30 protein-coding genes, 1 tRNA gene and 2 pseudogenes are annotated in these 43,479 nt (G+C 52.8%); 13 read left to right on the forward strand and 20 right to left on the reverse strand.

What is annotated here, in order from left to right; translation table 11 throughout:
- Positions 1 to 674: pseudogene (locus tag HMPREF2804_RS07965) on the reverse strand (transcriptional regulator); the annotation flags it as partial.
- A gap of 275 nt (positions 675 to 949) precedes the next feature.
- Here HMPREF2804_RS07965 and HMPREF2804_RS07970 point away from each other — a divergent pair.
- Positions 950 to 1,540 carry a DUF3515 domain-containing protein gene (locus tag HMPREF2804_RS07970; RefSeq protein ID WP_239662014.1) on the forward strand — a complete coding sequence of 197 codons (591 nt, stop codon included), beginning with the start codon at positions 950 to 952 and terminating at the stop codon, positions 1,538 to 1,540.
- 124 nt (positions 1,541 to 1,664) lie between these two features.
- Here HMPREF2804_RS07970 and HMPREF2804_RS07975 read toward each other — a convergent pair whose 3' ends face one another.
- From HMPREF2804_RS07975 to leuC, 6 genes are all read right to left on the reverse strand, one after another.
- On the reverse strand, positions 1,665 to 2,789 hold the full coding sequence (locus HMPREF2804_RS07975) for a D-alanine--D-alanine ligase family protein (protein WP_070448504.1): 1,125 nt from the start codon (positions 2,787 to 2,789) through the stop codon (positions 1,665 to 1,667).
- A gap of 107 nt (positions 2,790 to 2,896) precedes the next feature.
- Entirely contained in the window at positions 2,897 to 4,009 is a 1,113-nt protein-coding gene (locus tag HMPREF2804_RS07980) for an NAD(P)H-dependent glycerol-3-phosphate dehydrogenase (protein ID WP_070448505.1), read from the reverse strand.
- An 11-nt stretch (positions 4,010 to 4,020) separates the two neighbouring features.
- Positions 4,021 to 4,875, reverse strand: coding sequence for a lysophospholipid acyltransferase family protein (locus tag HMPREF2804_RS07985; protein ID WP_048751504.1), 855 nt, complete (start codon positions 4,873 to 4,875; stop codon positions 4,021 to 4,023).
- A 1-nt stretch (position 4,876) separates the two neighbouring features.
- Entirely contained in the window at positions 4,877 to 6,310 is a 1,434-nt protein-coding gene (gene murA, locus HMPREF2804_RS07990) for a UDP-N-acetylglucosamine 1-carboxyvinyltransferase (protein ID WP_004004898.1), read from the reverse strand.
- A gap of 345 nt (positions 6,311 to 6,655) precedes the next feature.
- Positions 6,656 to 7,249 (reverse strand): 3-isopropylmalate dehydratase small subunit, encoded by a 594-nt coding sequence (gene leuD, locus HMPREF2804_RS07995; RefSeq protein ID WP_048751507.1) that lies wholly within the window; start codon positions 7,247 to 7,249, stop codon positions 6,656 to 6,658.
- Positions 7,250 to 7,260: 11 nt separating this feature from the next.
- Positions 7,261 to 8,745 (reverse strand): 3-isopropylmalate dehydratase large subunit, encoded by a 1,485-nt coding sequence (gene leuC, locus HMPREF2804_RS08000; protein ID WP_048751508.1) that lies wholly within the window; start codon positions 8,743 to 8,745, stop codon positions 7,261 to 7,263.
- A gap of 200 nt (positions 8,746 to 8,945) precedes the next feature.
- Here leuC and HMPREF2804_RS08005 point away from each other — a divergent pair, with 200 nt between their 5' ends.
- Positions 8,946 to 9,785 (forward strand): IclR family transcriptional regulator, encoded by an 840-nt coding sequence (locus tag HMPREF2804_RS08005; protein WP_246824219.1) that lies wholly within the window; start codon positions 8,946 to 8,948, stop codon positions 9,783 to 9,785.
- A 78-nt stretch (positions 9,786 to 9,863) separates the two neighbouring features.
- Here the strand turns inward: HMPREF2804_RS08005 and HMPREF2804_RS08010 are convergent, their stop codons facing one another.
- Together HMPREF2804_RS08010 and HMPREF2804_RS08015 are read right to left on the reverse strand one after the other, a co-directional pair.
- Positions 9,864 to 11,645, reverse strand: coding sequence for a dynamin family protein (locus HMPREF2804_RS08010; protein WP_070448507.1), 1,782 nt, complete (start codon positions 11,643 to 11,645; stop codon positions 9,864 to 9,866).
- Positions 11,642 to 13,525, reverse strand: a complete 1,884-nt coding sequence (locus tag HMPREF2804_RS08015) for a dynamin family protein (protein WP_070448508.1) — start codon at positions 13,523 to 13,525, stop codon at positions 11,642 to 11,644. The genes HMPREF2804_RS08010 and HMPREF2804_RS08015 overlap by 4 nt, the downstream gene beginning before the upstream one ends.
- Positions 13,526 to 13,781: 256 nt before the next feature.
- Here HMPREF2804_RS08015 and HMPREF2804_RS08020 point away from each other — a divergent pair, with 256 nt between their 5' ends.
- The 8 genes from HMPREF2804_RS08020 (at position 13,782) to epsC (ending at position 21,330) form a co-directional block, all read left to right on the forward strand.
- A complete protein-coding gene (locus HMPREF2804_RS08020; protein ID WP_246824220.1) occupies positions 13,782 to 14,603 on the forward strand; it encodes a DUF6318 family protein in 822 nt (273 codons plus the stop codon).
- A 38-nt stretch (positions 14,604 to 14,641) separates the two neighbouring features.
- Positions 14,642 to 15,355, forward strand: coding sequence for a DUF6318 family protein (locus HMPREF2804_RS08025; protein ID WP_070448509.1), 714 nt, complete (start codon positions 14,642 to 14,644; stop codon positions 15,353 to 15,355).
- Positions 15,356 to 15,476: 121 nt separating this feature from the next.
- Positions 15,477 to 16,286 carry a DUF6318 family protein gene (locus HMPREF2804_RS08030; RefSeq protein WP_048751516.1) on the forward strand — a complete coding sequence of 270 codons (810 nt, stop codon included), beginning with the start codon at positions 15,477 to 15,479 and terminating at the stop codon, positions 16,284 to 16,286.
- Between the two features lie 347 nt (positions 16,287 to 16,633).
- Entirely contained in the window at positions 16,634 to 17,254 is a 621-nt protein-coding gene (locus HMPREF2804_RS08035) for a DUF6318 family protein (protein ID WP_048751518.1), read from the forward strand.
- Between the two features lie 250 nt (positions 17,255 to 17,504).
- On the forward strand, positions 17,505 to 18,254 hold the full coding sequence (locus HMPREF2804_RS08040) for a DUF6318 family protein (RefSeq protein WP_004004911.1): 750 nt from the start codon (positions 17,505 to 17,507) through the stop codon (positions 18,252 to 18,254).
- Between the two features lie 467 nt (positions 18,255 to 18,721).
- A complete protein-coding gene (locus HMPREF2804_RS08045) occupies positions 18,722 to 19,333 on the forward strand; it encodes a DUF6318 family protein (protein WP_238789008.1) in 612 nt (203 codons plus the stop codon).
- Between the two features lie 261 nt (positions 19,334 to 19,594).
- Positions 19,595 to 20,530 carry a cysteine synthase A gene (gene cysK, locus HMPREF2804_RS08050; RefSeq protein WP_004004913.1) on the forward strand — a complete coding sequence of 312 codons (936 nt, stop codon included), beginning with the start codon at positions 19,595 to 19,597 and terminating at the stop codon, positions 20,528 to 20,530.
- 215 nt (positions 20,531 to 20,745) lie between these two features.
- The gene (gene epsC, locus HMPREF2804_RS08055) at positions 20,746 to 21,330 is read left to right on the forward strand and encodes a serine O-acetyltransferase EpsC (protein WP_041321815.1); all 585 of its coding nucleotides are present in this window, start codon (positions 20,746 to 20,748) and stop codon (positions 21,328 to 21,330) included.
- A 344-nt stretch (positions 21,331 to 21,674) separates the two neighbouring features.
- Here epsC and gndA read toward each other — a convergent pair whose 3' ends face one another.
- Entirely contained in the window at positions 21,675 to 23,147 is a 1,473-nt protein-coding gene (gndA, locus tag HMPREF2804_RS08060) for an NADP-dependent phosphogluconate dehydrogenase (protein WP_004004915.1), read from the reverse strand.
- 192 nt (positions 23,148 to 23,339) lie between these two features.
- Positions 23,340 to 23,412 (reverse strand) — tRNA-Val (locus HMPREF2804_RS08065).
- Between the two features lie 477 nt (positions 23,413 to 23,889).
- Between HMPREF2804_RS08065 and aceE the strand changes: the two genes are divergently transcribed.
- From aceE to HMPREF2804_RS08080, 3 genes are all read left to right on the forward strand, one after another.
- Positions 23,890 to 26,625 carry a pyruvate dehydrogenase (acetyl-transferring), homodimeric type gene (aceE, locus tag HMPREF2804_RS08070; RefSeq protein ID WP_070627919.1) on the forward strand — a complete coding sequence of 912 codons (2,736 nt, stop codon included), beginning with the start codon at positions 23,890 to 23,892 and terminating at the stop codon, positions 26,623 to 26,625.
- Positions 26,626 to 26,862: 237 nt separating this feature from the next.
- Positions 26,863 to 28,566 (forward strand): McrB family protein, encoded by a 1,704-nt coding sequence (locus tag HMPREF2804_RS08075; protein WP_048752357.1) that lies wholly within the window; start codon positions 26,863 to 26,865, stop codon positions 28,564 to 28,566.
- Positions 28,559 to 30,178, forward strand: a complete 1,620-nt coding sequence (locus tag HMPREF2804_RS08080; RefSeq protein ID WP_246824221.1) for an McrC family protein — start codon at positions 28,559 to 28,561, stop codon at positions 30,176 to 30,178. The genes HMPREF2804_RS08075 and HMPREF2804_RS08080 overlap by 8 nt, the downstream gene beginning before the upstream one ends.
- An 84-nt stretch (positions 30,179 to 30,262) precedes the next feature.
- Here HMPREF2804_RS08080 and HMPREF2804_RS08085 read toward each other — a convergent pair whose 3' ends face one another.
- From HMPREF2804_RS08085 to HMPREF2804_RS08130, 9 genes and pseudogenes are all read right to left on the reverse strand, one after another.
- Positions 30,263 to 34,495, reverse strand: coding sequence for a non-ribosomal peptide synthetase (locus HMPREF2804_RS08085; RefSeq protein ID WP_070627922.1), 4,233 nt, complete (start codon positions 34,493 to 34,495; stop codon positions 30,263 to 30,265).
- A gap of 80 nt (positions 34,496 to 34,575) precedes the next feature.
- Complete coding sequence (locus HMPREF2804_RS08090) at positions 34,576 to 34,803, reverse strand: phosphopantetheine-binding protein (protein ID WP_239662009.1); 228 nt, start codon at positions 34,801 to 34,803, stop codon at positions 34,576 to 34,578.
- A gap of 276 nt (positions 34,804 to 35,079) precedes the next feature.
- Positions 35,080 to 36,795, reverse strand: coding sequence for a (2,3-dihydroxybenzoyl)adenylate synthase (locus HMPREF2804_RS08095; RefSeq protein WP_070627925.1), 1,716 nt, complete (start codon positions 36,793 to 36,795; stop codon positions 35,080 to 35,082).
- A 27-nt stretch (positions 36,796 to 36,822) separates the two neighbouring features.
- Positions 36,823 to 38,127: an enterochelin esterase domain-containing protein gene (locus HMPREF2804_RS08100; RefSeq protein WP_070627927.1), complete on the reverse strand. Its 1,305-nt coding sequence runs from the start codon at positions 38,125 to 38,127 to the stop codon at positions 36,823 to 36,825.
- A 10-nt stretch (positions 38,128 to 38,137) separates the two neighbouring features.
- Positions 38,138 to 38,989 carry an ABC transporter ATP-binding protein gene (locus HMPREF2804_RS08105; protein ID WP_048755241.1) on the reverse strand — a complete coding sequence of 284 codons (852 nt, stop codon included), beginning with the start codon at positions 38,987 to 38,989 and terminating at the stop codon, positions 38,138 to 38,140.
- A complete protein-coding gene (locus HMPREF2804_RS08110) occupies positions 38,989 to 40,104 on the reverse strand; it encodes a FecCD family ABC transporter permease (RefSeq protein WP_070627929.1) in 1,116 nt (371 codons plus the stop codon). The genes HMPREF2804_RS08105 and HMPREF2804_RS08110 overlap by 1 nt, the downstream gene beginning before the upstream one ends.
- Positions 40,104 to 41,165, reverse strand: coding sequence for a FecCD family ABC transporter permease (locus HMPREF2804_RS08115; RefSeq protein ID WP_013399274.1), 1,062 nt, complete (start codon positions 41,163 to 41,165; stop codon positions 40,104 to 40,106). Before HMPREF2804_RS08115 ends, HMPREF2804_RS08110 begins: the two co-directional genes overlap by 1 nt.
- Before the next feature lie 203 nt (positions 41,166 to 41,368).
- Complete coding sequence (locus tag HMPREF2804_RS08125) at positions 41,369 to 42,307, reverse strand: hypothetical protein (RefSeq protein ID WP_048752374.1); 939 nt, start codon at positions 42,305 to 42,307, stop codon at positions 41,369 to 41,371.
- Between the two features lie 120 nt (positions 42,308 to 42,427).
- Positions 42,428 to 43,479, reverse strand: a pseudogene (locus HMPREF2804_RS08130) (hypothetical protein); the annotation flags it as partial.

Raw genomic sequence — 43,479 nt, forward strand, 5'->3', positions numbered from 1 at the left:
TCTGTAGGAGCCGGAGTAGGCGTCACAGGAGTAGCTGCTGGTTCTTCTCCAAGGTCCGGGGAAGCTGCCTCAGCGTCCTCAGCAGGAAGGTTCTGAACGGGGGCTGCAGGAGTTGGGGTTACAGCCTCTGTGTCAGCATCCTCTGTAGGAACTTCGGTATTATAAGGCTGCGCCTGCGGACTCTCATATTCGGGGCTTACAGGCTGAACTTCCGCGTCATCTTCATCAGTGTTCTGGTCCGGGGCAGCTCGTTGTGTAGGGGTTTCGGTAGCCTCAGGAGTCTTGTCGTCCTGCTGGTCATAGTCAAGCGGAGGTGCAGCGGCAAACTCGGCGCCTGCAATGGGAGACTCCGATTGCAGGGCGACGGCAGGCTGAGCAGCATAGGTTACGTTGCCGGAGGCCATGCCGTACATAGTCAAGGTAGCGGTTGCAGACGGCATGGGCATAGGAGTCACAGCATTTTTCTGACCTAAAGCTGCAAAGGTAGCTGGTACGGCAGGTTGTACGACAGCTTGTCCGGGCGCGACAACGTCAGAGGTCGCAGGATGGTTTGCGACCTTCCCGGAAGCGCCACGTGCCTCCTGTGTCAGCGTTGCGGCGATCGGCACACTACCGAATGCAATCAATGCAGTCGCTAGGCTAGCCGACGCTACTTTGCATTGTCTGTTTCCCAAAAAGTGTCCTTATACCGAATAGCTACCGAACAATATGCGTGCTTGGGTGAGTCTACACCCTAAATAACAAGGATGTGCTTCTCTCAAAAGTTTATCGAATTTTAAGAATCTTTTCACGATCAACTATTAACTGTTACTTTCATGGTACCTGGACTATGGGCAAATTGTCGTGACTTTGAGCTTTAAATTGGTATTCAAATTTTTGCTTTCCTCTGATCTGCCGCGCTATGTTTTTGCGACACGCCAGTGAATATACCGTACGTTAGAATGAAAGAGTGACTTTTACGTCTTTTAACTTTTTCGTCATGTCCCCAGCGAAGCGAGCAGGCTTGGGTCTTGCGCTCACCGGGGTGCTGTCGCTCAGCGCATGTGGAGCGGGCAATGTCAATCTTGATCCGGCTCCAGATGCCGCCAACCCCGTATGTGCTTATGCGATGGTTGCTATGCCAGAAAAACTCGTTGGCCTACAGCAGCGTGAAACTACGGCGCAAGGAACGACTGCTTGGGGCGAACCAGCCTCCGTGATTCTCAAATGCGGTGTTACCGTTCAGGAACCCGTATCGGACCCATGCGCTGAGGTCAATGGGATTGATTGGGTACTGCGTCCCAAGGATGCGCCAGAGAACTCAGCACCGCCAGTCTCAGCGTCTTCCTCCGCCGCTGCAGGCCCTGAAAACCGTGCGACGGGAACGTGGACGGCAACCACGTACGGACGAACGCCTGCCATTGAAGTAACCTTCGACGCAGATAAGGTTTCATCATCAACTCTTCTTGCTGAGCTCAACTCGGCGGTCAAACAAATTCCGTCTCAGAAGAAATGCACGAACATCAACGATACTCTCAACGGTGTCAAAACCGGAAAATAGAGGATTCAAGACCTCTGGATCCTTACCGTCAGTTCGCTTCACGCAAACGCAAATTTTAGAGCCCCCAAAACCTGAGGTCTTGGGGGCTCTAACACTGGAATTTCCTTCTCTATTTAAGACTTCATTAGCGCAGCCCTAAAGGACGCTCCAGTGCAAGAGTCAGCAGTTCATCAATCAGTTCGGTATAGGAAATTCCGGTGTTTTCCCACATGGTTTTGTACATTGAAATCGGAGTAAATCCCGGCATAGTGTTCACCTCGTTGATCACCAAACGACCATCCGGGGTGTAGAAGAAATCTGCGCGGGACAATCCTTCGCCGTCAAGGGCCAAAAACGCCTTAACCGCCAGAACACGCAAACGCTCCTGCATATCCTTCGGTAAATCGGCGGGGCACCGGGTAACTGCCGAAGACTTTGAGATATATTTAGCATCAAAATCATAGAAACCGTGGTCCTCATCAACGACCTCGATTTCGCCGGGGTATGATGCGCGCGGCATATCACCGTGGTGACCGTCTAGGACGCCGCACTCGATTTCACGCCCCACAATGCCAGCTTCCACAATAATCTTTGCGTCATGGCGGCGCGCTTCTTCGATAGCCGGAACAAGTTCCTCAAATTTATCCACTTTGGTAATGCCAAAAGAAGAACCCGCACGCGTGGGTTTAACGAACATGGGGTAACCAAGGGCGGTTATACGTTTAAGCGATTCCTCGCGCTCATGAGTCCATTGGCGATCGGTCACCACCTCATAAGGCCCAACCTCCAGCCCAGCAGACTCAAATGCAACCTTCATAAAGTGCTTATCCATACCTACGGCTGATGCCGTCACGCCGCATCCTACATAGGGCAACTCAGCGAGTTCCAGAAGACCCTGAATTGTTCCGTCTTCGCCGAAAGGACCGTGTATGAGGGGGAATACCACGTCAAGGGCAGGACCATACTCAAGATTTCCGTCATCATCTACTAGGTGCACTCGCGAATCCCCGGCTCCAAGAGGCAGGAAAACCTGGTGCGAACCACCTGTAAACTCTGCATGTGCAGGGGCAGCGTCGAGAAGTGCACTCAGCTCTTCCAGATTCGTCAAATACCAACGACCGTCTTTTGTAATGCCAATAGTCACCACGTCGTAGACGCTGCTGTCAATGGCGCCTAGCACGCCTACGGCAGTAATCAGAGAAATAGGGTGTTCCGAAGAACGTCCGCCACACAGTAGAGCAACAGTTTTCTTCTGTGCGTTTTCGGTCATTGTATCTCCTTCGTAAGAGAGCGCCCCTCAAGCGCCCATGTCTGCGCACACGTGCTGTATTAGTTGTTTTACCTGCCGCAAAAATTTTCTTGCGGAAGATCTTGATGTTAATGGCCTTCGCGCTTCAGGCGCCGTCCCAGCAGCAGCGGTGCCAGCTGTCCGATCTCGATGCGTCCAGTCAGGACAGCAACGACCGCTTCCACGATAGGCATTTCGACTCCGTGACGGCGTGCCAATTGCGCTACGACGGGGGCTGATTTGATGGATTCCGCTGTCTGGCTCATATGTTCGCTGAGTTTATCCGGGCTTATCCCTTCGGCAAGTAGACGCCCGGCAGTATGATTTCGTGAAAGCGGCGATGAACAGGTAGCAATCAAATCTCCCATCCCCGCAAGCCCGCTCATTGTTGCTGCTTCACCACCCAGTGCGACCGCAAGACGAGTAATTTCGGCAAGTCCGCGCGTCATGATTGAGGCTTTGGAGTTATCACCGTAATTGCGACCTTCACAGATGCCGACGCACAAGGCGATCACGTTCTTCACCAAACCGCCGATTTCCGTACCCACCACATCGGTATTCGTGTAGGGGCGGAAATAGCTGCAGGCACAAGCCTGCGCGACAATTTCTGCGATGGGCAGTGTGCGTGCTGCGACTACAGAGGCGGTGGGCTCCTCCCCCATAATCTCAGTAGCAAGATTCGGCCCTGAAAGCACGCATACCCGATGCGGTATATGCCCGATAGTGCGGATGTCTGCGCCGCGCATCGCCAAGGCTTCCTCAAGTTCCTCGGTAATCACCTGGGACATGCGCAAACCGGTACCGGTTTCTAATCCCTTCGCAAGCGAAACCAGCAGGGCATGCGGCTCAATATAGCGGGCATAAAGTTGAAGCTGCGAACGTAGCACCTGTGAGGGTAAAGCCAGTACCACCAAATCGGCGCCAGTGAGCCCGGTAGGAGCATCCGCCGTGAATTCCAGGTTCTCGGGTAGCTTCATCCCCGGAAAATATTTACTATTTTCCCTAGTCTGAGAGCACTCTGCCATAGCTTGTTCGCTGCGGCCAATAAGGACTACCTGCACGCCCGTTTTATTTTCTCGCGCCGAATCAGCCACAATTTTGGCGAATGCTGTCCCCCAGCTTCCCGCACCCAAGATTGCAATTTTTAATACCTTACGTGGAGCCGGTTCGCTGTTGTCAGCGGAATTCGTGAAAAGAGCCATAACCTCGCCTCCTATTTAGGATCCGGTTCGCCCAGGTTACCAGCTATCCCGGTCATTTCACCGGGAGCTTCACGACGCTTGGTTCGGGGATTCCAACGACCGGTTGGCGCCTTTTCACCACGTATATCTTCCAGCAGTTCGGTCACTGCATCAAGCATAGCGTCGGTCACGACCCCAAGCTCAGTACGCGTATGCTTTGCCTCCGGCGAAGGATCATCGATTAAAGAGGCGATATCGAGAGGCTTACCCACCTTCACTTTGACCGTTTTACGGGGAAATAGGGAAACCTTACGATGTTCTTTGACGCGGCCACCATCCACGGTTTCGTAGTCATACCCAAGAATCTGCTCATCGCCCCAGTGCGCCACCGGTACTACGGGAGCACCAGTTGCGAGGGCAAGACGGGCAGCACCCGTACGGGCCTGCATGGGCCAGCCCTCGGGGTCGCCAGTAGTTGTCCCCTCAGGGTAAATCACTACAGCGCCACCAGCCTCTACAACTTTACGGGCAGTAATAAGTGCCTTGCGAGCGTCTACAGAGCCGCGTATCACGGGAATATGCGCCATCTTACGCATAATATATCCCAGAACGGGCGCTCGGAACAAAGAGTCCTTCGCTAAAAACCGCGGGAAGACTCCGTTATTGAAGATAGGGAGTGCAACGGTTACAGGGTCTATCTCGGTGGAATGGTTAGCAACCACGATATAGCCTCGGTCGGTCGGGAAGTTCTCGCTCCCGATAATTTCGATGCGGGCTATGCCTTTATACACCGCACGGGCGGCGTTACCAAGAATCTTAAAGAGCTTATCTCCTTGAGGGGTAGGCTCAAGTGTGGGTAGTGCTTTTTTCCCCTGTTGACCGCTCATACTAGCCCTGTACCTCAACCTCTTCTGGCACAACAATCTCAATTTCTGCATCGGGCTTAGGAGTCTTGCTCTGTTTGCGGGCAAGTACCTCAAACTTTGCGCCCAGAGCTTCGAGTTTCTTTTCAAAGTTCTCGTAACCACGCGCGATAATTTCAACACCCGTAACGTGGGATGTACCTTCTGCTGTCAGAGCGGCGATAATATGCGAGAATCCACCGCGCAGATCGGGCACCTCAATGTCAGCGGCCTTAAGCGGGGTAGAACCGCTAATAATAGCGGAGTGCCCGAAGCTCTTACCGTGGAAACGACAAAACTCGCTACCAATGCAATCGCGCATGACCACAATATCGGCGCCCATCTGTTTGAGGGCATTCGTAAACCCAAAACGCTCTTCGTACACGGTCTCGTGCACAATAGAAGTTCCTTTTGCCTGCGTCAGCGCAACGACAAGCGGCTGCTGCCAGTCGGTCATAAAACCGGGGTGCACGTTGGTCTCAAAAACGATAGGGTTCAACTCTGCCCCGGGAGTAATCACACCGGGGTGAGTAAAGCGGATTCCTTCCGGTGTAACCTCGAATTCACCACCCATCTTCCGGAACTGATTGAGGAACGCCGTCATATCCTTCTGCGAAGCGCCGCGCACAAAAATATCTCCGCCGGTTGCCAACGCGGCGGATGCCCAGGAAGCGGACTCATTGCGGTCTGCCAAGGCGGTGTGGTCGTACCCGGTTAGGGCGTCAACCCCTTCAATAATAATGGTGCGGTTTTCGTTAATGAAGATAATGGCACCCATCTTCTGCAAAACCGCAATAAGATCAATAATCTCGGGCTCAATAGCGGCGTTCTTCAAAACCGTGGTGCCACGGGCGCGCACACCGGTCAGAAGAACCTGTTCTGTAGCGCCAACGGAGGGGTAATTGAGTTCGATTTCAGCACCGTGCAGGCCTTCATCGGGAGCGTTCAGAGTAGTGCCGCTTTCATCGTCTTTCTCGACGACGGCACCAAATTTACGGAGGGCATCCATATGGTAATCAATGGGACGGTCGCCGATTTTGCATCCCCCTAGATTAGGGATGCGCGCGGTACCGAGCGTATGCAGAAGCGGGCCTACCATCAGGATCGGAATACGTGAGTTACCGCCGAAGAGTTGAATCTCTTCAGCGTTATCGGCCGCAGTCTTCGCGTCTTGGGCGGGATCTAACGTGAGAATACCGGCTTCAGGATCATAGTTAACTTTCGCACCGTGAAGTTCAACAAGGGTAGTTACAATCTCAACATCGCTTAGGTCTGGTACGTTACGCAAGGTCGAACGGGTGGATCCGTGCAACGCTGCTACCATCGCTTTAGGTACGAGGTTTTTGGCGCCTCGAACGTGGACTTCGCCTTTAAGAGGGGTACCACCCTCAATGCGAAGTTCGCTGATGTTAAGGGACATAACTAATCCTTCGAACGGTCGGCTCGGTGGGGCCGACAAGAACTGCTGTTAGTGCTGAGGTCCGGCGCCATTAACGAATTATTAATAGGTCTGCACAGACTTTCAAGCTATCATTTTACGTTCTCGAACGGGCTGCTACAAACGGAAGAGCTGTGTAGAACCTGTGCTTCGCGATGTTTATCGAGATAGTTCAAAGATGCCGCTCATAAACTTCCTCGAAGAACCACCTCATATAACCATCAAACCCCAGCAACATACCAATAATGTGTTTCTGATACACCCCGTAACGCTCGGTGAGGTGCGTACCCTGATGTCACAGGGTACGCACCTCACCGAGCGTCCAGTCTAGACTTCCTGAGTTCGGGGCATCCACGCGGGGCGGCGCGCCTCGTAGTCTTTAATGGCCTCAATGTTCTGAAGGGTAAGCCCGATATCGTCAAGCCCTTCCATCAAACGCCAGCGCACATAATCATCAATCTGGAAGGGCACGACGAGAGTGCCCACAGTTACCGTCTTATTCTCTAAATCAACGGTAATTTCGGTACCAGGTTCCCGCTCAAGAGCTTTCCAAATCAACTCGACATCATCCTGAGCCACCTGAGCGGCAACGAGTCCTTGTTTACCTGAGTTACCACGAAAAATATCGGCGAATCGTGACGATATAACGACTCGAAACCCGTAATCCTTAAGCGCCCAGACCGCGTGCTCACGCGATGACCCTGTGCCAAAATCGGGGCCCGCCACCAGCACTGACCCATTTTTATAAGGTTCTCGGTTCAGAACAAATTCGGGGTTCTTACGCCAATTCACAAAGAGGGCATCGTCAAAGCCTGTTTTCGTTACGCGTTTGAGGTAAACCGCCGGGATAATTTGGTCGGTATCCACGTTCGAGACGCGCAGAGGAACACCAATTCCGGTGTGTTTAATAATTGGTTCCACAATGTTCTCCTTTACGCCGCCGCAGGGGCATTGTCTGCGTGTGGTTCTAAGTCAGAAGGTGATGAGAGGGTTCCGCGAACCGCCGTTGCGGCAGCGACTAGCGGCGAGACAAGATGGGTTCGTCCGCCTTTACCCTGGCGTCCCTCAAAGTTTCGGTTCGAGGTGGATGCGCATCGCTCCCCCGGTGCCAGTTGGTCGGGGTTCATGCCCAAGCACATAGAGCATCCGGCAAAGCGCCAATCTGCCCCAAAGTCCTTGAAGATTTTATCTAGGCCTTCTTCTTCGGCCTGTGCGCGAACTTTCTGTGAGCCGGGAACGACCATCATACGCACGCCTGAGGCAAGGGTACGCCCACGAATGATTTCGGCGGCAGCACGCAAATCCTCAATGCGTGAGTTAGTGCACGAACCTAAGAATACGACGTCCACCGGAATATCTTTCATGGGAGTTCCAGCTTTAAGGTTCATGTACTCCAGGGCACGGGATGCGGCTGCCTGGTCGTTTTCATCCTCAAAGTCTTCAGGTGCGGGAACCGCTTGGCTCAGCGGCACACCCTGACCCGGGTTTGTTCCCCAGGTAACGAAGGGCTCAAGCTCGTCTGCATTAATAAAGATTTCTTTGTCGAAAACAGCCCCTTCGTCGGTGGGAAGGGTCTTCCAGTAGGCGAGCGCATCCTCCCAATCTTGCCCCTTGGGTGCGTGAGGGCGTCCTTTAACATACTCGAAAGTAGTCTCGTCGGGAGCTACCATACCCGCACGCGCGCCTGCCTCAATCGACATATTGCAGATGGTCATACGCCCTTCCATAGACAAGGAGCGTATCGCGGAACCGCGGTATTCGAGTACGTATCCCTGCCCACCTCCGGTACCGATCTGAGCGATAACGGCAAGAATAATATCTTTGGCGGTTACTCCAGGTTTTAGGGTTCCTTCGACATTGATTGCCATTGTTTTAAAGCGCGCCAGCGGCAGGGTTTGGGTTGCCATCACGTGCTCAACCTCAGAGGTGCCGATGCCGAAGGCAAGTGCACCGAAAGCCCCGTGGGTTGAGGTGTGCGAGTCACCACAGACGACGGTTATTCCGGGCATGGTCAATCCCAGCTGCGGGCCGACTACGTGTACGATACCCTGTTCGATATCGCCGAGCGGATGGAGGCGCACGCCAAATTCCGCGGTGTTACGACGCAGGGTTTCGATCTGGGTTCGCGAAGTAATATCCGCAATGGTCGAGAAAATATTTTCGGTGGGGGTATTGTGATCTTCAGTTGCGATCGTCAAGTCGAGACGGCGCAGGGGCCTGTTTTCGAGGCGTAGTCCTTCAAAAGCCTGGGGCGAGGTCACCTCATGCAGAAGATGCAGGTCAATATAGAGAAGGTCGGGTTTGCCATCTTGCCCGGGCACCACGACGTGGTTCTCCCAGACTTTTTCGGCGAGAGTACGCGGGCGCTTCACAGATGTGGGTATAGCGCTTGTCGCAGCAGTATTGTCCCCTGCCATTTTTCCTCCTGCTTTGATATGGCGGGCTTTCCGCCAATCATAGATATATAGTGCCTTATAACACATATATTCTTAACCCTGGAATATATTTCAAAAATTTGGTATTCAGGGTTCCTCCATCATGGGCAGGTTCAGAAGAAGAGTCTATGAAGTGAGCCCTATCTTCCACATTTTGAGATGCACTGAGCTAAACTAGAGTTATGACATCTGCACCATCGTCTACACCGTTGCCTGGAGCACGTCACCCTCGCGATACGTCGGGGCTTTCGACTCCTTTGAAGACTCCCCATACTCTCACGGATGACCAACAGGTTGTTGAGGTCGAACCAAACATCTCCTCCGGCGTGGGGGTACTTGATAAAGCCGCGCTTATTCTTTCATGCCTAGAGGCTGGTCCGGTCACGCTGGGGCAGCTTGTTAAGGCCACCGGGCTAGCCCGTCCAACGGCGCATCGTTTGGCGGTGGCGCTCTCTCACCACCGTATGGTGGCACGCGATGTTCAGGGGCGATTTATGCTGGGGCCCCGCCTAATGGAACTGGCGAATGCAGCTGGTGCCGATCACCTCCTAGCGGTTTCGGGAGCGGTTTTAAATCAGCTTTGCCATGTGACCGGCGAATCGGCGCAGGTTTATCGGCGTCAGGGAAATTGGCGCGTATGCGTAGCATCCGCAGAACGTCCCGTTGGACTGCATGATTCAATTCCTATAGGAACCCAGCTCTCCATGAAGGCTGGTTCCGCAGCCCAGGTACTCTTGGCATGGGAAGATCAGAACCGCCTTGTTGAGGGTCTGCAAGATGCGTATTTCAGCGCTGCCATGCTTGCTTCCGTGCGCAGATTAGGGTGGGCACAGTCTGCAGGTGAACGCGAGCGCGGCACGGCTTCCGTGTCTGCCCCTGTGCGTTCACCGTCGGGCAAAATTATTGCAGCCGTTTCTATTTCCGGTCCTATCGAAAGACTCGGTATGCAGCCCGGTCGCAAATACGCCGAGGTTGTTGTTGATGCGGCTCATAAGATTTCACAGGCGCTTCGGAACGTATAGTAGCTTAGGTCAAACCATAGAGGGGTGTGGAACCGACTAGTTGGTTCCACACCCCTCATGCTGTTTAGGTGTTCATTCTTATGTCAGAGCCTGCCTATAGCGCCTGAGCTTCTCGCATTCTGTCAATACGGGCGCCACGACAACCTGCTGTGCCGCGTTTTCGCACTGTTGGATCATGCGCGTTCGCAAGGAACGCCGGTAAGCACGGGCACTCACATTCACCAGTGCCCTACCCAATACGGCACCCAGGATCCCTAAAAGCACCCCCAAGATAAGTAAAAGTGTGGGTACAGGTACGGGGGATCCTTCGGGTACGGGCGCAGGCGGCAGAGGTATCTGCAGGTAGCTTGCAAATGCCATTGCAGTCAGCCAGGCTACGCCTCCCAAAAGACTGAGAAATGCAATCCATTGCACCGCGTTAAGTAGCTTCCACCAGAAACGTGACTGGGTAGTGTTGTAGTCTACACGCGCGATCGCCCTCTCAAAGGCCTCCGGAAAATCCTGTTCTCGGGTCAAGGCGGCGTTCTGGATACGTTGCTTCCAGGGAGCTTCAATATTTTGGGCTACAGACTCACCATAACCGCGCGCTGCCTGAGCTAATGCTGCCTGCTGAGCTGCAGTAAGCGGCGGTAACGAACTAGCCGTTAGATGCATCGGAGATTTCTGTGGTGCAGATTCACTCGCGCTATGAGTACCCGCAGTATCGTCTCCAAGATGCAGACGCTTAAGCGGGTCGGCACGGAACTTAGCAACCCACCGCGTAGCTATCCATCCTGTGTTGGCAACGGCACGACGACGATACGAGGCTTCTGCAGCATCAAGAACTTCAACAGCCCCGCAGGCTTGAAAGCAGCCTTCCGTCAGCTCATCAACGGCGTAGTCAGGCTCATGAAGAGGTGCTTCACCACCCTGATAGTCTGCAAGATCACGGCGAATCGCATATAGCTGCGCCTCAGTACGCTCATACGCCGCATTTTTCTCAGCCGCCACACGTCCTAACAACGACCGCAGGGCAGAAACGCCTTCGCCGGTATGCGCCGAGAGTGCAAATGGGGCTGTAATGAGCAGCGGCGTAATACCGTCCGCTTCTAAAAGCTCCGTGAGCGCATCAAGTACTTGTGGAACCTCATGGGAATCTAGGGTATCTGCTTGGTTCAGAACGCATACCATGCGATGCCCACGAGTGGAGAGAGGAGCCAGAAAATCATGGTGCACCGCCGCATCCGCGTACTTTTGGGGGTCGAGGACCCACACCAACACATCCACATAGGAGAGCATGCGCTCTACCTGCTCCCGGTGGTGATGGGCTACCGAGTCAAGGTCGGGCAGATCCAGCAGGATCAGCCCGCCAGATCGTGTGCGGGTCTGCCCACGCCCAACCGCCGTTTTGAGCTTATTCCACATACCAGGAACGGGCTCTACGATTTCGTGGGGTGCTGCAAAATCTGCCGCCGAATTTTGTGTTTGGGTACGAATCTGGCGTATCGATTCGTTCTCCTCGGGATAGACCCTATGTTCGATCTTAAGCCAGTCCAGAAGCTCTTCGCTTCCGTCCCGTCCCCAAATCGCCGCCTGAATTTCTGAGGTAGTCGGTCGTGTAACGGCGGTACGTGCCAGGGGCATCCCAGCAATGGTATTGAAAAGGGTGGATTTTCCACTTCCGGTGGCCCCGAAAAAACCAATTACAGTGTGTTCTGCCGAAAGCTGCCGACGTTCCATGACACGGCTCAGCGTTGCGGATGCGTTCTCCTGCACGGTATCAGGAATAACGTCAAGACCCAGGCCGAGCGCATCGTGAAGGCGAAGCGCACGTTCTTCAAAAGACCCGCGCGGCGTAGCGGATGCTAAAGATGAGTTCATCGTGTGTGCTCCTGGCGAGAGTTCTTAACAGGTAATGGCTGTGTTGTATCGTCATGCATGTGCTGAACGAGCCCCGAGTTTTGAGGCGAGTCTTCACGCCAAGCCAAGGGATCATGATCTAGTTCTTGACCTAAGTCATGAAGCTGTTCGGCAGCGACACGAATTTCGTCCGGCTGTACGCGCGGTTCACGGGAAGAAAGCACCTGCCGGTAGTTTTCGGATTGCCGTTTGAGCAGGGTTTCTAGGCGTGCCACTAGATCACTGCGAGCGCGAGTCGCCATGCGGCGCACAGCATCCTCGCCGAAGACCGATTCAAGAAGCTTAGATCCAACGACCCCAGATCCTCCCGCAATACCAATTTCGATGCCGGTGAGTCCGCCAGTCGCCGAAAAAGCCACCATCATGAGCAGCACCGCCGTCGCGTTAACACCCAGGGAGAGCACGCGCGCTCGCTGGCGTTTGCCGTTGCCTTCAGCACGGATCATATCAAGTACAGAACTTTGCCAGGCTCGTATTTCTGCGGCGATAGTCTCATCAAGCTCCGCACGAGCCTGGGTGCTGTGCGGAGGGTACGGGCTCTCGTCAATATTCTGTAAGAGTACGCGCCCTGCCCGTTCCGCTCCCCAGCTTCGACGGATAGTTTCATGCGCACGTTGAGCGGCATCAAGAACAACGGCGTGCAGACCCGTTTCGAGAGCCTGCTCAACCCGCGTGGTCGCTGCCGGTTTCCCGGTCAGCATTCCGGCAAACCTGTCCCGCAGCCGTCCGATGCGGTTCTCCAAAGAGCGGAAGAAGTCGCCCGTTCCCACAAAATCGTGCCACCGGGCCAGAACCTCGCCGCGAAGCAATGAGCCGTCAGTGAGAGAATCTTCCACACGGGCGAGCGCATCCTCATAGGCTAAGGTCACCGCAGTTTCTAATCCGGTGTAGGTTTCCACCTGACGGGTTTGTGCATCAGCAAGTTCTTGCAGAGAGTTACCGGCACCGGTGATAGCGCCCGCCAGGGTGCGACGCGCGATAGCTGCACGGGCTGGCGCATCCGCACCAAGCTGCTCAAGCCAGGATGTTAGAGGCGCTACCGCTTCTGCGGGCAGCATCCCCTGTTCGTCCCGCAGCTGTTCATGGATACTATGCAGAATAACCGGTGTCATACCGGCTTCGGTGAGCATCCGCATAAGGTCGGACTCGATCTCATCCGCAGCCCCTTCGGGAACTCGGTTGAGAACGACTGCTACAGCAATATTGCGCTGGGCAGCGCGATGCAACAGATCCCAGGGTACGGCATCCGCATAACGGTTAGCAGTTGTGACGAAGAGCCACAGGTCGGCGGCAGATAAGAGCTCGTTGGCAAGCCTGCGGTTCTCGTCGGAGACCGAATCAATATCGGGGGCATCGATCAGGGCGATGCCGCGCGGCAGAGCGCTAGTTTGCACGCTGATAAGCGTATCGTGCAGATGATGTTCGGCACCTGGCAGCTCCCAAATGTCACTCCGGCGTGGTGAAGTTTCAGAGATAGATGCCATCTCCTGCCGTTCTAGGGTAGGCAGAAAACGTTCGGGGGTCAGGTATTCGGAGTCTTCAGCACGATAAAGCAAGATTGGCTGCCGAGTGGTGGGGCGAAGCGCACTGGAACGGGATACGGGGGTTCCCATCAAGGTATTCACCAAAGTCGATTTACCGGCACCCGTAGAACCACCAACTACCACGGTAAGGGGTGCCTCCAAAGCGGTAAGCCGCGGCAGAATGTAATCGTCGTACTGTTTACTCAGAGAACGCACTTGTTCCCTCGCCCGAGTAACATCAGCGGTATCGAGGGGTAGAGTGAGCTCATCTAGGAGTTTGCGTGCAGAATATACACGCTCATCGTTTGTGTGTTGCACGTGCGCTATTGTTTCACACTTTATTGCATGCTTGCTGAGGAAACTTAGAGTGTTTCCTGTGAGTTTAAGTTGCTTACCTCACGAATTTTAGGTGCCGTAAACAGAGTCGAAGCGCTGTATTTTGCGTAACTCTAGCCTAATATCATGGTTTAGGTCGCTGTACGTTTGTGCTTTCACCCACCACGCCCTAGTCTGGTTTTACACACTAAACCCGGGTTTCAGATTTTCTGGAAATAACGATATTTTGGGAGTTGCTATGCGCCCTTCACGTCGCCAGTTCTTCGTCTTTACTGGCAGCGCCGTTGCTGCCGCACCATTATTAGTTTCATGTTCCTCTAACGATTCCTCTAATTCTGCCGCTGGTTTAGCAACCGCTGAGGGAGCATCCCCCTCAGAGACAGGCGCACACTATGGAAATCTTTCGGGAGAGCTACTCTGGCAGCGTTACGATTCCGCCACCCCGGTCACTCCCAGTATGAACCCCGAAACCGGGGAAAAGGTCGTGCCGATTCCCCAGGCAGACCCGGCAACTGCCGATCGCAAGGCTCAGAACGTTCCCATCCCCCAAGAAGACGACCTGATGTTCAAAGAGGATTTTCAGGGGCTGCGAAACACCTTCGCCTATTATGTGGCGTGTATTAACTATGCACGCATGACTGGAGATCTCACCCCTGCTCTCAAAGTGGTACATAGCGAAAACACCGTCGATCTTGAGCGGCTTAAGGCCTGGGAAACTCTGTACGCCGAACCTAATAATAGTTGGATCGTTGGAGGTACCTGGAAAATCTCCGTCTCGGAGAAACCGACAGAGCATAACGGCAAATTCTCGTGGGAATGCACCGCTACCCAGGAAAACGGAACGCTCATCAATAAAACGACAAACGTGACGAAACCGCTTTCGCAGGATGAAATACGCGATTTTACGGCTCTCTACGCGCAATGGATGAAGGACAGGTGGCTCATCATCTCCCCACAGCAGTTTGACCCAGCGGCAAAGCCCACACGAGCCTATACACCCGCTCCACAACCGACTTCTACCTATACCCCAAAGGTGAGTACCATACCCGCCGATTACTAAACCCCTAATCCTTTATTTCTTAACGTGAAAGGTTCCGCGTGATAACTTCACTTCCCTATTCCCGACGCTGTGTATTACGTACCGTTGGGGCAGGGTTATTCGGCACTGCAGCCACCACTTTGATAGTCGCATGCTCTCGAAACCAGCAAACTCATGCTACGAGTGACCCTTCGGTAAGTCAGTATGTACGCAGCGATTTTAGCGGTGAGGTGGCTTTCGAGAGCTTCAACACCTCGGCAGGGTCTTATGTACCCGCAAACGCAGAACATCCGGCGCAAAACGTTCCGGTCCCCATCAAAACAGAGAATATGGGCAAAAACTCCATTGCAGGTTTTTACGATACCATCGGTTACCTCAATGCGGCGCTCAATTATCTCTTGGCTACCGGTGACACCAATCCTCTGGAAGTCATCACGATCAACCCCGAGTTCACCAAAGCTCTCCTGCTTTTCACTGACGAGACTGGTGAGAGTCAGGCTGCCAAAAGCTGGTATGTTTCTCCTCAAGCCACGCTCTCCCTCACCTCACGCATGCCAACAGCCGTGAACGATTATCGAAAAGACTGGCGATACACCCTCGATATCAGTTTGGGAGAACAGCAGGTCGTCAACTCTCAGGCCAGTGCAATACCTGCCGAGCAGCAGAAATTCCACTATGCGGGTACTATCCAAGGCACCTTCGAGAAAGAAGCCTGGTCACTCACGCTCACAGTTCGTGACCCGCAGTCCACGGCAGGCGCGAGTCCGTCCTAGAACTAAGAAGGCTCAGCGGCACCTCCGCATGAGAATATAGAGACATAATATTTTCTTCTCCAACCGCATCCGGGTGAAGGTGCCTATGCGCTTTAACCCTCATAATCATCGAAAGGCTTCCATGTCACAGCACTTAACTCGCAGGCAAGCTGTTACAGCCGTTTTAGCAGGTGCCGGACTCACTATGCTCGCCGCTTGTTCCTCGAACAGCTCCACCAACACGTCAAATGGCAATAACGCTAACGGCTCTGCGCCAAGCCCAAAATCCTCAAACCCACACGGATATAGCAACGACGGAAATAACTACTCCGGGCGTATTACATTTGATAATTTTGAGCCGGGAAATACCTACGAACCAGGTAATGCCGAGCATCCCCCACAAAACGCCCCTATGCCTAAGCTGCCGGATAACGCCAACGAAAATAGCGTGACAGGCTTCCACGCGACCGTCGCTTACTATGCTGCGGCTAGGGATTACCTGGTGAAAACCGGCAGCCTCGACGCCGTGAAAAAGGTCAAACTTGCGGGTAACGACGCCGAAGAAAATGAGGCGCTCGCTAAAACTATCGCTCAAGGGATCGAGCAGAAAACCTGGTATGTAGATCCATCTGCCTGGTACGAGCTCAAGGAGTCACAGCCCGCCATTATGAGCGATGGGAATCTACTCTTCAAGAGCGTCTACACATTCGACTACGGTGCTGAAAGCGTGACGAACGGCGAGATAAAACCGGTTAAGGAAGAAGAGCGAGTCTATACCCAAGACTGTGATTTCCGTGGGCGTTACAATCCCACCACGAAATCCTGGGAACTCAATCTATCCTATGGCACGAAGAGCTCGGGAAATGCGGCAGCAAGTCCTGCTGCATCGGCAACGGGTGGAGCCTCAGATCCTGCGGCAACCGAAGAACAAGCAGCTAATCCCAAGAAATAATAGCTGTTCGTTACCCTTGCCCAGCCTTCGGGGTTCTGTTGATGCAGGAACCCGGAGGCTGGGTATTTTGAATTCCTGCTCTTCACCTTGCGTTCTTCAAAGTCAAACTAAGGGTTTTATGTCTCGACATATACCCTCTAGATATGTATTTTCCCTCACATGTCGGAGAGCCCTGTATATACGGTATTATCTGCGCAGCAGTGTTACTTTCCCTGTGAACTATTGGGGTTCCTGCACAGCAACGTATAACTATTTCGCGGGTCCCCTATATCTATCTTGCCAGGGCGTCTTCTATGTAGAGCTACACTTGAGAAGCTAGTGCTATTTCAACGTTGAAGGGGCATTTTATGTCTTTCACTTTTTCGCGCCGAATCCTCCTGCGCATCACCGCCCTCGGTACTGTTGGACTGGGCGGAATCACCGTACTCTCTGCGTGTGGCAATACGTCGCAAAACAGCGCCGAAAGATCGAGCTATAAGGGCGAGGCTAAGCTTGATAGCTACGATACATCTGCCGGAACTTATGAATTAGCGTCACGCGAGCATCCGGCACGGAACGTACCCAAACCTGTCAAGCCTAATAATATGAATGACAACTCAGTAGCGGGCCTTTACTCGACTATCGCGTTCTTTGCGGCTGCACTGCAATACCGGCTTATTACGGGCGATGCCCAGTACCTCAAAGAGGTCAAGCTAGAACATACTGTAGATTCCATCGAAGAGATCACCAATGGTTCTACCTGGCTCTCCAATCCCACGGTTACGATTGAGCTCACTACCGATCAACCGGAGCAAAAGGACAACGAATACTTTTGGCCTGCAAAGCTCACACTCACCAAGGGCGACTGGGCGGTCGCTCAACACAGAGCAATCAACGTTCCAGAAAATGAGCAAAAAGTTACAAGTGAAGGAAAAATCAAGGCAAAATACACCGATGGCGCATGGGCTATTCGGGACATTGCTGACTAGTCTTCACCGGATTCTCTAGAGAAAAATACGGGACTTCTAAGTCTGCGCTGGGCATGGCAATAAGCCTTTGCCCGGGCGTTTTAAGTGTGTATGAGACCCATACCCTCTCCATGCCAGGTATTACCTTATACGGTAACGTTACTCACCTTTGGTTAGGGTTAGGTCACATTCCTCGGTACAATCAAGTATCTCGTTTTGTTTTACGTTTAGACTTATACGGGATTAATGCATTCACACGAAAGGTATAACGATGTCTTCGGCTCTGAATCGTCGTGCAGCATTGGGGATTCTCAGTATGGGAAGTGTCGCGTTCTTAGCGGCGTGCGGCAGCGATAAGAAAGAAGAATCTAATTCTTCAGCCTCCGCAAGCACTTCTCAGACGAAGAGCTCCAGCGCTTCCTCTTCAGCTTCTGCTACCCCCTCAGCTTCCGAATCACCTACCCCCACCCCGACTCCTACGGAACTCGTCAACGACGGTAAAGACTACTCCGGAGTCGCTAAGTTAGAGCAGTACGAAACCCCCGGAGAGTACCAGCCCGCTACGGCGGAATCTCCCGCGCAGAACGTACCCACCCCCGTTATTCCCGAAGCAATGCACCAGAACACCGTTGCGGGCTTTGCCTCTGCGCTTGCATATTTTGGTGCTGCTGTCGATTACCTCCTGCAGACCGGCGATATGAAATATGTTCGGGAAGTCAGCACCGATGCTGATACCCTAAATGCACTCCAGAAATACGCCGATCGTACAGCAAAGGGTATTGAAGAAAAGACATGGTACGAAAAGCCTTCGGCCACAATGGTTATTAGCAGCAAGCAGCCTACTATCGCGCAGGGTGCCTATAACTGGACCGTCGATTTCACCATTGATTTGGGCGAGAAACTCTTCAATAAGGGTAAAGAGCAAGATACCCCTTCTGATAAACGCTACGTACGTATGCAGGGCGAGGCTGTAGGCCGCTACATCAATAACGTGTGGGATCTACACATGGATATCGACTAATAGGTATCGTTCCGCAGCACAACACCGTATGCTCACAAACGTTGAGTATACGGTGTTTTTATATCTTCTCGATTATTTTTCAAATCTCTTTTCTGTACCGCATACCAAGATACGTGCGGCAGAAAAATATTTATGTGAGGCTCCCCCTACCCACCAAAGCAGCAGTCTTCGTACCGAAAAGACACCAATTAACAAGAGTCCAGCAGACGACACAACGCGGGTATCAGAATGTGTGCGACGACTCTCTCGACTCTTGTGCTTAACTCTAGTTCTACGAGCAGCTGGCAGTCAGTCACCTGCTCGTCAAAATGCTGTCTTTTCACGCTTGTATAAATGCGACTCAAACAAAAGCGTTTAGAGTGCGTGTTAACTTTGTGCGAAATACATTAAAAGCTTGTACCAAATAATAAAGTTTAGGTAAGCTAAAACCATCACCAACCCATCCCATGAGAGAGGACTACTTCATCATGCCTACTTCCGGGGTATTTTCCCGCCGTAACACGCTCAGATTTACCACTTTAGGAATACTGAGTCTCGCGGTTATTCCAATGCTCACCGCATGCGGCAAAGATTACCAAGGCGAAGTCAAACTTGATTCCTATGACGAATCTGCAGGTTCTTATGAGCCCGCAACAAAGGAGCATCCAGCGCAGAATGTTCCAAAACCCAAGAAGCCTCAAGACATCAACGATGATTCAACCGGCGGGCTATACTCAACCCTCGCTTTTGCCGCCGCTGCCATGCAATATGCACTGCGTACTGGAGATACGAGCTATCTTCAAGAGGTCAATATTCCTGAGAGAACCAAAGTATTCTTTATGTCTAACTCCCCTTTCCTCGGGGGTACTACGTGGACCGATAACCCCGTTGTAACCATCGCCCTCAAAGCTGGTTCTCCCACCAAAGATGGTGATACATATACCTGGCCGGGTCATTTCAAAGTCGATTTTGGCGCATGGACTGTTAAAGACGGTACGGCAACCGACACTCAAAACAACAGATTAAATCTAGATCAAGATATCGATATCAAAGCAAAGTACCAGAATAACGCTTGGACTATTCTTTCACTCGACCATTAGTACCGCTTAGAACCTCGAGAAGGAACGCCGTGCCGTATAATTTTCCAATGGGAAATATATACGGCACGCGGACTATTAAGGGTGAAAAATTATTGCCTGCTACACCGCCGCCAGCGTTTTTATTCCCAACTCAGTAGCATATTACGAACTGTGACGGGTAAACTTACACCGCTACCCGCAGCGTAGTAAAGTTTCTCACGTACCCAAGGTTCCCCGGAAAATCAATCGGATTTTTCACCACACACTAAAGGATTAAATACTGTGGCAGAGATCGTAAACAGCATTGTTGATGCTATTGGTCAGACTCCCCTTGTTCGACTCAACCGCCTCGATGCTGGTTTGCCCGGCAACGTAGCCGTCAAGCTCGAATTCTACAACCCCGCAGGCTCTGTGAAAGACCGCATCGGCCGCGCCATCATTGATGCCGCTGAAGAAGCCGGAGCTCTCAAGCCCGGCGGTACCATTGTCGAAGGGACTTCTGGAAACACCGGTATTGCCCTTGCAATGGTTGGTGCAGCACGTGGATACAACGTTATTTTGACAATGCCCGAGACCATGTCGGCTGAACGTCGAGTACTGCTTCGCGCTTACGGTGCGAAAATTGTTCTCACTCCCGGCACCGACGGCATGCGCGGCGCTGTTGAGAAGGCACAGGAAATCGTTGCCACCACGGACAACGCAATTCTCGCATCGCAGTTCTCCAATGAGGCAAACCCTGCTATTCACTACAAGACCACCGGCCCTGAAATTTGGGATGCGACTGACGGCAAGATTGATATTTTCGTATCGGGTATCGGTACCGGCGGTACTATCTCCGGTGCTGGCAAGTACTTGAAGGAGAAGAACCCCAACCTGCAGATTGTTGCCGTTGAACCTCAGGATTCACCGCTCCTGTCTGAAGGCCGCGTTGGTCCGCATAAGATTCAAGGCTTGGGCGCTAACTTCGTGCCGGATACTCTCGACCGCGAAATCTACGATTCGGTCATCGCAGTATCTGGTGAAGAAGCGATCCGTACTTCCCGCGCGCTGGCGACCCAGGAGGGTATCCTGGGTGGTATTTCTTCCGGCGCAGCCGTCTATGCAGCATTGGAAGAAGCTAAGAAGTCCGAAAATAAGGATAAGCTGATCGTTGCAGTTGTTCCCGACTTCGGTGAACGCTATATCTCTACGGTACTCTACGAAGATATCCGCGGCTAACCTTCCTCAAGAAACAACGCCCCACGCTTCCGTTCGCTACGGTGCTGTGGGGCGTTTCCTCTGCTCAGAGAAGAATAGGGAATTTCAGTATTCTTTTCTAGTTGTACGCAATAAAGGGTCAACATCAATATTGTGCGGCGCAGGCGCGCCTAATATGAAAACTGGCTTCGATGTTGGTACCTTGGGGAAGTATCTACGGTAACAGAAAGAAGATTATGGGATTTTTTGCCCGTCTGCGCGAAGACATTGAAAATGTTCGAGAGCATGATCCAGCGGCGCGTGGGGCTGGCGAAATCATGCTTAACTATTCGGGCATGCATGCGATATGGGCTCACCGGCTTACACACAAACTTTGGCAAAAGGACGGCACGAAATCTCTAGCTCGTACCCTCTCGCAGCTCACCCGTTTTTTGACCGGTGTCGAGATCCATCCAGGGGCCGTCATTGGGCGGCGTTTTTTTATCGATCATGGCATGGGTATCGTTATTGGTGAGACCACCGAAATAGGTGATGATGTGATGCTCTATCATGGCGTTACTCTCGGCGGTCGCTCGCTTGAAAAGATTAAGCGCCACCCCACAATCGAAGACAGAGTAACAATCGGTGCTGGTGCTAAGGTGCTGGGTCCAGTAGTCATTGGGGCAGATAGCGCTATCGGAGCAAATGCCGTGGTGGTGAACGATCATCCGCGTGATTCCATAATTACGGGTATCCCTGCGAAACATCGTCTGCGTACACCCGAGAAGAAGAAGCCTCTGGTCGATGCTGTGGAATATATCGACCCGGCAATGTGGATCTAATCTTGAGTGGTGCTCTCTATGAGGTTTGTGGTGTTGTTTTATCTATAACGGCATCTCGCCGCAAACCTCAATAGTGCAACTACTACGATATAAGGTTTCTGTACCCTGAATAAGGTCATTAAATCCACCGATAATCTGGTGTTACCCGTGTGAACCACCCACGACTCCAGGTCTTCTTTGGGCAGACAGAGCATCATTGCTCGCAGCGTGTTCTCCAGGTTCTCAGTCTATCGGTCACTGGATCACGCGCATACGGACAAAACACAGACAAAAAAAGGGGTGTGGCTGCTTTCTCACGAAGCGGCCACACCCCTTTTATTGACGCTGTTCTTAAGATCCAGGTTCTAGTGAACGTGGATATCTGCAGCGTTTACTTCTGAACGGTCACCGCTCCACATAGTGTGAAATGCGCCTTCTGCGTCCACACGTCCATAGGTGTGCGCTCCAAAGAAGTCACGCTGCCCCTGAATAAGGGCTGCAGGCAGACGGTCGCGGCGCAGTCCGTCATAGTAAGAAAGCGCCGAGGAGAAGACCGGAACCGGCACACCCAACGCGGTAGCCTTTGCAACCACACGGCGCCAAGAAGGAACAAGCTCTTCCATCAGATTCTTGAAGGCGGGTGCGAGAAGCATATTGGCCGGTACCTCACCCGCGTAAGCCGCCATAATATCGCCCAGAAGCTCCGCGCGAATAATGCATCCAGCACGCCAAAGCGATGCGATAGTGTCAAGGTGCAGTTCCCAGCCGTATTCCTGCCCGGCACGAGCGATCATATCCATACCCTGTGCATACGCCACCAGTTTTGAGGCAAAGAGCGCACGGCGCACGTCTTCGACAAATTCGGGATCGCCTGCACCGACTCCGGTGGTCGCGATGAGACCAGCAGGAAGTTCCTGCTGAGCCTGTGCACGCGCCTTAACATCTGAAGAAGACAGGGCACGAGCGAAGACAGATTCAGCGATAGCGGATACTGGAGCTCCCAAGTCAAGAGCAGCCTGAACGGTCCAACGACCGGTACCCTTCTGACCGGCCTGGTCAAGAATAACGTCTACCAACGGTTTACCGGTCTTCGCATCAACCTGTGCCAAGACTTCCGAGGTAATCTCAATCAGATATGAGCTGAGGTCGGTCTCATTCCATTTCTTGAAGATTTCAGCCTGCTCGGCGGGTTCAATACCTGCAACAGAACGTAGAATATCGTAGGCTTCGCCAATAACCTGCATATCGGCGTACTCAATTCCGTTATGCACCATTTTGACGAAATGTCCTGCGCCATCGGTAGAGATCCAGGCGCAACAGGGAGAACCATCCTGCGGCGCTTTTGCTGAAATTTTCTCTAACATAGGACCTACATGCTTGTAGGATTCAGCCGAACCGCCCGGCATAATCGAGGGTCCCCAGAGGGCACCTTCTTCGCCACCAGAAACGCCGACGCCCACAAAGTGCATACCTTTTTCTGCAAGAGATCGTTCACGGCGAATAGTATCGGGGAAATGAGAGTTACCGCCGTCAATAATAATGTCCCCCTCATCAAGAAGAGGAGTTAACTGCTCAATAACAGCGTCTACGGGGGCACCCGCCTTTACCATAATCAGGATGCGGCGAGGAGATTCGAGCGAGTCCACCAAACCTTGAAGCGACTCGGTACGGATGAAGTCACCGTCTGCGCCGTGCTCAGAGAGCAAGGCATCGGTCTTCTCAACAGAACGGTTATGCAGTGCTACGGTGTACCCGTTACGTGCTAGGTTACGTGCTAGGTTAGCGCCCATGACGGCAAGCCCGGTAACACCAATCTGTGCCTTCTTGTTTTCAGTCATGTATACAAGAATACGCTGTTTTACGTTTTATCCGCGTGTATCCAAGGAATTAAGCGTTTGGATTAGACAGGAATAACATTCGGCAGTCTTTGAATGATTATTGTGAGCATTCCACGATATACCCATAATGCGCGGAGAGAGTGGATATAAAGGAAAATCCCGTACCGCCTGTTACGGTACGGGATTTATGTGTGGGTCCTACCGGGATCGAACCGATGACATCCACGGTGTAAACGTGGCGCTCTACCAGCTGAGCTAAAGACCCAATTTTCGCCATAAAAACCTTTGTTTTCCTGCGAACAAGGTAATACTATACGGGGTTTCTCATGTACTCGCAACTGAGATGTGCATGTTATATGTCACATCAGAATTAGATAGTGGTTACTACGCCCTCAAAGTCTTCACCCCATGACTATACCCCTCATAAAACCACATAAACACAAATAACAACATGCCTCAAGGTGTCAAATTTTAAGGGGGAAAGCCCCTATATCGGGAAATTTGCACATTTTAGGCAAAAATTCTTACCGCGGAATATCGCACCAACCTGCCCACTTTCATTCATAACCCAAAGCCTCCAACGAAAAAACCTCAAAAACAGTCATCAGAGATCAAAATAAGGTCTAAGATAGTAGAGAAAGAAGTATGCTCCTAGAACACTGTGCGCATGCTTACCAAAGGGTGCCTCGCACCAGCGCCACAAGCGCCTTCACAATTGGATAAGAAGAGAGGTTGGATTAGTTTGGCTAACGTACCGAACGAACACTCCCTGAGTACTCTACTTGACGGCCTCAAGGACGTCGACGTTGAGGAGACTCAGGAGTGGACCGAGTCCCTTGAGGACCTCATCAAAACTCACGGCACCGAACGTGCCGAGTACATCCTGCGATCCCTAATTCAGGAAGCAGGCAAGAAAGGCGTTGAGGTACCGGTTCTAACCAAGACCGACTACATTAACACCATTGCAGTCGACCAGCAGCCTGAATACCCCGGCGATGCTGACCTTGAAGAACAATACCGTAACTGGATTCGCTGGAACGCTGCCATTATGGTGCAGCGCGCACAGAAACAGGGCATCGGTGTTGGTGGACACATCTCCACCTATGCAGGTATCGCTGATCTTTATGAAGTTGGGTTCAACAACTTCTTCCGCGGACGCAATCACCCCGGCGGCGGTGACCAGGTATTCTTCCAGGGCCACGCCTCTCCCGGTAACTATGCGCGCGCTTTCGTTGAGGGCCGCCTCAGCGAAGAGGACATGGATGGCTTCCGTCAGGAGAAGACCAAGGGCGAGCATGGCATTCCCTCTTACCCGCACCCCCGGTGCATGCCTGAGTTCTGGCAGTTCCCCACAGTATCGATGGGTCTAGGCCCCCTTAATGCTATTCACCAGGCTTCCTTTAACCGCTACTTGCAGAACCGCGGTATCAAGGACACTTCGCAGCAGCACGTCTGGGCATTCCTCGGCGATGGCGAGATGGATGAGCCCGAATCACGCGGTGCACTGCAGCTCGCGGCTAACGAAAAACTCGATAACCTGACCTTCGTGGTTAACTGCAACCTGCAGCGTCTTGACGGTCCTGTGCGTGGTAATGGCAAGATCATCCAGGAGCTCGAAGGGTTCTTCCGCGGTGCCGGATGGCATGTCATCAAGGTTGTCTGGGGCTCCGAGATGGACGAGCTTCTCGCTAAGGACAAGAGCGGTAAGCTCATCCAACTGCTGAACGAAACCTTGGACGGCGACTACCAGAACTTCCGCGGCGAAGACGGCGGTTACATCCGTGAGCACTTCTACGGCAAGTACCCCGAAACCAAGGAACTTGTTGCTGACCTGACCGATGACGAAATCTGGGCTATTCGCCGCGGCGGTCACGACTACAAGAAGATCTACGCTGCATACAAAGAAGCGCTGGAGACTAAGGGACGTCCGACCGTTATTCTGGCACAGTCCATTAAGGGTTACGCTCTTGGCCCCTACTTCGAGTCCCGTAACTCGACCCACCAGATCAAGAAGTTCACCATGGAAGCGCTCAAGGGCTTCCGTGACCATCTGAACATCCCGATCTCTGATGAAGAGCTGGAGAAGGACCTCTACAACCCTCCGTACTACCGTCCCGGTCAGGACAACCCGGCAATTCAGTACATGCTCAAGCGTCGCGAAGAACTCGGTGGTTTCCTCCCCGGTCGCCCCAATACTCAGCCTGAGATTCAACTGCCGGACGACAAGGTCTACGCGGGTACCAAGAAGGGGTCAGGCAAGCAGCTTGCCGCATCCACAATGGCATTCGTGCGTCTCATGAAGGACCTAATGCGTGTCAAGGGCTTCGGCCACCGTATTGTGCCTATTACTCCCGATGAGGCACGTACCTTCGGTATGGACGCATTCTTCCCCTCAGCTAAGCTGTACAACCCGAACGGACAGAACTACGTTCCTGTTGACCACGAGCTTATGCTCTCCTACACGGAGTCGCCGCTGGGTCAGATTTTGCACGTGGGTATTAACGAGGCTGGCGCGACCGCAGCATTTATCGCGACCGGTACCTCTTTCGATACGCACGGTGAGCCGATGATCCCGATTTACATCTTCTACTCGATGTTCGGTTTCCAGCGCACCGGCGACGCTTTCTGGGCTGCTGCCGACCAGTTGGCACGAGGCTTTATTATCGGCGCTACTGCGGGTCGTACCACGCTTTCCGGCGAGGGTCTGCAGCATATGGATGGCCATTCCCCTATCCTGGCAAGCACTAACCCTGCAGTGAAGCACTACGACCCTGCATACGGCTACGAGATCGGGCACATCGTCAAGCGTGGTCTTGAGCAGATGTACGGTAACCTCGATGAAGATCACGATGTCATGTACTCCCTGACCGTGTACAACGAGCCGATCCACCAGCCTGCAGAACCCGAGAACCTGGATATTGATGGTCTGCTCAAGGGCATCTACAAGCTCAAGGATTCTGAGCTTACCTCCGGACCCAAGACTCAGCTGCTCGCCTCCGGTGTTGCTGTACCGTGGGCTTTGGAAGCTCAGAAACTCTTGGCTGAGGACTGGGGCGTTTCGGCTGATGTATGGTCGGTAACCTCGTGGAACGAGTTGCGCCGCGAAGGTCTTGCTGCTGAGGAAGAAACCTTACTCAACCCCGATAAGCCTGCACGTGTACCCTACGTGACTCAGAAGCTTGCCGGTGCTGAAGGTCCTATTGTGGCGACCTCCGATTACATGTCGGCTATGCCTGACCAGATTCGCCAGTTCCTCCCGAACGATTTTGCAACTCTGGGAGCCGATGGCTTCGGTTTCGCGGATACCCGCCCCGGTGCACGTCGCTTCTTCCACATTGATGCTCAGTCAATGGTAGTTCGTGCCCTGCAGCTGTTGGCAAAGGACGGTAAGGTGCCCGCCGATGCAGCTGCCAAGGCGTTTGCCAAGTACGATCTGAATAACGTTAACGCAATTCAGACAACACATACCGACGACTAGATCTATTGTGTTCTAGCCGGGCTTTCAGCGTAAAGCCAAATTAACAGGTTCCCTCGTTCCTGCATGATGCAGGAACGAGGGAACTTTTTACGCTTGAAAACCGTCCAGTACAACTTCCGAGGGGCTTCTATCACAGGTGGAGCTTTATCAAATAAATATGTTTTGATGATATTTTTTACTCCATGTCTCGGTATATAATTGGAAGGTCAGAATCACCACAATCACCAAGGGACTTCAGTGTCTAACAACCTCCAGGCAAACTTTAAAAGTATAGACGCGGAGATTACATCGTCGTGGGCTTTTGGAGAAAGTATCCATGATTCCGAATTTGTATCTTTTTATACTTTTGTCGAGAAAATTAAATCCGCACAACAAAAGAATACTCAAATACTACCGAGTAAACCTTTTAATGGTAGCGTGCAGGTATATTACTCCTTTAAATACAACGACACTATCGTTCAAACAGAACATGCTTTCTACGAGAATATTTGGCAAGGTTTTCGGGAAACTCTGCGTATGATCCTTGACGGCCATGACAACCTGCTTCCGGGTGGCATGAACCGTATTATCGATCGTCAAATTAAAGCTGCTGAGAATCAAAATCCTAATATTTCTGCACTCCAGCTTGTGGAGTGCATTCCTCTTTTTAATACCGCAGTACAGGAAGCCCATAAACGTTCACAAGATACCGTAAAAAAATTTTCCATATACCGCGATATTCGTATTTGCATCTATTTTGGAAATTCTGCCGGAATGCCATATTCCCGAGTTCCTGTACAACTTCAGGATCTCATTTCGCAGCATATTAAACCTTTAATCGAAAAACCGCCTACTCAACGGAAAAAACCCACGCCTAAAGATTTTGAGAATACCCTCAATGCAGTTGAAGAAGAAAGCGGCAGGTTTTATCCCACCGGGCCTGTTGCAAAATCTCTTTTTAAAAATAAATGTGTTGTTCTTGAGGGAGTCGCGGGCTGTGGAAAGTCTTACCAGATCAATACTCTCTCACGTGAGGATACTGGGTACGGCAAGGCCAACATTACAACGGTAGTCTTCCACCCGTCCACGAGTTACGAAGAGTTCGTGAGCGGTCTGCGTCCAAACTTTTCACGCCAAGAAGATGAGCCTGAATTTGTGTCTCACGAAGGTGTATTTCTTCAAGCCTGCCGAAAAGCTGTTGAGAACCCCACGACACCACATCTGCTTTTCATTGACGAGATTAACCGCGCCAATACCTCCCGTGTTTTCGGCGACCTTATGCTCGTTATTGAAACGTCAAAGCGTGTTTCCGTAAAAAAACTTCAGGATCATCGTGAAAAACTTTACGGTTCAGTATTTGCAGCTGATGCGGATATTCCCCAGGGTTTCACCTATGCGACTTTGCAAACTCCGCTTTATTATCAGGGTAAAATATATAACCGTTTAGTAGTTCCAGATAACCTGCACATTCTGGGAACTATGAATTCTACCGACCGCTCTGTGGGTACCATTGATTTGGCTTTGCGCCGTCGCTTTATCTGGATGGAAATGAATCCTCACAATGAAACAGATTTGCGTACAGAACTTGAAGCTGAACGAGGTGCTATTTCTGAAGAATTAGACATCGTTATAGAACGGTATGCGGATATTAACGCCATTCTTGAATCCGAGGTTGGCCCCGATGCACGTCTAGGACATTCCTATTTCTTCTCTCGAAATTCCACCCCCGAAGACATTGCACGGGCTTTGTTAACCCAGCTTGCGGAAATTGCAGCGACTTTCAATATCAGTTCCGGCATTCTCGAAAAGATCGGTTCTATCAATGGGCTATCCGTCAAGATGGTGGGCCAGCGACTCGGCAGCCGCCCACGCGTGGTTGGTTCATGGAGCGGTCCCGGTCTGCCTTCTGCTCCTAAGCCCGCAGGTCAAATTCCCTGGTTGGAAGTAACGAGTGGTGAGTGAAGTTCGCTACTTTCAAGCGAGCGCGCGTGGTAACGGTGTCGGCGTTACGATCCTAAAACACACGCATCCTCAGCCGGGTGCCGTGCATACTCTGGTTATCCATGTGTTGCCCAAGCTCTGGTGCAAACAATGGGTATCGGCTGAGCAGCCGGAAGTTATTGCGCCTTTTAATGTGAAAATCGCCCCTGAGGCAGGCGGACAGTTCTCCTCTGTGCAGGATCCTGAGTCTTCGCTTTACGAGCATAGCGATTACAGTACGTTATCTCTCTATGTCTATGAGACTGAGATTCTGGTGCTTCCGAAGCCTTGGGCTGGGTATTTAGAGACGGTTTCGGGCTCTGCCCTGCCGCCGCATGATGATGATAATGAGGGCGGTGCCTCAGATCCACTGTGGACAGCGCTGGAGTACCCTGAAAAGCCTGTCTATGCAGTGGCTGCTACGGTTTGTGGACGGGTTTTAGGACCGGCTACAGCCCGTGAGAATATGGACTTTTCGGCAGGTGGTCAAGGTACTGGCTGGCAGAAGGTTTCTTTGTTATGGCGTATGCTGGCAGAGCATCATGAGGAACAGGCAATTATTCAGGGACATCGTGACATTACCCCGCAGGGTTCCGAACTTTTTCCGCATATTCCTTCGCTCAAAGAGGCTATGTACCGCGTTTTTGTTGATTCAAGCGGGCAGGCTTTGGCGCATCGTCGTCCGGTTTTTGAGCCTGAGGTGGATGAATTACTTTTTGTGCGTGGTCGTATGCTTCCACGCGAGCTTGTAAACCGGCGGATTAACCGACGTATTGGGGTTGTTTGCGAGTTCGATTCTCTGACGACGGATACGCATTTATGGCAAATGATCCGCGCCGGATTACAGCAGGTGGCAACTCATGCCGCCGATAATGAGGTCGTCGACGATGCTTTAGGGTACGAGTCTGTGTTGCGTGATGTGAGCACGCAGAATATTCGTAGTCTGCTGACCGAAACGCTCTCCCCTGCTTTTGCTATGCGATTGTCGGCACAAACTTTGCGCGCTTACCACTATGCGCAATCTATTTTGTCGCAACAATATGGCTTTGGTTTAAGCGATAGTCCGTATGAAGCGGGTGTGCTGGCAAATATTAAATTTGATACTTCGTCATTATGGCGAAAAATGTTGGTGCGGGCCCTCACGGATACCGGTTTAGAAGTGCGTGTGGAAAGCCCCGTTGGTATGCTTTATCACCGCAATGCTGAGGGTCGCCAGCAGGGTGTGGCCTTTGCGAAACCAGATATGATGCTGTATTCCCGAGGCATTCTGGTCGCAACCCTTGATGGCAGGTACACCACGTATTGTGAAGATTTAATGCAGCGATCCGAGCATGAACGGTACCGAATGCTGGCGGTCGCGTACCGCACAGGCGCGGATGGTTATACAGCATATCCAGTAGCTCACGGTCCTGGAACTCTAGGCAGGATCCTGACGGTAGGCGAGCCCGGGGCGTATCCTCAGGCGCCTATGTCTGCGGAACATCATGTGACGACCTGCGGGGTGCGTTTCCCTCAACCCGAGGATGGACGCACTACCGCTGATGCCTCGCATCTGGCGAAGGTGCTTAGGAAGGTTCCTGCTGAGCCTTCATAGAGCGCAAAAGGTCCGCAGGCGTAACTTATGCCGAACTGGTGCTGTTGATATCTCTGTTCTTCTCCCAATACCCATAGGGCGCTTTTAGAAGGCTTCTGCAATAATTTCAGGAATGCGTTCCGGATTCACCAGATCGGGGTGGGTACCGTTCTTCAACATGACGGTACGGAACGAGCCCACATGAGGCTCCCAGCCGTGCGCATCCAGATAGGGTTGATCGTCATGGCTCACTCCAATCAATACGACTTTTCCGCCCAAGTTAAGGTGGTTCGAGCCGCGCATAAGGGCGGCAGAGGCGCGCATTGACTCCAGACACACCCCTAACTTATCTTCAGGCAGATATCCCATAGCCGACCCGGCATCTCGCAGTCGTTCGAGTGTCTGCGGCAGGTCAAGCACGGTCTGCGCCGATACCTCGGGAAGACCGCCCATACGTAAGAGGGCACGAAAGCTCTCTTGATCGTCTGGTTCAGGAATCCCCTGCCACTGTTCGACGGGGTATGCATCCAGAAGCGTAACCTGGTGTACTTCATATCCGGCAGTCTCGGCAAGCGCGGCTACCTCGACGGCGGCAGTACCGCCAACGGACCAGCCCATCAGGGAAAATTGTGATGGAAGCTGACGTTCTTCAAGGGTTTCACGAATACGCGCAAGATACCCCTCGGCGAGTTCACGAAGGCTCTGGGCGTAGCCAGCATTTGGGTTCGTGAATGCCTCATGTTGCAGTGCGTAAACCGACGGATGTCCGGGTATGTGGGGCAGATAGGCGGCATAGCACCATCCCAGGCCGCCGGCAGGCGGCAGGATAAAGAGCGGTACGGTATTTTTCGATGTTGCGGAGTCCGTCGAGTCCACCTCACGCAGAGGCAGAACCGGGGCGAACTCGATATCAGGAGAATCCTCGTTCAAGACCGCAGCGAGCCCCTTGACCGTGGGATTAGCGAAGAGGGCACCAATACTGAGCGTCTTTCCAAGGTTTTCTTCAATCTTGGCGATGACGGAGAGTGCCGCAAGGGAGTTACCACCCGCTGCGAAGAAGTCTTCGGTTACGCCGAATTGTGAGCGTCCCAGCACACCCGCGATAATCTCGCTAATTTGCTGTTCTAAAAGTCCATGGGGGCCGTCTGCGGTGTTGGTATCAAAGGTAAACTCGATCTGTGCCAAGTTTTTGCGATCTGTCTTGCCTGAGGGGCTAACCGGGAACTGAGCCATGGTGTGCCATAGGCGCGGTACCATATAGTCCGGCAAGGTGTTCTCACAATGTTGGCGAGCTTGAGCAACAATACGGTTGCGTTCTGTTTCAGAAACGTCACCTATCTCTAGGAACGCCGCGAGAGCAGGTTCGGGCATCTTCGTGTAGAGCAAAACGACGGCGCTATGGACTCCCTCAACGTGGGAGAGTGTAGTTTCGATATCGCCAAGCTCTAGACGTTGCCCATGTAATTTTACTTGGTGATCGGCACGACCACGGTAGAGGATGACTCCGCGAGGGTTTTTGTCCAGGGTGCCGGGTTCCTGGTTTGTGGCGGTGAGGTTCCACTCGGCAAGATCGCCAGTGCGGTAAAGCCGCTCCCCCGTAGCGTTGTCCAAGATAAAGGCTTGTGCAGTTGCCTCGGGATTGTTCTGATACCCCGCAGCAAGCTGTGCACCCGAAAGGTAGAGTTCCCCTACGAATCCAGGCGGTATCGGCTGTAAAGCCTGGTCGAGAATACGGGTTTGGGTGTTCCAAACGGGCTGGCCGATAGGAACAGTACTGCACTCTGGGTTTTGGGAGCTATCCCAGAAGGTAACATCGACGGCGGCTTCCGTAGGTCCATAAAGATTTAAAGGGTAAACACCCATAATATTATGCGCGCTGAGAATCTGATCCTTCTGAAGTGCCTCGCCCGAGCAGATAAGATAGCGCACATGGCGTTGCTGCTCACCCGATCCAAAACCTGCTTCGGCTAAAGTACGTTTTGCGGAAGGGGCCTCCAAGAAGGCGGTAAGCATCGTGGGTACGAAATGCAGACAGGTGACGTTCTGTTCGGCGATAACACGCGCCAGGTAGGCCGGATCCCGGTGCCCATCAGGAGCGGCAATAACGACGGCTGCCCCTTCCTGAAGCGGCCAATAAAGCTCCCATACATGAACATCAAATGAGACAGGCGTTTTATGTAAGATGCGGTCCCCCGCGCGGTCTTGTGTGGATGCGCCGACCGGAATCTGTGACTGCTGCCAACGTAACCGGTTATCAATGGAACGATGACTAATCGCAACACCTTTGGGTCGCCCTGTCGAACCCGAGGTAAACAAGATATACGCGGTATCATCCAGTGCTGTGCCGATACCCGGGAATGTTTTTGCCTCAGGCACATGTATAAGGTTTAGAGGTTTTCCCACAGGGGCTGTTAGAGCGGTAAATTCAAATTGCTGCAGCCCGCACAAACTCTGCGTATTCGCCGGTTTTAACTCGGCCTCTGCAATAGGACTCAGCCCGGAACCATACACAAGCGCCGAACACTGCGCATCTTCCACCATGGAGCTCACACGTTCGGCGGGCAGATCCGGCAAAATCGGCACATAGACAAACCCTGCATAGAGCGCCGCATATAAGGCGATATATTGTTCAAGTCCTCGATGAAAACGTAGGCCTACAGCAGTTCCAGGGCACACGCCAGCTTCCAGCATCGCCTTTGCTAGGGCGCGGGCTCGCACATCCAGCTCGTGATACGTGAGCACCTGCGAAAACTCATAGGCCTGCGGAGATTGCGGGGACAGCGTACCGTCCTCATCTGGCACGCAGGCGTAGAGTGCGGGTTCGTTCGGGTAGCGTGTGAGCGCATCCTGAAAACGCTGAAGCAAAGTTTTATACTCTATCGGATGCGCGGTAGCGTTAAACGATTCCAGCAGCTCTACCTCATGCGGTAACGCAGTCGTCAGGGTATCCATCGACCGCTCCTCAAGGGCAGCCTGAGCCCAAGATTCCAACCAATTTTGTAGGTGCCGGGCGTGAAATTCTACGTGCTCATGGGTGTAGAGGTTCGGGTTGGCATCGAGCTCCACAGAAATTGTGTGACCGCGCCCGGGTATGCCTCGCAGGGTAATGGTCATATCCGCAACTGGTCCCGCAGATATGTTATGAATATACCCCACAGAAGCAGGCGTGTTTTCGGTAGGTGCACCTAGCGGTAAAGCGGCATCAAACGGTATAACGTTGATCTGGGCGCCAAAGAGGCGGCTGTCATTGGACTGCGCTAAACGTTCTAGGTCTTCTTGTCGAGCAAGCGGATGTGAGGCGTTTCGTGCATACTGGTTCTTTACGCTATCGAGTGCCTGTGCAATACTTCCCATACCTGAAACCTGTACAGGAAGCACGTTCACGGCGGTGGTTCCAGTCTGAGTGCTGGTCTTGCCGAGAGCACGGGTTTCTGCGGGAACCTGAGCCCCAAATATACGGTTCATCTGGGGTACACCAAAAGCAGCGCTTCTATGCCCACCAATACGGGCCAGATAAGACCCTACGGCACCGGTTACAGTAACGGGCCAGGAGGTTCCGTACATTTTGCCAATTTCCAGCATATCTCGCTGTAATTTATCAGGCAGGGTCAGTACCTCACGCAAGGCCTGTGGTGCCGGTGATGCACTTCGTGCTGCCAGCGATGTATCGGGTTGGCTAAGTACTTCCACTTGCTCAGAAGTCCACAAGGCCAGGTCCTCTTCTCGGGCATGTTCGGCAGCGTGATCAGCCCGAAGAAGCTCCATTAGAGAGGCGCGTTTAACAGTAGGCAGAGGTTTTCCGGCGCTCAAAGCACGATAGATAGCTGCTACGCGAGACAGAGCGTTAAACACCGCAAAACCGTCTGCCACCACATGGCTAAAGCTGTGGTAAACCCAGAGTTTACCCCCATAGTATGTGGCAGCGGAACGTACCGTAACACCCGCATCGGTCCTCAACGGTTCGCTGATCAGCTCGGATGCCCAGCCACGCACCGCTGCCGGAATGGGATTCTGCTCTTCCGTTTCTTCCTGAGTCGGGAGGGAAATTACCGGAAGTACCTCTAGATTAGTCAAAAACTCATCAAGTGGCATGACTCGTTGCTCTGGACGCCCAGTCTGCACGCGCGTCTGCACCCGGAAACCTTCATTTTCACGATAGAGCTGAATAAATGCCTCACGCAGGTAATCAAGATTCGTCTCGGGTGGGCATTCCATGATCTCTGCCGTGTTATAGCAGGGATTTTTGGGATCGATAATAGCGGCAAGATAAATACCTTGAGCGCTTTTGGTCAGGGGAATCCAGTCATGCTTGGACCCACTATGCTCGGTGATGCTCATAGTCCGGTCTATTCTTTCAGGCGGTGTCGTGTGTTGGTTGGGTGAGTATCGGCCTTATATAGGTACCGATCTCGTCAAAGTTAGCTGATGCGAGTGAGCAAAAATTCGACGGTCGGGTTTTCTACCAGTTCAGTGAATTCGATAGTAATCCCCTTGCCCGCGAGGTCATCGAGCAGGGCAAAAGCGCCCATTGAGTCCATCCCCAGAGAAAAAAGGTCGGTCGTAGACTCGGAAAATGCGGTATCCAGCGAATCCGCCTCGTGGATGTACTGAGCAAGCAGGGGGCGAAGAGTAGTCTCTGCGGACATTATGTTCCTCTCTGGCATCATGTCTTATGTATGCCAAAATTTATATACACATAAATTGTAGATGAGGTTACCCTACATGAAAACTATGTAAACCTTTATATCACCGTCATATAGCGGGTGTTGACCACCTATACGTGACTATTATTCTCTGCGCACGCCTCATAGAGCACCTGCTTTTGAGTTAAACTTCCGGGGTAAGAACCTCAAGATTCTTACCCCGGTATTATGGTATCCGCACGCTTATTTAGCCCGCGCTAACGCTTACCTTAGTTACTCTTACTCCTGAGCCAGCATCTCAACTAGTTTAATGCGAAGTTCACGGCGTGAGATCTTACCCACGTTTGTGGTTGGCAGAGAGCTCAATACCTGTACACGTTCGGGGATCTTAAAATCAGCCAGCTTCTTTTCAGTGAAATACTCGTACATGGTACGGCGCGGATTCTCACCGAGCGATTTCCCAGCCTGAAGTACGACTATCAAGCAGACGCGCTCACCCACAGTTTCATCGGGCAGACCAAGGGCTACCGCATCCAAAATATCCGGATGCTCTAACGCCAACTCCTCAATTTCATCCACCGAGATCTTCTCACCGTTACGGTTAATTTGATCTTTAGCGCGTCCAGTAACTTCAAGATACTTTCCCGCGACTATACGCACGATATCGCCCGTGCGGTAGAAACCGTCTTCAGTAAAGCTGAGCTGATTAGCGTTTTCTTCGCGATAATACCCGCGAATCGTATAGGGTCCGCGCGTGAGTAGGTGACCGCTCTGCCCTGGCTCGACAGGGTTATCCTGTTCATCCACCACGCGGATTTCATCAGCCGGGCTGATAGGGTATCCCTGAGTATTCATGCGTATATAGGGTTCATCACGCAGACGAGTGTAATTCACCAAGCCTTCCGCCATACCGAAGACCTGTTGTATGCTCACACCTAGGGTTGTTTCGAGCTCCCCCGCCACCGTCGGAGCAAGTTTCGATCCGCCCACCTGAAGCACGCGGAGCGAAGGCAGCTGCACGTCACGTTTCTTTACAGACGCCAGCCAGGCCTGCGCCAAGGGCGGTACGAGTGAGGTGAAGGTAACGCCTTCCATCTGAATCAGATTAAGCGCCGTCTGAGGGCTAGGATCAGCAGCAAATACGAGTTTACCTTGCACACACATTACGCCCAGGATTCCGGGCGAACTCATCGTGAAATTATGTGCCGCAGGAAGCACCACCAACATGGTTGTGTTGTTATTCAGTTTGCAGATATCGGCGGAACCACGCACCGAGTACAAGTAGGCTGCGTGGGTGCGCGGAATTAGCTTTGACATACCGGTTGTACCGCCGGAAAGCTGCAAAAATGCGATCTGCTCGCTTGCCAGAGTATTTTGGGTATTCTGCACAACACCGGGATGGAACGGCTCCGCCAGCTCCGCCTCGCTCAACGGGGTTACCGGGAGCACAACATCAAGGGCAATAGGCGGTTCTAGACCATCAGCACGCATCGTCTGTGCCACATCGTCGGCGAGCGCTGCAAAATCTGCCCCCGGAGTTTTCGAGGAAAATATATGCGCAGCGGCATCAGTGCGGGTTGCAAAATGAACAAGCTCACTCGTGCGGTGCTGTGGCAGACAAAAGACCGGTAAGGCCCCTGCCCAAAAAATACCCATGAGATATATCAGGTATTCGGCGATATTTCCTAACTGTAAAAGCACACGATCGCCGGGTTGCACCCCGGCATTCTCTAGGCGACGTGCCGCGGCACGAGCAGCCACCTCCAGCTCTCCATAGCTCAGTCGAATCTGCTGCGGTTTGCCCTCTGCGTCGCTCTGTGCATGCGAAAGTGCCACTAACGCCGGAAAATGTGGCTTAGCACGGCAGGCATCAAGCAGAAACTCGGGTATGGTCTGATCGATCCAGTACCCATCTTCACGGTAACGCCGTGCGAAATCCTCAGGAATCAGTGGGGTTTCGAGCAGTTCGGAGCGTTCCACAATCTGTTCGGTCATGTTTATGTCTTTCTCGGCTATAAGATTTTAGGGGTTGGGCATAAGAATGCGATTCAGCGCGGGTATGATAGCTCCACGCCAGCAGGCGTAGTCGTGACCACCGTTGAATACAGTGTAGTTCAGGTGTGTGTCCACAGATTCGAGTTCCTGAACAAAACGCTGATGCGGCGGCAACAGAATCCATTCCTGCTCGCCTACCTCAACCTCAAGGCGAAGGTGGGACAAACGGTGCAGTTCATTGGCTTTACGCAGCTGTGAGAGTTTGTCGAAAACCTGAGGCTGCCACAGCGAAGACGATTGAGCGATTGCCGCTCCGAAAGACTCTGGGCGCGAGAAAACCGCCAGCAGAGAAGACAGCCCGCCTAAGGATTGTCCGTTGATAATGATGTCCTGTGGTTTCGGACGCAACCCGTGATGACGCTTCAAATGAGGAAGCGCTTCTTCCACAATATAGTCGGCTATAGGGCAGTCTCCGTTAAGCTCTTGCCAGCGGCGTTCTCGACCGCCCGAGTGCAGAAAGAAGACATTCATATCTGGAATACGCCCGGCGGCACAGGCTCGGTTGAGCATATGCTCCATACCGTGCCCGTACCAGACTTCACCGTCGAAAAGGATAAAAAGCGGAGAATCGGGGCTTGGGTTTCCTACTCGTCCCAATAAATATTGATGCCCGTCCGCAGTAGTCATCCAGTGCGGTTCAGGAAGGCTGTCGAGTTCCTGTCGGGTGAGCAGAAACTCATGGACCGGCGCATCGGCAAGTTCAATCACACCCATACAACGGCCAATACGGTTGCAGACGGTCTTCGGGTTAAGCGGGTCGCCTTCACCAGAATCGAGAGCGGTGCGCAATGTCACCTGATCGTCCTCCCCCAGCCAGATCGGGCGTTCTCCTGGCAGCGTGGGAATAAAGTTATAGGAAGCCCGCCAGTCGGTGCGCATCTGGAAGCTCAGCTCCCACCAATCGGTGCCTGGAATACGTTCCATCAGAGACAACGGCAGGTTTTTCTCATCTGTCAGTCTATTGACAAAAATGAGAACCTGCTCTGCCGTGGCATGCTGATACAGGAATGTGACAATGCGTTCGTTCTCATTCGCTGTTCCATCGTCATAGTAAGCCTGCTCGATAAGTGGAGTCCCATCCGCTACGATCTCTGTGATGCGGGCGTTAAGTTCTTGCGCGTCCACGGCTTCGTTTACGATGCGCGTCATAAGCGGGCTGGGTACGCGCGGGGCAGGTGTTGGGCGCGGGGTTTTAGGCGGCATAGGACGCGCCTTGATCTTTGACTTGAGATTCTGTGTGGTTTTATGTGGAAGGGTCTCAAAATCACCCATAAAAGGCTCCTTAGTGACCTTCGCGGGCGGCGGCAATTGCGTCCGCGGCAATAGTAATCTCTTGGTGAGCTGCCGGAACTACCAGTGGTGTTCCGGTACAGGGGTCATCGCATATAACAGATTCTAGGTCGAAAACTTCCTGAATTAGCTCGGCAGTGACAATTTCCTGAGGATCACCCTGAGCGATAATCCTACCTTCCTTCATGAGCACCGCATGAGTGGCGTATCGGAAAGCCAGGTTCAGATCGTGTAGCACAACCGCAACGGTATGCCCCTCAGAGTGGAGCTTCTTGGTAAGGTTTAGCACCTCAATCTGGTGGGTAATATCCAGGTAGGTGGTTGGCTCGTCCAACAGAATCAAAGGCGTCTGCTGGGCAAGGGTCATGGCAATCCACACGCGCTGACGCTGACCGCCGGAAAGCGCCTCAATAGGACGTTCGGCCAGTTCCAACACGTTCGCGGCTTCCATAGCCTCAACGCAGGCAGCCTCATCTTTCTCAGACCAGGAACGCAGAAGGGATTGATGCGGGTACCGACCGCGTGCCACAACATCCGCCACGGTCAACCCGGTGGGTGCCTCCGGCGTTTGAGGAAGCATGGCGAGAATCTGTGCGATGGATCGGGATTTCATCTTTGAAAGCGGCAGACCATCAAGAAAGACCTTTCCGCCTTTGAGAGGATTCACACGCGCCAGAGCTTTGAGCAAGGTAGATTTACCGCAGGCGTTAGGACCCAAAATAACGGTAAGCTCACCCTCAAGCACCTTGAAGTCTATACCACTGAGCACTGTGTGGTCGCCATAGGCTACGACCATGTCTTCGCCTGCGAGTCGGCTTTCGCTAATCTCTGCACGAGCCTTCACTAGCTCTTCTTCCTTTCAAGGTAAATCAGGTAAATCAGATATAAACCGCCCAGGGCGCCGGTAACCACACCGACCTGTAGGGTACGGCCGGGAATTGCAAACCTTCCAATAAGGTCTGAGGCCAGCACCATGAGAGCACCCATGAGGGCAGATCCGAAAAGAGTAACGCCGCCGCTTCGCCCCAGGGTTTTCGCGATATGCGGGGCAGCAAGTGCCACGAATGCTATGGGACCGGTAGTCGCGGTGGCTAGGGATACGAGAAGCACACCGAGGAAGAGCGCACACACCCGATAAGCGTTGACATTCACGCCTAGTCCTGACGCCACGCTATCGCCAAACCGAATGGCCCCGAGAGGGCGTACTAGGACGAGAAGCGCGGGAACTGTGACAATCAGAAAAATCATCAGTGTAATCGTACGTGGCCACGACATATCATCGAGAGAACCGGCAAGCCAGGATGCTGCTGTCTGCGCCTGAGTCAGTGATGCCCGAACTACCAACAACGAGTTGAACGCCGCAAGAGTCGATCCTACACCAATACCCACAAGCACTAGGCGGAACCCGCGTAAACCTGTATGTCGAGTCAGTAACCACACCGTAATGGATGTTGCGATACCGCCAATGAGGGCACCGATAGCAACTTCTACCGGGCCAGAGTCGAAGACGATAATCTGCAGGAGCGCACCAGTTGCAGCACCGTGTGTAAAGCCGATAATATCCGGTGAGCCCAGCGGGTTACCCGAGATTACCTGGAACAGCGCCCCTGAAAGCCCTAGAGCTGCGCCAACAAGCAGAGCTGCCACGATGCGCGCTTCACGCTTCTGTACTAAGACCACTGTAATGCGTTTACCCCGCCCAACGAGGGCATTAATGACGTCCATCGTCGTCACTTTGTATTCGCCCTGTTGCAGCCCCCACAGGCTAAGTGCCACGATGAGAGCGATCAGCACAATGTACAGCGTCAAAACCCGCCAGGGAACCTGCGCCTGAATGAGTCCGCGTGAGTTAAGAACAAGCCTGCCAGCCAAATCGTGACCGCGCCGTGCACCTCGAGGGCGCGAAGATTCCTGTTTCTGAGTCTTGAGGTTCGTCGCCTTAGTCTGTGTATCTGTCATCAGAGAGCCTCCACCTTACGACGAGTCATCAGGAATAGGAAGAGGGGTGCCCCTGCAAGGGTAGCGATAATTCCGACCTGAGTTTCCTGCGGGTGCTCAGGGGTCGCCATAATAACACGGGCTAAGACATCGGACATGAGCAGCCAGACAGGACCTAGAAGCGCGGAGCCATAGTTAACCCAACGTACGTCATTACCCATAATGGCACGCACGACGAAGGGAACCGCTAAACCGACAAATGAGATCGGCCCGATAGCAGCGGTTGCCGCACCTGCAAGAAGCGTTACGGCAAGAAGTGTGAGGTTTTGGGTCCGATATACCCGTACGCCTAGGGATATAGCGGCTTCTTCACCCATACTTAGCGCGTTGATCGAGGGCGCTACAAAAAACGCTAAAAGGAGACCCACGAAGATCACGGGGGCAATAGCCTGTGCGACTGATATATCACGCCCTTCTAAAGACCCGGTAACCCACACACGAAATTCGTCAAAAGCATCTTGGTTCGAGAGCATAAGTCCCTGTGCTACAGCAGCAAGGGCGGCAGAGATAGCCACACCGGCGAGAGCTAATTTAACAATTGAGCCGTCTCGACCACGCCCGAGGGTATAGACGACAGTGGCGGCTATAGCGCCCCCAACAGCGGCGGCAATCATATACTGCCAGATGCCGAGAACACCAAAAAGTACAACAGTGAGGATGACTGCAACGGCGGCACCGGCGTTGACACCCATCAGACCAGGTTCGGCGAGTGGGTTACGGGTGAGTGACTGCATGAGTGATCCGGCAACTGCGAGGGCCGCCCCGCAGGCTATCCCGATGAGTGTTCGCGGAATGCGCTGCTCAAAGATAATGGCATGACTTTCGGGGGTTGATTGCCCCGCTAAGGTTTCTACGATGCTGTCGGGAGAGAGTGATTTTAGCCCAATAGTTAGCGAGGCAAGAATACTCACGCCGAGCAGAACCGCAAAAATAATAAGCCAGGTTATTCGTCGGCCGTTTTTTTCGTTGCGCCCACTTTTCATGGTTCGTGAGGCTCCTGTGCGTTCCAAGGTTACGCTCAACGAGACTCCTTTATTATGTGTGGTCTAAGATACAGTGCTATCAACAACGCTACCGTAAAGATAGCTAAGACCGCCTTATCTCGATACCGTGTCTTGATCCCTATTGCGTTAGGGTACCTTTGGTTCTTCTCCTGAGCAAGAGTGCCAAACGCGCGTCGCAAAGGAGCGTTATCTCCCCTGCGGCGCGCGCTTATCACCATTGTCTATGGACGCTTCCGAATAATCAGTACAGCAATAGCACCGATAATAGCAACGCCAAGCACAGATACGCCCAGCCATGGGAATTCCTGCCCGTACGTTACCGTTGTGTTGCTGGTTTTATGGCTATCTGCCTGTGTCTTTGCGGAGCTAGAGGCCGACGCGCTGCTCTTCGCACTGCTGGATGCAGAGGCGCTGGCGGTCTTCTTCTGTTCGCTCTTGTTAGCGTTCTGGCCGTTTTTCTGATCGGAGGAATCTTTATTCCCGCCCTCGTCAGCCTCAGCGTTCAAACGATCATACTCTTCTTTAGAGATAGGGTTGCCATCAGCATCAAGATAGACGGTCTCTTGCTCAGATGAACCACCGTTCTGTGCCGAGTTACCGCCGTTATCTTCGGAACCATTATTACCCGAACCGTCAGATCCGGCGTTATTGTTGGACGAAGAATCGGAGCCGCCCTTAGAGGATCCTCCGTTATTTGACGAGCCGCCATTATTGCCGCCCCCGTTATCGGGTTCTCCAACGGTAAATACAGGGCTCTTATTGGTATACCGCCCTCCCGTGTTACCTTTATTACGACCGTTGGCGTCTTTACCTCCGCCTCCTCCCGTTGCAAGGAAGCGAAGCGTATGGTCGCCGGAGCCTGCGTTAGAGAGCACAAATGAACCGTTTAGGTTCCCCTTGCTATCCGTTGTTTGCCTATGCACGACGCCGTCATCATCTAGTTTGACGGTAACCTGCGTGTTTTCAGGGAAACCTGTCAAAGTGAAGTTAACTACGCCTCCGGGAGTCACATGAGGACTTACAGTTGAGCTGGTTCCTGGGGTATTCTCTGATGCTCCTCCGGGCGGGATCGCATTCGCAGCTCCCATCCCCAGGCCAAGACTAAGGGATATTGCCGCGCAGGCAGTGAGCGCCTTTGATACTGTCTTTGTGGTTCGCATGAGTTTCCTCTTCTGTGCGACTAGTGGTAATTTATACCGGTTCCCTCCCCCACCGACGGTGTGGGAGGGAACCCTGATGTTTGAGATTATTGTGTATATTTCCTCAGGTGTGAGAGGTGATTAAGCCCTCTTACGGAAGGTTAGTGCAAGCACCAAGATTATCAGACCCGCTATAGAGAGCAACACGTTATTTGCATTGTTCGCGAACCAGCGCGAGAAGCCGCTAAGCTCAGCGCCAATGATATTGGGGGCGCTATCGCTGTCGGACTGTGTTGCCGCGGTAGTTGCATTGCCCTGGGTACCGTTTTTACCGGGCGCGGCCTTGGCAGTGTGAGTTTTCTTGGGTGCGCTCTTGGCGTGGGCACCGCTGTTACTACCGTTCTTTGCGGCAGCTTTAGCGCGTGCCTGCACACGGTTGATGAGCGTATCGTTTTCCAGTTCAGCAGCAGCCCCAAGAGAAGCCTGCTTCGTAATGCTGCCTTGACGGGCTGCATAGTTGATTCCGGAGCTCTGGGTGGGAATAGGTGCCACAGAGCCATATCCTGATCCGTTGTTACCCGACCCGGCATCATAGCCGCCTGCGATTGAACCATTGTTAGAGGCGTGATTACTACTTACAGGGGCTAACGTGGAGCCGTCAGCGCCAACAATCGTAACGGACAACGTCACCGAATGCTGCTCGTCGCCCTTCTGTAAACTACCGGTCAGGAACGTGATATCGTGAACGGTGCCCACGCCCCATTTATCGCTATTTGGGAACGGCAAAGTATAGGTAAACTTGCCATCAGCATCAGCCTGAATAATGGCCACAACACCACGAGACGCATAGTCTTTACCGTTATAGTTCACAGCGTGGTCAAGTTTAATGTCACCGCCATCGTATTTAACGGCGATAACGCTATAGGGGCTCCATCCAGAACCGTTAACGACGATTCCCTGACCGTGGGCCACAGTCTTAGGACCGGTTACGGTAGCATCACCGTCGGACGCAGTCTGAGTCTCAACGACAGGGGCAGGTGCAGTAGGTGCAGGTGCCTCGTTCTTGGGGGTTTCTTTCACCTGAGGCTGCTCAGGAGTCTCCTCCTTTGGAGTCTCTTCCGCTTTCGGGGTTTCGGCTGCCGGAGCTCCTTCACCCACAGTTACCGTGTGAGTTGCTGAGTGCTTTTGATCGC

Origin of the sequence: Rothia sp. HMSC065G12, assembly GCF_001811455.1 — a bacterium.
Taxonomy (GTDB): Bacteria; Actinomycetota; Actinomycetes; order Actinomycetales; family Micrococcaceae; genus Rothia; species Rothia dentocariosa.

Excerpts from the sequence above, each read along its gene's own strand:
- HMPREF2804_RS08020 (WP_246824220.1), top strand. The coding sequence starts at position 13,782 with ATGCGCCCTTCACGTCGCCAGTTCTTCGTCTTTACTGGCAGCGCCGTT.
- HMPREF2804_RS08085 (WP_070627922.1), bottom strand. The coding sequence starts at position 34,495 with ATGAGCATCACCGAGCATAGTGGGTCCAAGCATGACTGGATTCCCCTG.
- HMPREF2804_RS07985 (WP_048751504.1), bottom strand. The coding sequence starts at position 4,875 with ATGAGCGGTCAACAGGGGAAAAAAGCACTACCCACACTTGAGCCTACC.
- HMPREF2804_RS08125 (WP_048752374.1), bottom strand. The coding sequence starts at position 42,307 with ATGCGAACCACAAAGACAGTATCAAAGGCGCTCACTGCCTGCGCGGCA.
- HMPREF2804_RS08010 (WP_070448507.1), bottom strand. The coding sequence starts at position 11,645 with ATGAACTCATCTTTAGCATCCGCTACGCCGCGCGGGTCTTTTGAAGAA.
- HMPREF2804_RS08045 (WP_238789008.1), top strand. The coding sequence starts at position 18,722 with ATGCCTACTTCCGGGGTATTTTCCCGCCGTAACACGCTCAGATTTACC.
- HMPREF2804_RS08035 (WP_048751518.1), top strand. The coding sequence starts at position 16,634 with ATGTCTTTCACTTTTTCGCGCCGAATCCTCCTGCGCATCACCGCCCTC.
- HMPREF2804_RS08005 (WP_246824219.1), top strand. The coding sequence starts at position 8,946 with ATGACATCTGCACCATCGTCTACACCGTTGCCTGGAGCACGTCACCCT.
- HMPREF2804_RS08090 (WP_239662009.1), bottom strand. The coding sequence starts at position 34,803 with ATGTCCGCAGAGACTACTCTTCGCCCCCTGCTTGCTCAGTACATCCAC.
- HMPREF2804_RS07975 (WP_070448504.1), bottom strand. The coding sequence starts at position 2,789 with ATGACCGAAAACGCACAGAAGAAAACTGTTGCTCTACTGTGTGGCGGA.
- murA (WP_004004898.1), bottom strand. The coding sequence starts at position 6,310 with ATGTCCCTTAACATCAGCGAACTTCGCATTGAGGGTGGTACCCCTCTT.
- HMPREF2804_RS08030 (WP_048751516.1), top strand. The coding sequence starts at position 15,477 with ATGTCACAGCACTTAACTCGCAGGCAAGCTGTTACAGCCGTTTTAGCA.
- HMPREF2804_RS08095 (WP_070627925.1), bottom strand. The coding sequence starts at position 36,795 with ATGACCGAACAGATTGTGGAACGCTCCGAACTGCTCGAAACCCCACTG.
- HMPREF2804_RS08040 (WP_004004911.1), top strand. The coding sequence starts at position 17,505 with ATGTCTTCGGCTCTGAATCGTCGTGCAGCATTGGGGATTCTCAGTATG.
- HMPREF2804_RS08100 (WP_070627927.1), bottom strand. The coding sequence starts at position 38,127 with ATGGGTGATTTTGAGACCCTTCCACATAAAACCACACAGAATCTCAAG.
- epsC (WP_041321815.1), top strand. The coding sequence starts at position 20,746 with ATGGGATTTTTTGCCCGTCTGCGCGAAGACATTGAAAATGTTCGAGAG.
- HMPREF2804_RS08110 (WP_070627929.1), bottom strand. The coding sequence starts at position 40,104 with ATGACAGATACACAGACTAAGGCGACGAACCTCAAGACTCAGAAACAG.
- HMPREF2804_RS07980 (WP_070448505.1), bottom strand. The coding sequence starts at position 4,009 with ATGGCTCTTTTCACGAATTCCGCTGACAACAGCGAACCGGCTCCACGT.
- leuC (WP_048751508.1), bottom strand. The coding sequence starts at position 8,745 with ATGGCAGGGGACAATACTGCTGCGACAAGCGCTATACCCACATCTGTG.
- gndA (WP_004004915.1), bottom strand. The coding sequence starts at position 23,147 with ATGACTGAAAACAAGAAGGCACAGATTGGTGTTACCGGGCTTGCCGTC.